Source organism: Staphylococcus sp. HMSC14D10 (assembly GCF_001808125.1).
GTDB classification, from domain to species: domain Bacteria; phylum Bacillota; class Bacilli; order Staphylococcales; family Staphylococcaceae; genus Staphylococcus; species Staphylococcus haemolyticus.
In genome coordinates this window covers 57,672-115,342 of the sequence record NZ_KV792237.1, presented here as the reverse complement: position 1 = coordinate 115,342, position 57,671 = coordinate 57,672, and the positions used below count along the sequence as shown (strand labels likewise).

The following is a 57,671-nucleotide window of genomic DNA, read 5'->3' as shown; positions in this document are numbered from 1 at the left end:
TACAATGATTGCCGTAATAGCAGGAAACAACATCGTTAAACTCGCAATTATTGAGAAAGCTTGAAGTCCGCCGATTAAATAAACAAGACCTTCAATACTATAGGTTAAAACGAACACTAAAATAATATATGTAAGTAATGAACGACGCATCGTTGATTTGGTACCTCCTTATTGTTGATTTAGTTTTTGGTACTTTCTTTTTCTGAACCAAAGTAGAATAGCTAAAATAATCGCACTTCCTATGTATAATCCAATCAATAATCCTAATGTGTCAAAAACGCCTTGTTGTGTTTCATGAAATTTAATGATAGATTGGCTTGAACTCATAAAGATAAATCTAGTCGTTTCTAGACAAACTAAATGAAACAGCATATTCGCCCATAAGGAACCTGCAAATTCTCTATATAGTTGTAACGTGATGCCAAATATAAAAAACTGAATCATTAAACCTACAACTGACAATAGTTCTGGATTACCTAAATGTATTAAGTTTGAAATAATATGTACTGAACCGCCAATAATCACAAATAATACCGGTTGGATAAATAATGATGGAATAAATTTAAACTTTTTTCGTAACTCATTTAATATCAATCCACGAATCAACACTTCTTCTGGAAAAGCCTCATATAATACTGCGAAAAGACAATTAAATAAAAACATTGCCCAAATATGTATATCCGTACTTACGCTCACATTTTGCATTAGACCTGTACTAATACCTATTACTAATACGATAAATGTAATTAAAAATGGTAGTGCCAATGCTATGATTAAATCTCGCTTATTACTATACCCTTTTAATTTAATTTCTTTTAAAATGTCTGGGTTCTTTGAGTGAATGTACTTTAATGTTATCAATGTCCCAACGGTAAATATAATTCCACTTATCAGTTGACCAATAGGTTTCGCTAGACCATGATTCATAGCGAGCCCACCTAATTCTCCTGCAACTTCCAATATGGCAATTGTGAGAATCATATAAGCCAAAATTTTATAAATACTAAATTGCCTTACCGCCATAAATCATTATCTCCTTCAAGTTAAATTTTTATGAGTGCAATTTAAGGCTAACATACTAAAGCACAAAGCTTAATAACCGCTTTGTGCTTAGTTTATTTATATGGATTTCATTACCTTTTCTACAAGACTATTCACTTTTTTATTTACAGATTGCCTATTACTTCGGTTGAGTTGATCAATATAAAATTTTTTTATATTAGAAATACCAACTAAATTTAGTGGATACTTTAATACTCTATAACCTAGATTCAAATTTAATAAATTAAACCATTCACTTCCACCAATTGTATATATAACTATTGCTTTTTTATCTTTCCATAAACCGTTTTTATAATATTGTTTATTTTTGAAACTAAAAGCCTTATTAGGCCAAAATGTCATATCAATAAATCCTTTAAGCAACATTGGCATGTTTAACCAATATAGAGGATAAATGAATATTAATGTATCACTTTGATTAATAATATTTATAAATTCATTTTGCTTATCTGTTAATTCATGTTTATATCCTTTTTCTAAAATAAGTATGTCTTCTTTAATAAGTTGTAGATTGAAAATATACTTCTCTTTATTTTCCAATTTTTGAGTTAATAAGTTAAAAATTCCATAACATGTCCCTGATTGATTTCCAGCATATATAATACTAATCATACTCTTTAACTCCTGCTAACATATTCAAAATTTCTGTTTTATTTTCCTCAAATTTCATGTCTTGTGAGAGCTCCTTAACTTGTTCCAATCTATTCAATATATTAATTTGTTCATTAATATTTCTTTTATAATCCTTAATAATTCGATCTAAGTACTTAGTAGATTGGATGTTACACTCCTTTGAAATAGGCTTGTTAAATAAATTTACAATATATTTTATTTCTTCTAGGCTTAAGTTTAATCGTTTTAAATCTTTGATAAGTTTCAATGTTGTATAGACAGTCTGATTAAATTCCCTATAATTATTTTGATTTCTAGAAATGTTAATCAAGCCTTTTTCTTCATAATAACGAATCATTGATTTAGATATATTAAGCTTTTTGGAAACTTCATCTATTTGCATTTTCGCATCCCCTTTCCTTGTTTTTTAAAAGTTATCATTAAACTATACTTGAAGGTCAATAAAAAAAGAGACTAAATTAGTCTCTCAAGTTAATTCTTTGCACATTTTTCTTTTCAACTAAAATTATTGCTATTACGAATAATACGATTGCTACGAGGGAAGAGGTATTGCCGTATGCGCCACCCGTTAGGAGTATGTTTTTAACTTTAATAATATACTGAATTACGCCGTAGTCATCATTATGCGTTGTGATGTGGACAAAGTCTGACAGATTCCAACACATATGCATAAAAACACTTGGCCAAATTGAGTTAAATTTATACGCCGTCAGACCGTACAATATACCAGCGACCGTGCCGCTTACGACTAATAATATTAAACTAACACCAGACATCCCGCCATTAAACAAATGGACTAAAGCGAATAATACAGATGTAACAATGATGGCAAAGATAATATTCGCTTTCTTTTCAATGTAGACCATTAATAAGCCTCGTACTGTTAATTCTTCAGCTATAGGTGCACAGATTCCACCTAAAACAATAATTTCAAATAACATTTCTAGATATTCTATTACAGTATCAGCTTTCGTTATTTCAAAATGACCTGGAATAAAGACGCAATAAATGATGATATTTATAATCGGAATCAGTAAGCCAACTGATAGATAACTGAGTTTACATTTAAGTAAGTTAATACGATAGTCACTTAATTTCTCTTTAAATCCTTTATTAATTAAAAGTTTAATGAATAAAAAGGTAAGTCCCACATAGGTGATACCATGTAAGATTGTTTCAAAAGATTTCAAATCTAACAAATGCCATAGTAAAGCAATATTTTGCGCAATGACTGTTAATACAAACGTCAAAATAATGACACCAATTATTTTTAAATACTTAATTATTAAGCTCATCATGTACCTCCCAAGTTGAGTTAGGAGACCTCACTATTAACTTGTAAAGATTTGTGTTATTGTACCGCACACGATAACTACCAAAATTAATACGAACCACCACTTTTGAGATAAGAAATCCCAAAAATTTAAATGTTCAGGATATGATTGTGATGCTTCTCTTTTATAAGGATGAGACGTTTCCCCTGTTAATAATTCGTCTGTGGAAATGTCAAAACGTTGCGCTAATTGCACAATCATTTGCGCATTCGGTTCAATCGTACCCTGTTCCCATTTGGAAACGGTTTGTCGCGTGATATGTAATTCAGTAGCCAATTGATCTTGAGTTAGGTCATTCTCTTTACGGTGTTTCCTAATCTGTTCAGCAAGTTTCATAGTTATGGTCACCTCTCTTCTAACTTAGCAAGTTCATATGTAACTTTCCGCATACAAAATGGTGCATTTGCTTGAATTTCGCTAACATTTTGTTTCCAAAACTTAGCATATCATGTTAACTATATTTTTATCAGTCAATTTTCTACTATACAAATTTATGCTATGTTATTAATAGATAAAAAAATCACTAGGGGTGCATTTAATATGCTGAGAGAAAGTAAAAAACTTTCAACCCTTGAACCTGTTGGTTAGTACCAGCGTAGGAAAGTGAAATGCATATATTGTTATTTCTTTCAAATTCACTTTTTTACGAAAAAATTGTCTATTGGAGGAATTTTTTTATGGAAAAATTAATTGTTGGTTTAGAATGGTTTTTAAATCCTGATCACTTACCTTTAATTTTAGGTATTGAAAAAGGCTGGTTTAAAGAAGAAGCGTTAGAAATTGAAATGATTGAACCAGAAAAACACTTCGATGCATTGGAAGAAATCGAAAATAATTCAATGGATATTGCAATTACTGAGCCTATTCATTTAGTTGAAGATAAAGCAACTAATCAAAATGTGGTAGGTTTCGCTAGATATCTACACACTAATGGCGGTGTTATGTATAACAAAGATAAAGGAATAAAGACACCTAAAGATTTAGTTGGTAAACGTCTTCAATATCCTGGAGCCCCTGGCCTAGGAGGTATTGCTATTGCTAAAACAATGATTGAAGCTGATAGTGTAACATACAAAGAAGGAGATATAACACCAGTTAATAATAGTTTTTATCATACTGACGCACTATTAAATGATAAAGCAGATGCTGCCACACTTATATTTGAAAACTTTGAGATTCTTGAAGCAAAAAGTAAAGGTTTAAATGTAGATTATTTTGCATTAAAAGATTATAACGTGCCAGACTTTTGCCAATTAATTTTTATTACAAGTCCTAATAAATTAAAAGCGGATAAAGAAAAAATCAATAAATTCCTTAAAGTCATTAAAAAAGCAATTCAATACATTAATACTCATCTCGAAGAGGTAGTCGATGTTTATGCTACATATACTCAAACGGATATAAGTAATCAATTAAATAAAGACACAATCATTGCAACTACCAAATGTTTTACTAATGATTTATCTATGAGCCCAGAATTTTATGATGACTTACAATTATGGCTTAAGGAAAATGGCAAAATTGAAACAACTATAGATGCTAACGAATACTTTAATAACCATTTATTATTTAACAGAACTTCTAAATAATAATGATAAGAGCACACTAGATTTCAGATTAGCGTGCTCTTAATTTATATATTATTTCTCAGATTTCGAAGCTTTGCGTTTTCTAATAAATGCTAAGCCTAAACCGCCAAGTAACACTGACCATAGCATTGTGTTTGTTTCAGTTTGACCTGATTTTGGCAGTTCTTTTTTTACGTTATCAGTCGAAGTATTTGAATGGTTTGCATTCTCAGATACTACACTTCCATGGTTAGTTGCCCCTACGTGATGACTTGAAGATTTTGTGCTTACCACACTCAAGTTAAGAGTGTTAGAATTTATTGTTTGCTTATCATGGCTTTCTTCTTGATGATTTGCATGGGCACCATGATTCATATTGTGTGAAGCATCTTTACTCTCTACATCTTCATGTGACTGTGCTTTTGTATCATTGTTATCTTCTTGATCTGAGATAACCTCGTCGCTATCATCTTCAAAAATGTCTCCGTCGATTTCATAAAGTGGTTCTAAGCCTTCATCATTTCCATTAGTGTCATCAGAAGAATGGTTGTCTTCATCATTATTTGAAGTATCGTCACCATTATCAGGTCGTTCTCCATTATCTACATCATGATCTGTATTTGAACCATCATTTTCAGAAGGTGGATTAGGAGTTGTATCGTCATTATTAGACTCCCCATTAGTATTTCCCGGGTTATCATTAGATTGGCCGTCGTCCTCGTTCTGACCACCTGTTAAATCTTCTAATTCCCAAGCAGATGTTGTGCCAGACAATTCGAATGACACGATTAACATTGGTTTGCCGTTAGGACTCCTTTCAGCACTTTCAAAAGTAATGCCCTCAGGTGAAATATCTTTATTATCTGGGTCGTATAAATATTTCACAAAATACGGTTCATTAGGATTTGTAATATCATAAATCATAATACCACCAACACGTTCTAAACCGACAAAGGCATATGAATGACTACCTACTTTACCAACGACCACATTTTCAGCTTCTGGACCTTTATCATCACTTCGGTCATCTACTTTAATGTCATCGGCTGATTCATAATTAGCATTAAAGCGTTCAGGTAACACGTCTAAAACGCGTTGCTCAATATCGCTGCCACTGTCATAAATCATTTCTAAATCAGAAGCTCTTAAAATAGAGAATGAACGACCACCATAAGATACAAGCGCATTGTATTTATCATTTGCATCTTTAAACGCATGCGATGTTGTAACTTTCAAACGACCCAATTGTTCGTCATCAAACAAGCCATTCTCCACCATATCATCTAGTTCTGCTTGCGTGTAACCTTGATAATAACGTGCATCCAATTGAATATCATCTTTCAATTTCTTCACACGTTTTTCTTCAGAATAACCCTCATAATCTTGAGAATCGCCTTCGTTCGCAATCAATAAATAGGTTTCGCCATTGTAGTCATACGTATCGATGCCATCTGGTTGTAACAGTCCTAATACTGGCACACGTCGCAACTCAGATTTACCATCTTCATCTGATGCATCCATTGCATTTTGTGCTAGTGAATGATCTTTGTAAGGTAACCCTTTCACTTGAACGATTTGTCCTTTTGCGATATCAACCTTTGCAATGGCACTGACTTCCTGTAATGTTACATAGGCATATTTACTTTGACTATCTACCGCAATATATTCTGGTTCAATATTCAAGTAAGCATCTTCCGAATTATGACCTAACGCACGAATACCTTCTTGATGTTCTTTCGTGAACATTGCTGTACGCACATTATTGTCAGTCACATTAGCTGGGCCACCTGTCACATCAATGACTGACACAGATCCTGGTGGGTTAACAGTGTAATCGTCGCTCGGTTCCCCTTCATTAGCTACTAATAAATATTTACCATCTTTAGAAAAAGTGACCATATCAGGAAGACTGCCTACCGTCACATTATTGATGTAATCACCATTTGAACCATAGAATACAACATATCCTGGCTTCGTCTTATCCACTGCTGGCGCAGACACGGCTACATAGTCTCCACTCGGATGTACCGTTACACTTGTTAAATCACCCGCTTCAATTTCATTATCTTGTAGATAAATACGCTTCACTAAATTAATTGCGCCATCTTTTCCAGGATGTTTCACATCAATAATATCCAATGCTTCTTTATCGCCATTTACCGAATACGCATAGCCATTCTTCGGATTGTACTTCACAATTTCTGTGCCACCATTCCCGAAATCCGCGCCACTTGTATAACGACCTTTATGCGTAATATTTAACTGATCTTGACCAGTTCGAGATGCATTCTTTGTACGTTGTGCTGACGTCCATTCAGGCGTTGTAGATAGAATCGCTATTGGTTGTTGGTCTTGCGTATTCGCATCACGTTGTAACGCATTGAAGAGCACTTGTTTTTGTTTTGGAGACATGTGCTTCATTTGTGTTTGAGGTACGTCTGAAACTGCGACATCATTCTCTTCTGCAGCAGTTACTTTATTCATTTCTTCTTTTGAAAAAGGTTGAGCGTTAGTACGTGTCGCATTAATATTTGAAACTTCTTCAGATGACGTTACGTTGGATTGAGATACCTCAGAATTTGCTTTTTGGTCAGTTTGTTGTGTCGTATTACTTTTTTCTGATTGTTTGTTTTCAGTAGTTAGTTGTGTTGAATTTTTAGTTTCTTGTGTAGGTGCTTTTTGCGTGTTGCTTTGTGAAGATGTTTCTTTAATTTCATGTTGAGGCTGTACTTCAGTTTGTGATTGTTCTTTTTTAGATTGAACTTCAGTAGTTGATGTCTCTTGTGTCATTACTTCTTGTTTAGAGGTGGGTTGTGTCTTTTCCTGTGTAGGTTGCTCAGTCGAAATTTTTTCTTGTTTCATTACATCATCAGATGCTTTATTTTGTTGTGTTTTTTGTTCTTCTTTAGATTGTTCTGATGCTTCATTACTTTGAGTATCATTATGTATAACTTCGTTTGACTGCGTTTCCTCAGTAGAAGAATCCTCGTTAGTCTTTGTCTCTTGTGTAGCTATCGTCTTGTTTTGTGGTTGTTCAACACGTTGCGTTGAGGCTTCATGACTCGGTTGATCTTCAGTTGATTGCGCTTGTGACGTTGAAACCTTTTCAGAAGTATTAGTCTCATTACTTTCGGTAGCAGACGCTTGGCCCCCACCTAAAAATAATAAACTCCCAACTAATATAGACGCCGCTCCGATAGAGTATTTACGAATTGAAAACGACTCACGCTTATTCCCTAACTGCTTCTTATCCATAAAAAATCCCCCTGTAAGATAAAAGTGTATACACCACCATCTTACAAGAGGAATATTTATGGATTATTTGGAGTGAGTAAAGAAATGGTAAAGTGCAAATAATCACACTCACAACAATTTAATACAATTATTCTACACTAGAATAACTCACTATAATACTTAACTCACCTTCAAATTTAATTTCATTATCTTCAGTTGTCAAAATAAAATGTTTACCTTTTTCTATTTCAAAATTTTCACCATCAATATTAATTTTACCATTACCTTCTATTACTGTTATTAAGCAATAGTCATGTGGTTTCTCATAATCTAAAACACCTTGTATATCCCATTTTTCCACAGTAAAGAATTCATTAGATACAAATTGAGTAAATTTCTGACCGTTTCTATGTTTCTCAATAGGTTCTGTGTTAGGGTCTTGATTCGAAATATCAATAACATCTTTACTTTGTTCTAAATGTAGGTCACGCGTATTTCCATCTTTATCTTTTCTATCATAATCATAAATTCTATACGTAGTATCCGAGGACTGTTGTGTCTCTAGAATCATGATACCTGACTCTTCAGAAAGACTTTCAATAACTTCAAATAAAATATTAAAAATAAAAGGATAAAGCTTTTTAATATTGCCTGCTAATGGGTTATTTAAATACACTTTTTTAACGATTCTTAAATATGTTCTGCTAAAAGGTAAACTCTTTATCATTCATTAGAAGTTTGTAAGCTAAATTAATAATAGCCTTACTATCTTTTTCTATAATAGGATTTAGCATAGCCTGAATATATTTAATATCGTATTCTTGATTGTTTAATACATATCCCTTAGATTTAGCACTCTTGATTATTGTATTTTCAAATTTGTCATTCAAAATTTTTATATCGTTTCTAACTGTTCTATTGGACACATTTAGATACTCAGCAATTTCATTAGCGCTTAAATATGTATAGGGATTGCTTAAAAATAATTTGATTAACTTCTTATGTCTTTCAATCATCCTCACACCTCCTTAACATTCTTCTTGTGCTTGATCATTTTAATATAATTTTATATTCCAGATTTGATAATAGTAATATACTTAAACTTCAGTGTTCATTATATAAATTATTCAATTGTGGAATGAGCTTCTAATCATACGTAATAAAATCCCCTTGTAAGATAAAAGTTTATCGACTTTTATCTTACAAGGGGATTAATTTCAATATTGATTATTAACTCTTTTTATAACTCATCGTATTTACTATTATTATTTTTACTTTTTTCAACAGGATATTTCTCAGCATTTTTCACTAGTTTTTTTCGAATAATGTCATTAATATCAAAATCTAAGTTGTCTGCTAACATATAACTATAAATCAATACATCTGCTAATTCCTCAGCTAGTCTTCCTTGTTTATTTTCTACTACTTCTTCTGGTGTTTTCCATTGAAATAATTCTAATAATTCAGCAGCTTCTAAACTGATAGATAAAGATAAATCCTTTTCATTATGAAATTGTCTCCAATTACGTTCATCTCTAAATTGATTTATTTCTTTTAATACTTCATGTATTTCATTCATCATTCTCACCTCGTGAAGCTTTTTTAAGTGCCTCTCTCAATTGGTCGTCTACAGCATAAATATATAGTCCATTTACCCCTCGAGTTAATAGAACGTTTAATTCATTTTTCAAAAGCATATCTGAATAATATTCTTTCGAACCGTCTTGCAATGTTCTTCTTTGAGTTACTTTCTTATTAGCACTGCAAGATTTGTCAAATACAATTTGTCCATCCCTATATTTAACTGAAGGACCAATAATAACTCCTGCATAATTCAAATCCAATCCTTGAATAGAGAAAGTTGAACCTATTTCATCTATTGTCTGTTCCTGCTCAACCCAAGGTAAATCTTTAACTTTTCTTTTAGGTTTTATTTGATAGTTCCAAGGCATTGACCAATTATCAACTTTTACTCTCCAATAATCTTCATCTTTAGGCGGTTTACTATTATATTTCCAATCAAATGTAGCAAGCATTCTTGATATACCACTATCTGTATTTTGAGCTTTATTTTTTATCGCAACCTCTAACTCATTAGGTGAATCAAATACTTTAATTTCATAGCCTTTACTGTCTTTTGGAAGTTTGTTTATAGTTTGATTATCAATTAAATTTCTTATCCAATTGAAAGTAGTTTCATCACTATTGATACGCATTTGATTTCTTAATATAACTCGATTATTTATATTTTCCGATTGATTATAGTATTTTTCTAACTGTTCTTCTTCCCATATTTGTCCAGTTGTTAATACTTGCTTTAAATCTAATACAATAACTACGACTTTAGCTCTTTGTAATAAATCATCTAAATGATTTTTTCCTTGATAACTCTGCTGTCCTTGCGTTAGTAGCAAATGTGCTTCATCAACTATTACTACATCTACTTTATTCTCTGGATTATGGCTATTGATAAAGCTAGTTGGTTTTCGTACTATTTTATTAAATTTACTAGAAATCCCTAGTTTTTTAGCTATTTGATCATAAATAGTTACATGTTCATTGTGATTTACTAAAAGATTTATATCTAAATTCTGATTTAAATCTAAGTTATACTTACCTAGTTCGTATAATAATGTACTCATTAGTACAGTTTTACCTGACCCTGCTTCACCTTCAACAATTATCAATTGACTCTCTTCATTTGATAAAATTGCTGCTTTAATTTTATTTAATATCTCCTCTTTTGCATTTATTTGTTCTTGAGTTAATTTGTGAAATGGAGAAGCTTTAAATATAGCAGAATCTTTTATTATACTTTCAATTGGGAATAAAGCCCCATTCTTTTTATGTAGTGATTGCCAAATATTTGAGAAAATTTCATCTAATTTTTCAGAAGTATAATATTCATTTTGTTGATTAGTCCTACTGTTATGCACCATTGAAATATTATCTACACTGAGAAAATATTGCATGAGTCTATTTTCAATATCTAGCGTTAATGACTTATTAAATAATTCATGACCAATGACATACATTGAAGAATTATCTGATTCTGAAAATTCTTCCCAAAATGCTTTGACTTTTGTATCCGCATTAAGATGCTGTCTTGTCCTACTTTTAATATCTCCAGTCTCACCAACATAAACTTCAAAATCATTTTTCTCTTTTTTATCATTTATTATGTAAACTGTTGGATATCTTAGTAAAAACTTTCCATCTTTAGATGTTTCCCATTTTTGCACTGATTCATTTAGTTTGTCTATTGAATATTTTATATTTTCAATTTTTAATAATTGTCCCATCTCATCACCTATATAGCATATCGTCTGATAATCCCATTTTATCAATTTTCGGACTAATTTTATCAAGTTTTCACCAAATTTTATATATACAAACCGAAATTCAAAAGAAAAAGAGATTTCTACACTAAGTAAAAATCTCAACTACTATTCAATTATGTTTAATGAACTTAACATTATATTTTAAATGATACTGAAAGCGTGAGCTTCATTTGGCTTTATGTATGAGGATCAACTCATAAGATTAAATAAATAGTTTGATACATAGGTTTCTAGAAATGCTGCAATAATGATTAATGGTAATGCGATCAATACATAGGATTTGATTACATTGATTAAGTTAACTTTTATCGCGTAGTTTTCTTTTTTACTTTTCCTAAAGAGATTGGTAAACCGACGTGTGATGGCTTTGTTTAGCATATACAACGCACTTGTTAAAATACAAAAGCCCATGATTTCAAATGTATAATGTGGGATAAATGCTATACTCCCTATCAACCCTTTATGTAAATCAAAGCTCAGAAGAAAGCCTAATAGAATTCCGGGCATAATAATGGTAACCACTAGATTAATCAAATAAAGATAAGGTATAGGTAGTAAGGCTAAGATAAACATTTGTAGTGGAACTCGGAAACCATTATTAACGATATACTTCCAAACTTTTTCAAGTCCTTTAGTGTTGCCAATTTTTTCACTCGCATTTCCCATATTTTTCAAGTCATTGAAAGATGGATGAACAAAATAACAGAATATCGTAGTAATGATTAAACAAATGGTAGCAACTACAAAGATTTTCACGGCACGTTTAATAATTTCCAAATCGAATGATTTTAGCATAAGCAACCTCTCTTTTATCTCTTATACTAACAAACATAACATGAGCCTGGGACATAAATAATAGGATGATGCTATTTTGCAAATTCGCAGTAGCTGACTAAACTGAAAAGGTGCTTAAATCAAGCTTTTTCCAGTTTTAGTCATCCTTGCGGGGGGTGGGACGACGAATTTAAAAAGAATTCTGTCCCACTCCCCCTATAACTATTTCTAGCAAAGGAGTCAAAATATATTTAGCAGTCTTATTTAAAGAATTTTTCTACTATCGTTTTAGACGTTATGCCCTTTTCAAAGGTACAGAAACGATTGTAAAAGGCTTTATATTTCTCTCTATATTCTTCTTGTATGTCATCAATATTTTTTATTGCTTCGATTAAGCCATCATTTGTTTTAATTTGTGGACCTGGTGCTTCTTTTTCAAAATTAAAATAAAAGCCACTTAATCTGTTCTTATAAAATTCTAAATCATAGGTGAAGAATAATAATGGTTTCTTTGTATTTGCAAAATCAAACATGACTGACGAATAGTCTGTGATGCATATATCTGTAATTAAGTATAGATCACTGATTTCATGATATTTGGTACCATCGACGACAAAATCATTTAGTGATTCACTTAAATTTAACGCGTTACTAATAATAATATGTGGGCGTAAAATGAGAATATATTCATCCCCAATACTTTCCTTCAATCTTTGTAAGTCAAGTTTTAGATTGATGATGTGTTTTTTGGCTTTATTAATTTCATCATCTCTAAATGTCGGTGTGTATAAAATGATTTTTTTATTACTTTCAATACCTAGTTGAGCTTTATATGATTTTTCACCAATTACCCACACTTTTTGATTTTCCTTTTTTAAGAAGTTGGGACATTTTGATCTTTTTAACTCATCCACATATGTTAAGTAACTATCGATGTCATACGTATTAATTCTAAAAGATAAATTACGACCTTTCATCGTGAAATAAGGTGTAAGTGACACTATATTACCGTTAAACTCAGTAATAATTTCACCTTTTAATAGCTTTTCCGCCATTATTCTAGGATTTCCGATTTTTATTCTTAAATTCTGCGATGATTCTAGTACTTTAATACTTAAGTAAATATCTATAATATCCTCATTTTTGTATTCATACTTCATGAATTCTATCAAATCTTTATAGATTTCTACCGAAAAATTATAAGTAGATGCATTTTTCGTCTTTCCAATTTCTTCATGATTGATATTTACGAATGTTTCTCTATCAGTCAGCCTCGTTTTTATTAATAGTTGCACAGTTTCTAATGTGAAATTCAGTATCGCAAACTGACCTTTTATACACGCTGCAGTGTTGTTTATTTTAATATTATCAATATGTCTTCTTGAAAAATATGTTTTTTTAAATCAACCTCATCCAATGATAAATGTAAATCCTCATTAGTGTCTTCCACATCTATTGAATTAAATTCGTTTTTTATGTAGAGCTTTTCAATCTTATTAATAGGATTCTCAAAATAGATATGTAGTATTGATCCATCATGTTTAATAGTTTGCAATTAAACCCCTTCTTTCAGCTAAAATCAAATTCCCATAATATTACAGTGATTTTTTATTATTTTTTTAATTATTTATAAATATATCTACTTTCGAACGGTAATATGCGTTACAATATAAATACAATAATTAATAGTAACTAAAATATATAAGTCTTTATTTATTATATTGTAATACATGTAATTACTTTTAATGTTTTTATAAATATAATTTTTTATATTTACTACAATTTAAAGGGGTTAGTAAAGTGAAAAAGTTAATTTTAATTTTCAACAGTGTCTTATGTTTAATGTTTTTAATTAAATATAGACAACTTAAGAAAGATCACCATTTTTACTTAACAAACATTGAATTTGAAGATGATAAATTGAATGAAATGAGCATGTATAAAGATAAAGATGGAAATATTTATCCAATAGAAGAGGCAATTGAATGAATCAAACAGTTTAATTAATCTCACTTATACATAACTAAGTTTTGAAATTATTAACTTTTATTCCAATAAAAAAGAGAGTTGAACAGAATTCATATTGAATTCGTTGTTCAACCCCCGCAAGGATGACTAGAACTGAGAAAAGTTTAATTTAAGTGACTTCTCAGTCCATTCAGCTACTGCGAATTTGTAAAATAGCACCATTATATTTTTTATTCCCAAGCCTTATTGTAAATTATTCAGGTCTAGGGTTACGTTTCATTTTCACGTATTGAGAAATACTGTATAATACGATACCGAACCAAATGAGCGCAAATGTAACCAATTGTTGCGCATCAAAATGTTCTTTAAAGGCGAAGATACCTAAGAAGAACATGATTGTTGGACCAACGTATTGAATGAATCCTGTTAGAGATAACGGAATACGTTTGGCACCCGCTGAGAATAAGATTAATGGAATGGCAGTTACTGCACCTGAGAACATTAACCAGAATGTGTCCATATTCAAACCTACTGATGATGTTCCAGTATTCCATAAATAAATCATATATATTAATCCGGCTGGCGCTGTAACGATACATTCAATTGCAATACTGCTAATGGCTTCAATTTTAACAATCTTCTTCAACAAGCCATAAATACCGAATGAGAATGCTAACATTAATGAGATGACTGGGAATTCTCCAACGCGAATCGTCATATACAGAACTCCGATTGTCGCAAAGATGATTGCTAGCGTTTCAAATTTATTGAATCTCTCTTTTAGGAAAATGAACGCCAATAATATACTTACTAATGGGTTAATATAATAACCTAAACTAGATTGTAGTACGTGTCCATTTGACACAGCCCAGATGAACGTTCCCCAGTTGATTGTGATCACATAACCAGCAATAATAATGACGATTAGTTCAATTGGATGTGAGAATAAATGTTTTAAATCACGTTTGAACGTTTGTGATTTCTTTAAAACTACGATCATTAGTATCATAAAGATCATAGATAATACAATGCGGTAAGCTAAGATTTCAAATGCACTAACGCCACCAATTAATTTCCAATAAATTGGCAAGATACCCCATAATACATAAGCACCTAACGCATATAGAATCCCTTTTTTAAATTCAGTATCGGAATTCATCCTAACCCTCCTTACGGTATAACCCTGGAAATATGTTTTAATTAATAAAACTATGGTACCAATAGTTAAGAAAGTTAGGTATATAAACTGCTCAAATTATTCAAATTCTTAGTAATTTAGGTTGAATTTATTTGATTTTAGACATCCGAACCTCTAACATCACACAACCCGAAGTCTACCTTTTCGCCAAACAAAAAAGAATCAGCCCCTAGAAAGTCGCTGATTCTGACATAAATATTGATATTCAATTATCCACCAAAGAATAAATCGACAATATCACTCGTTCTATTATTATTTGTTTTATAAAATTCAGTACAACCACAATTTTTACAAGTTATTGTTTTAAAGTTGTTATGCTGCACATCAAACATCTTAGATAGTCCAGATCCTGTTGCTGATAATGTTCCTTCTTCCACTTCCGTATGTCCACATTTCACACATCCGTTTCCTGTGTTTCCAGTCATAAACAACATTCCTTATATTGTTTCTTACTTGTTCTATAACCTGTTTCCTATCATTTAATCTTTAAATAAGTAATAACTTATTGCGCATTTAAAATATAATTAATGACATTTTTTCATTGCCAAATTCAAACATTTTCAATGGAATTTCTCACATAATTATCATAAGTAGAAGTTTCTTACATTGGGCTTAAATATAGTTGTGAGACTCTCACCATGACCTTGTCACAATTACTGTGACAAAGTCGCATTTTCTTTGTGTTGTATACGCTTTCCTATGCCATTACAATTGAATTATCAAATCAGAATAAAAAAAGAGGTGTAGTTATGGCTCAAACAGAGACACAAGAGAAAAAAGGTCTCGGCCGTAAAGTTCAAGCGTTTGGTTCATTCCTTAGTAGTATGATTATGCCAAACATCGGTGCGTTTATCGCATGGGGCTTTATTGCTGCGATTTTCATTGATAATGGTTGGTTCCCTAACAAAGAATTATCTCAATTAGCAGGGCCAATGATCACATATTTAATTCCATTACTTATCGCATTTAGTGGTGGTCGTTTAATTCACGACTTACGTGGCGGTATCGTTGCGGCAACAGCAACTATGGGTGTTATTGTTGCATTACCAGAAACACCAATGTTACTTGGTGCAATGATTATGGGACCACTTGTTGGTTGGTTAATGAAGAAAGTTGACCAATTCTTACAACCTAGAACACCACAAGGCTTTGAAATGTTATTCAATAACTTCTCAGCAGGTATTCTAGCATTCATTATGACAATCCTTGGCTTCAAATTATTGGCGCCAATTATGCAATTCATCATGCACATCTTATCTGTAGCAGTTGAATTCTTAGTACACTTACACTTATTACCAATCGTAAGTATCATTGTAGAACCAGCTAAAATTTTATTCCTTAACAACGCGATTAACCACGGTGTATTCACACCTCTTGGTACTGACCAAGCTGCAAGTGCAGGTCAATCAATTTTATTCGCAATCGAATCAAACCCTGGACCAGGTATCGGTATCTTATTAGCGTACATGATCTTCGGTAAAGGCACAGCGAAAGCAACTTCATATGGTGCAGGTATCATCCACTTCTTCGGTGGTATTCATGAAATTTACTTCCCATATGTATTAATGCGTCCATTATTATTCATCGCTGTTATTTTAGGTGGTATGACTGGCGTAGCAACTTACCAAGCAACTGGTTTCGGATTCAAGAGTCCAGCTTCACCAGGTTCATTCATCGTGTATTGTTTAAATGCACCTAAAGGTGAATTCTTACACATGGTATTAGGCGTATTCTTAGCAGCACTTGTTTCATTCGTAGTTGCAGCATTAATTATGAAATTTACTAAAGAACCTAAACAAGATTTAGAAGCAGCAACAGCTAAAATGGAATCTACTAAAGGTAAAAAATCTAGCGTGTCTTCTAAATTAACTGGTGCGACAACTGGTACTGGCGCAGCTGGCGTAGCTGCTAACAAAGCTGATGATGAAGATAAAAAAGAAGCTTCATCAGAGGATGAAGAAGAAGACTTACTTGATAACTACAACACTGAAGACGTAGACGCTCACGACTATAGCAACGTAGACCATGTTATTTTCGCATGTGATGCGGGTATGGGTTCTAGTGCAATGGGTGCAAGTATGTTACGTAATAAATTCAAAAAAGCAGGCATTTCAGACGTTAATGTTACAAATACTGCTATTAACCAATTACCAAATAATGCACAACTTGTTATTACACAAAAAACATTAACAGACCGTGCAATCAAACAAGTTCCAAACGCAATTCATATCTCAGTGGATAACTTCTTAAATTCTCCACGTTATGAAGAGTTATTAAACAACTTGAAGAAAGACCAAGACAAAGCATAATTAAATAGTTTAAGAGTCGAACATATTATTTCTATCACTTATGTTTAGACTCCTTTCAAGGGGGACACACCATGTTAATGAGTATACGTGAAAAGGAAATCATTGAACTGCTAATTAAGTATTACGGTCAATACGTCACGATTTATGAAATTGCTCAACAACTTGGCGTGTCCTCTCGTACTATTCATCGTGAATTAAAAGGGATTGAAACCTACCTCCAAGGCTTCAATATGACACTTGAACGGGCAAATAAAAAAGGGATTAAGTTATCTTGTGATTATGACCAGATCCGACTGTTAAAACAAGAAATGGCGCAACACGATACCATTGACTTGTCTGTTGAAGAACAAAAGGCAATTATTCTATATGCGCTCATTCAATCAAAACATGCTGTTAAGCAATACAGCTTGGCTCAAGAAATTGGCGTATCTGTTCAGTCATTAACCAAATTGCTTGATGACCTAGAGAATGATCTCGCTAGCTATCAACTTATCCTTTATCGCAAGCGTGGTGAAGGGGTATATCTTGATGGCCCCGAATCAAAGAAACGTGAGTTCTTAAGTCAATTGATGGTCAACAACTTGAATAGTACAAGTGTTTACTCTGTTATCGAGAACCACTTCGTCTATCAATCGATTAATCAATCACAACAAGCTTTAGTCGACCTTGATAGCATATTTAAGATTGAACGTATTTTAATGGATTACCTAGGCCAATTACCTTATACCTTAACAGAATCGAGTTATCTGACCTTAACCGTCCATATCGTGTTAAGTATTGCGCGTATTCAAAATGGTGAATATGTATCGATTAATGAAGATATTCATAATTCTGTAAAAGACACATTTGAACATCAAATTGCCACAGAAATTGCGAAACGTATAGAGACACTATACGACATCGACTTTAACCAAGCGGAAGTCACTTTTATAACAATTCATTTACGTGGTGCAAACCGTCGAACAACCTTCAAGATGTTTGAGAATAATGAATTTGACGACCGTAAAATACAAGCATTTGTAAATCGTGTAGAGCGCTTATCAGGCCAATCATTCGAAGACTATGCAACGCTTGTTCATGGATTATCATTGCACATTAATCCAGCGATTAATCGTTTGGAAGCAAACATTGAAACGTACAATCCACTCACCGAGATGATTAAGTACAAGTATCCTCGTCTCTTCGATATTGTACACAAGGCCATCGATCAGACATGGCCAGAGTTAGTCTTCCCGGATAGTGAGATTGCCTTCATCGTTTTGCATTTTGGTGGCTCTTTGAAAAGTCAGTCCACCCAACTACTACATGTTTTAGTTGTCTGCAGTAGTGGTATTGGAACAAGTCGATTGTTGGCAACACGATTACAACAATCTTTTAATGAAATAGAGAAGATTACACAAGCGTCCGTCAGTGATTTGAAAATGTTAAACCTAGAGGATTACGATGGCATTATTTCAACGGTTAAATTGGATATCACAACGCCATTTATTACCGTCAATCCATTGCTACCAGAATCCGATGTAGCGTATGTAGCATCATTCTTAAAGACAACCGAGCATATAGCGAAACAACATGAAGAGAACGAAATGAAGCATTCGATTCAAGACCCTGATCAAGTGGTCATGAACATCGAACACGGCTTATCATTGTTGAACTCTATGCAATTTGAATACAAAGATGTAACTATTTGGAATCATTATTTAGCTGACTATCTTGAGGAACATGGCGTCATTGCGCCGAATAGTCAGACGTCATTCGCTGAGCTGTTGCAAGATAAATTAAATCAGAATCCTGGTTGGATATTGCAACCCTATCCCGTTGCGATTCCACATATGAAGAATGATTTAATATTACGCCCCCTCATTTTAATCACGATATTAAATGAAAGTTTGGGCATGCAAAGTACTCAAAATGACCTTTTCAAAATTAAATATATGGTTAGCCTATTCATCCCAAATAATGATGAAATGGCACAACTTGTTGGGGAATTATCTGCTGAATTAGGACATCATCTCGAGCAAATTGATGACTTCATGCAAGACCCTGACGCTATGAAACACATATTGAGAGATAGCTTTTTAAAACGAATTCACAATCAATTAACTTAGGAGTGTAAAAAATGACTGAATTATTTAGTAATGACAATATCTTTTTAAACGTATCTGTAGGAAGCCAAGACGAAGCAATTGAAAAAGCTGGTCGTGCTTTAGTAGATAATGGTTCTGTAAACGAAGCGTATATCCAAGCAATGAAAGAACGTGAACAACTTGTTTCAACATTCATGGGTAATGGTTTAGCAATTCCTCACGGTACTGACGAAGCTAAAGGTGATGTATTAGCATCAGGTTTAACATTACTACAAATTCCTGAAGGCGTAGATTGGAACGGCGAAACAGTTAAAGTTGTTGTTGGCATCGCTGGTAAAGATGGCGAACATTTAGACTTGTTATCTAAAATCGCAATTACATTCAGTGAAGAAGAAAATGTTGATCGTATCGTCAACGCTAAATCTGCTGAAGAAATTAAACAAGTCTTTGAGGAGGCTGACGCATAATGAAAGCTGTACACTTCGGAGCTGGAAATATTGGCCGTGGATTCATCGGCTATATTCTTTCAGATAACAACATTGATGTAACATTTGCAGACGTTAATGAGGAAATTATTAATGCATTAGATAATGAAGGCGCGTATAACGTTATTCTTGCTAATGAAGAAAAAACAACAACACGCGTTACTGGCGTTCGTGCGATTAACAGTGGTCAACCTTCAGATGAATTGAAACAAGCAATTCTTGAAGCTGACATTATTACAACTGCAGTTGGTGTGAACATCCTTCCTATCATTGCGAAATCATTTGCACCAGTCTTAAAAGAGAAGGAAAATCACGTTAATATCGTAGCGTGTGAAAATGCGATTATGGCGACTGATACGCTTAAAGAAGCAATCTTAGACATCACTGGTCCATTAGGTGATAACATTCACTTCGCGAACTCTGCAGTTGACCGTATTGTCCCACTTCAAAAGAATGACAATATCTTAGACGTTATGGTTGAACCCTTCTTTGAATGGGTTGTTGAAAAAAACGCTTGGTACGGTGAAGAGTTAGAACATATTAAATATGTTGATGATTTAACACCTTACATCGAACGTAAATTATTAACAGTTAACACTGGTCATGCTTTATTAGCATATGCTGGTCGCTTCTATGATAGAGATACTGTATTAGATGCTGTTAAAGATGAAGCTATCGTTGCAGATTTACGTCAAGTATTAGGTGAAACAAGCGAGTACATCGTTGATAACTTCAGTTTCACTAAAGAAGAACAAGCGGCTTATGTTGAGAAGATTATTGGTCGTTTCAAGAATCCATACCTTTCTGACGAAGTAACACGTGTAGGTCGTGGAACAATTCGTAAAATCGGTCCTAAAGATCGTATTATCAAACCTTTATCTTATTTATATGAAAATAATTTACGTCGCAAAGGCTTATTAAAAGCAGCAGCGTTATTATTAAAATATGATGATATGAACGATAAAGAAACAGTTGAAATGCGTGAATACATTGATGCACATGGTGTAAAAGCATTCTTACAAGAATATGCGAAAATCAATGACCGTTTAGCAAATGAAATTGTAGCTGTTTATGAAGAATTGTAATTCATTACTTTAACAATTTAATTACCTTAACAGGTAAATTAAGTTACTTAAATGTTTGATAGTAATTTAATGTGTGCAGTTTACACAATACTGCGTATTGTTGCTACTCGCTTGCTCTAGGTATAGCCTGAGACAAGTTGTTTATAATTGAAAAGAGTTAAATCACTTTATAAACCTTTTTCAAAGTCTTGTAGGTTGTGATTTAACTCTTTTTTTATTTAGATTTTGTCTCAGTGCTAATGCTATTCCTAGTAGCGTCTCGCAGCCAATACTTTGTGCTTTTAGTAAATGAGATTTATACCTTTATTAATATATTTATTTTAATGGTTTAATCGCTACGCTAATTAATAAGTTACATAAATAACACATTAAAACCCCCAGCAACTTTGACGAGCCTGGGGGATTTTTCATGCTAATAATGCTAGTTACGTATATATAATTCGTTTTGTATAATTTATAATCAAATCGCTAATGTGTTAAAAAGTATAGATTACCAATGTATTTTACTAAGAAAAGATAATAATCGATCTTCCTTAATGATATATCGCTTTTGCAAAAGATACATCTGCACTTTCACCAATCACTTCCGATAGTGAAGGATGTGGTTGTATAATTCGAGAAATATCATTTAATGTACCGCCCGAAACCTTAATTCCCAAGATTTCACTAATTAAATCTGTCGCATGAGGTCCAACGATAAATCCACCTAAAATTTTACCATCCTGCTTATTCGCTACTATTTTAACCATTCCTTGTGTTTCACCTTTTAAGATTGCTTTAGGATTCTTCTGAAAAGGCGCAGTCGTCACTTCAACCTCATAACCCGCTTCTTGTGCTTGTGATTCTGATAAACCTACTGACGCAGATTCCAATCTTGTATAAATACATCTTGGTATATCCTCTTGATTTATCGGTTCTGGTTGTTTGCCTGCAATATATTCTGCCACATATTTACCATGTGCACTTGCAGTATGTGCTAACTGATAGCCCGGCACTAAATCACCAATCGCATAGACGTGCTCGTAACTAGTTTCATAATGTTCATTAACTTGTAAACATTTGCCATTTTGTTCTAAATTAAGCGCCTTAGCAACTTGAACATTAGGTTGTCTCCCTGTCGCAAAGAGTAATGTTTCATATGGTATTTCTTTAGGGCCATCTTTTCCATCAATTTCCAAAGTCTTGGCATTTACTTTCTTAGTTTCTGAATTGGTGATGATGTTAACACCTTGTTGTTTCAAATAGGTTGATAGATGGTCGCGTATTTCTTTAATTTCACTAGATAGGATGCTATCGCCCTTTTCCAAAATCGTAACATCTACGTCTAAATCAGCCATTGATGAGGCTATTTCCGAGGCAATAACGCCGCCGCCAATAATCACAAGTTGTTTCGGCAGCTGTTCCATATCGAAAAATGTATCAGCTGTTTCAAAGTGCACTTGGTCTAGCCCTTCGATTGGTGGTACGAATGGCTTTGTTCCTGTCGCTAAGATAATATCTTTCGCGGTATAAATAGTTTGATCGACTTGAACTTTTAATCCTTCTAATACTTCTGCTTCCCCTTCAATAAAATCAACGTTGTGTTGTCTTAATGCGTCTCGAACATCATCAGTCACTGTCTTAACCACTTGATCTTTACGTTGTACGAGACTAGTTACATCAATGTCTATGTGATTCGTTTTAATTCCCCAATTGTTTGCAGAATGAATATCTCTCACTTTAGCACCATATTCTAAAAATATCTTCGACGGTATACAACCTACATTGAGACATACACCACCAACGTGCTGTTTCTCAACAATCGCTACATCTTTGCCTAGTTGCGCTGCTCGAATTGCTGCAACATAACCTCCAGGTCCTGCTCCAATAACGATTAAATCATACGATTTAGACATCATTTGTACCCCTTTCACCTTTGAAGTTGTTTTCGTCCCTTAATACCCTTAGTTATGAACATAACCACTCGTCTAATATGTAAGCGCTTTTATATCCTTTCAATTTTATATTAGAGTTATATTTTTATAATTTCAAATAAACGTAAGTGACAGAATTTTTACTTTTTCAATAAAGGGCTTTGTGTTGCGCGAAAGGATTGGAAGTGTGGTTCGAGACATGAAAAGACCCCCAGCATTGTTTGTGTACTGAGGATCTTAATCAAATTAAATATATTTGTTATTAAAGAATTAAGAGATATGGATTTTCAATATATTTAGCTAATACTTTTAAGAAATCGGCAGCGCTCGCACCATCAAGAATTTGATGATCAAACGTTAAACTTAATGGAATACGTGATACTTGTTTAACACTATCTCCTTCAAGTACAACTTCTTTAGAAAGTGCACCTACACCTAGGATTCCTGTTTCACCCAGGTTAAGAATTGGTGTGAAATATTCGATGCCACTAGTACCCATGTTAGTAATTGTAAAAGTAGCACCTGCCAGTTTAACATCATTTGTATTACCATCACGTACCGCTTCTGCTGAAGATTTAATCTCTTTAGCTAAAGCACCAATACTTTTAGTGTCTGCATTATTTATAACTGGTACCATTAACCCTTCGTCGAGTGACGTTGCTACACCTAAATGAACATTATCATATTCTGTAAGTTGACCATTTTCATATCGAGCATTCATTGCACCATAATCTTTAAGTGCTAAGACGATGGCTTTAGTTAGCAATGCTGTGACAGTCAATTTAGTATCTTGATTTGCATTCTCAAGTTCAGCTGATAGTTTGTTTTTGAAATCTAACAAACGGTCAGCATCCACTTTACGATGTAACGTAAGTTGTGCTGTTTCGGCCAAGCTTTGACGCATATTCTGTGCTATACGCTTACGCATTGGATTTAGTCCTTCACCGACATTAGCACTGTTAAATTTAGTGTTCTTATCCTCTTTAGATTGCATATCCTCATTTTTTGCTTCAATATCATATCCTTGCTCTGCTACACGTTGAATATCTAATTTTGTTATACGATTATTACCGCCTGTACCTTGAATTCTAGTGATATCAAAGTTTTTATCCTCTGCCATCTTGCGTGCAAGTGGTGATATAAAGATACGTTTACCATTTTGGGGTTCAACATTATTAGACTTATTTGTATCTTCATCATGATTACTATCATCTTCATTATCAGAAGTTATATCGTTGGTTTGTTGCTCTTCATCGTCTGATTGTGAGTTATTGGATTCTTCATTATCATATTCAGTCGTACTACTTGATTCAGTACTTTCCCCTTCATCACCTATAATACCAAGTACAGATTTAACTTCAGTTTCTTCTCCGGCTTGAACTTTAATTTCGAGTAATATACCACTAGCTGGTGCTTCAACGTCTTGAGTCAATTTCTCAGAACTAATCGTACATACACTTTCACCTTGTTCAACCACATCTCCCTCTGCTTTAAACCACTCTTCGACTGTTCCTTCTTTCATTGTCATACCGAGTTTTGGCATAATAATATTTTCGCTCATCGTTCAACACCTCCTTGCCTATGAATTAACTTTTTTCAAGTCTTCAATTAGTTCAGATGCGACATCTAATACTTTATCTACATTTGGTATATAGGCTTGTTCAAGGTTTGCTGCGAATGGAACTGGTGTATCCGGTGCAGTGACTTTCTTGATTGGTCCATCTAAATAATCAAAACCAATATCACCAATAACAGATGCAACATCTCCCGCTACATTACATTGTGGATTTGATTCATCAATCACAATTAAACGACCTGTCTTCTTCACTGATTCTAGAACTGTTTCTTTATCCCATGGTGACACAGAACGTAAATCAATAACTTCAACTGAAATGTTATCTTCTTCTAATTTGTCTGCTGTTTGTTCAGCTACTGCCACCATTTTACCGATTGCAACAATTGTTAAATCATCACCTTCACGCGTCACTTTCGCTTTTCCAATTTCTATTGTGTAAGGTTCTTCAGGCACATCACCTTTTTGTCCTAATAATGTTTTATCTTCTGAAAAGACTACTAAGTTATCATCTTGTACTGCTGCCATTAATAAACCTTTAGCATCATAAGGATTAGAAGGAACGACTACTTTTACACCAGGTATTGTTGCAAACATGTTATACAATGATTGAGAATGTTGTGCCGCTGCGCCTGCACCAGCGCCATGAACTGTACGTACAACTAATGGAATTTTAGCTTTACCACCAAACATGTAACGCATTTTTGCACCTTGGTTCAAAATAGGATCTAAACCGAATCCAATAAAGTCATTGAACATTAATTCTGCAATAGGACGCATACCGGTAGCAGCTGCACCTACAGCAGAGCTGAGTGTAATATGCTCTGCGATTGGTGTGTCAATAACACGATCTCGACTATATTTTTTCGCAAGTCCTTTAGTTACACCAAAAACGCCACCAAATGTATCATCATCTTTAATATGTTCTACACCTGCACCACCTGAAACGTCCGTACCAATGAGAATAACATTATCATCTTGTTCCATTGATTGATCGATTGCTTCGTTAATTGCACCCATAAATGTTAACTTGCGTTCTTCACTCATAGTTATGACCTCCTTTTAGGCAAATACATCTTCGTGTAATGAATCTACATCTGGTAATTCACTTTCATCTGCATATTTCACTGCATCTTCTACTGCTTGTTTAGCTGTTTGTTCAATTTCATTTAATTCTTCTTCTGTTAACCAACCTTCTTCAAGTGCTTGACGTTTAAAGTCTTCTGTTGCGTTTTTGTCCGCATTACGATCATTTGGTGATTTAACTTTTTGTTCGTCCCCTTCAAAATGACCATATTTACGATACGTGTCACACTCAATTAGCGTAGGGCCTTCACCATTTTTTGCTCGTTCTACAGCTTCTTGCGCTGCTTTATAAACTTCAACGACATCCATGCCATCCACTCTGACACCTGGCATGTTATAAGCTGAAGCACGCTCTGCAATTGTTTCTGAAGCACTGGCATAATCATGTGTTGTACCTTCACCGAATTGGTTGTTTTCACAAACAAAGATAACTGGAAGGTTTAAGATTGAGGCAAAGTTAAGGCCCTCATGGAAATTACCTTCATTGGCTGCACCATCACCAAAGAAACATACAGCAACATTCTTTTTACCTTGATTTCGAATAGAAATACCTGCACCAGTAGCAAGTCCGAAGCCACCACTTACGATACCATTGGCACCGAGCATTCCTTTATCTATTTCTGCAACATGCATGGAACCACCTTTTCCATGACCAAGTCCATCACGTTTACCCATTATCTCCGCCATCATGCCATTAAGGTCACATCCTTTGGCAATTGCATGTCCGTGTCCTCGGTGTGTACTTGTAATATAGTCGTCGTCTTCAAGTTGTGACATTACACCAGTTGCTACAGCTTCTTCGCCTACGTATAAGTGAACAAAACCAGGAATCTTACCGTCACTAAAGATTTTATGCACCTTTTCTTCAAAATATCGAATTTCATTCATCGTTTTATAAATCCAACGTGCTTGTTCTTTTTCCATCGTTAGTTCCTCCTATCATTCATTGATTTGTTCTGTTATCACATATGAATGGCTTTTCCAAAGTATGCATCCGCGCTCTCGCCAATTGCTTCGGATAGAGAAGGATGTGGTTGAATGATGTTAGATAACTCATTCATTGTACCTTCTGAAACTTTGACACCTAATACTTCACTGATTAAATCTGTAGCATGTGGACCAACAATAAAAGCACCTAAGACCTCTCCATATGCTTTATCAGTTACAATTTTGATAAAGCCTTGTACTTCTCCTTTTACGAGCGCCTTTGCATTTCCTTGAAAAGAAGATTGTGTAACAGATACGTCATAACCCGCTTCTTTAGCTTGAGACTCAGATAAACCAACTGATGCTGCTTCAAGACGAGTATAAATACAACGTGTAATATTGTTTGGAGATACTGGCGGTGGTTTTAATCCAGCCAAAGTTTCAACAACATGTAATCCATGTGAACTCGCTGAATGTGCAAGTTGATAACCCTTAACAAGGTCTCCAATAGCATATACATGATTAATTGTTGTTTGATAGTGTTCATCGACTTGTACAAATTTACCATCCATATCGATATCTAGATCTTCAGCTACCTTGATGTTCGGTTGTCGACCAGTTGCCACTAATAAAGTATCAAATGACACATCTTCATGATTATCCAAAATCACTTTAGAGGTTGTTACTTTAGATATCTTTGCGCCTGTTAAAATTCTTATACTTTGATTCTTCAAATGGTCCTTTAACAGTTCACGTACTTCTTCAATCTCGGTGAGAAGAATATCTTCATTAACTTCAATCATCGTAACCTCGACTCCTAAATCAGCCATTGAAGATGCTAACTCAGTAGCTATAACACCGCCACCAATAATTGCGAGTTGTTTAGGCAACGTTTCTATATCAAAAAATGTGTCTGTCGTTTCATACTTTATGTCATTTAATCCTTCAATAGGTGGAATAAAAGGTTTACTACCAGTTGCTAGAATAATATCTTTCGCTTGATATGATTGATTACCAACTTTAACTTCTAAATCTTTCGTTACAGTAGCTTCACCTTTAATGAAATTAACTTTGTTTTTCTTTAATAATTGCTTCACACCACCTGTGAGCGTGCTAACAATGTGTTGTTTCCGTTGTACTAATTTAGAGAAGTTTACTTTCATCCCTTGTGTCTCAATTCCCCAATCATTGGCCTTACGTATATCATGTGCTTTCGTTCCATGTTCGAGTAGTGTTTTAGAAGGTATGCAACCTACGTTTAAACAAGTCCCCCCTGCGTTTGTTTTCTCTACAATTGCAACCTTTTGACCTAATTGTGCAGCGCGAATAGCGGCAACATATCCACCAGGTCCTGCACCAATCACAATCAAATCATATGAGTCCGTCATCACTATCACCCACTTCCGTAAGATCGTATCGTTGTGCATCCCAAAATATTCTGTAAAAACATAGAAATGAGATATAGCATATTCTTAATGTAAACGTTTTCTCATTCCTTTAATTACATTCTATACTCATGATTCTGAATTTTCAAATAATTGTAAAATTAAATTTTTATATACTTATTTCTATCATTTCATATAAGTTTTATAAGATTTGGAAGATTATCTTGCTACTCACTCAAATAAAAAACCCTCTACCCACGTTAGATAGAGGGTTGTATTACGGTTGCAATTTCATTATTGCACCAAAGTTTTGTTGTGCGTTTGTGAATGTAATAAATGCAATGAGTTCAACAATTTCTTCTGTTGTTAAACTGTCTTTAAGTACTTTTATAATATTGTCCGGAATTTGGTCACCCATCTTAATAAAAACTTCTGTGAATCCTATGCAAATGGACGATTTTTCATCTTTAAGACTGCCGGTAGGTTGACCTTTAGCTTTACAGTACTGACAACCGTTCTTTTGCGCTAACATTCTTCTTAACTCTTCTTTTAATTCTTTGCTAAGTGCGCTGTCACTTTCTAACACATCACTTAGTTGTGTCCATAATTGCATTATTTCTTCTTGATGACCTAATAATTTTTGAAAGGGTGTATTACCATTGTTCGAAGACTCTATAATCGACATGTGTTATCTCCTTTTTAAACTAATGCGTCTTTAATCTTTTGCAGTCCTTTGATCATGATTTCACGTGGAACAGCGATGTTTATTCTGATATGTCCTTCTGCGTTATGAACGAATTGTTCTTGTCCTTCAATGATAACGCCGGCGTGTTTGATGAAATATTTAGCGATTGGTTCATCTATGTGTTTTGCTTTAATGTAATAGCTTAGATCAACCCATGCGAGGTAGGTTGCTTCTGGAATTTTAAATTCTGCATGTGGCAGTTCTTGTTCTAAAAATTGTGCTAGGTATTTAAAGTTATCGTCTAGATAATCATTCATAGCAGCTAACCAGTCTTCGCCCTTTTCATAAGCTGCCTGTGTCGCAACGATACTTAATGGATTCTCAGAACTAAAGTGATGTAACTTCCATGTCTTTAATAATCTTCTATTCGGAATAATGATGTTTGAGAACATTAAGCCTGCTATATTAAATGCCTTACTTTGCGACATTGCGGTAACAATCTTATCGTAATCTGGCACTGCTTTAGCAAAAGGTACATGTGTTTGACCGTCACGTTTAATGTCGCAGTGAATTTCATCTGATATGATCCATACGTCATTATCGACCATAATTTGTCCCAATTGCTTTAATTCCGCTTCTGACCATACACGACCTGTTGGATTATGTGGATTAGCAAAAATACATAATTTAATATTTTCTGTTTCCACTTTTTGACGAACATCTTCAAAGTCGATTTCATAGTATCCATTATGATTTATCATCGGAGAATATACCGTCTTAATATTATTTTTATCACAAACCATTTTAAAAGGACCGTAGCTCGGCGTTAAAATCAACGCTTTATCGTCGTTGTCACAAATATAGCTTACAAGTTCAATTAAACCTGCAACAATCCCATGAGAAAATACAAGGTGATCTTGTGGAAATGTATAACCAAATCGTCGTTCTGTCCATGACACAAAAGCCTCATAATAATCTGTGCCAAATATGTTGGTATAACCTAGAATCTTTTTATCGAGTCTGTCTCTTATCGCATCTAACACAACTTCAGGTGTCGCGAAATCCATATCAGCTATCCACATACGAATCAGTTCATCATGTTCTTCTAAATCTGAAGTATCTGCGTCTCCAAATAAATAGCCTTTATAACCTTCTACATTCATCGCATTTGTAGAACGACGGTCTATGATCTCATCAAAATTGTACGTCACATGAATGCCTCCTAGAATCATTGTTTAATAAGTCTTATTGTAATACTTCCCATTTATGAATTCACTTTTTAAGATTTCCACTTCTAAATATAAAAAGTGGGAGAAAGACAAAGAATTCATATAAAATTCTGCCTCTCTCCCTATTCTAAAAATTTACGCAAGTCCATCAATAACGTAAGTCACACCTAAAATTGCAAATGTGATGGCTATCATCGTTGATACTAGAATCATCCCCATCATAGGGTTAAAAAGTAAAATAATTCCTAATAGTAAGCCTAAAACGTTAACAATGATAGATAGTCCCTTCAAACGGCTTTGTTTTGAAATGGTCATTAGTCCAATAACTGAACTTACAATAAACCATGCGGCAAACATAAATATGAAGAAGGTTGAACTTGCCCCAACGTTAAATATCACAAGTAGTCCAAATATAATATCAATAATTCCTATGACAACAATTAATCCTGAACCGCTACCGGAAAGCGCTCTCGCAGCACGACGGAATAATAGTTGAATCACACCATTAATAAGAATTAATAAGCCAATAAGCCAAGTAAGTGTGTAGAAATTTTTAACAGGATAACTGAAAATAATAACTGCAACAATTAATAGTAACGTTCCCATAATTAAGCTTGACCATTTTAATTTTCCATTGTCTTGTACCATTCAAAATCCTCCTCTCATTAAAAAATAGCCATTATATCAAGTATATTGAAGTTGCGTTGGACTAACAACGAATACATCTTACATCGTTTTACATGAAACATATTATATTTAATTCACGACTCTTCAGTTTCTTACTTTTCCAAAAAGGGTAGACTAAACGTAGTATAAAATTAGGAGGCGTATCAATGAATACAAAAAGAGCATTAGTTGTAGTAACAAGTGTAACGAAATATCCTGATATGAATCGTCCAACTGGATTATGGTTTGGTGAGGTTGTTCATTTCGCGGATGTCTTATATAAAAATGGTTATAAAGTACATTATATTAGTCCAGAAGGTGGCTATACTGCCATTGACCCTCAAAGTTTACAAGAAGATATGATGACAGATTTAGACTGGGAATATTATCAGAATAAAGACTTTATGACACGTCTTGGTCATACAGTTACACCTGACGCAGTTAAAGCTGAAAATTATGACGTCATTTATTTCGCTGGTGGTCATGGTACAATTTGGGACTTCAAAGATAATGAAGATTTACAAAAGCTAACTCAAGAAATTTATGAAAATAACGATGTTGTTGCTTCAGTTTGCCATGGTGCAATTGGCTTATTAAATGTAAAAGATGCTGAAGGTAAACATATTATCGATGGCAAAACGGTTACTGGCTTCTCAAATAGTGAAGAACAAGCAGTGGGCTTAGCCGACGTTGTTCCTTACCTTACTGAAGATGAACTTAAAAATCGTGGTGCAAACTATGAACAAGGTGATAACTGGACTGAGTTTGCAGTCGCTGATGGTCGCATTATTACTGGTCAAAATCCACAATCTGGTAAAGCCGTAGCAGAAAAATTCTTAGAATCACAAAAGTAAATTCTTAGACTACCCGCATAGTAAAATTTACAAAGATGCCTACATGATTTGGAACAATAACGCTTTGATTCCAATATGTAGGCATCTTTATTTATCTATATTAAATTACAACATATTCACTTTTAAAAAATCAATGACACCGCTAGAGGCACTAGTGAAAGCAAAGATTAATTTATTTAAATCTTGTGCTGTTATGCGTTGATTAATAATAAATACAAGTAAATGTACTAAATCAGCTGCATCGACGCCATATATATCTGCGCCAACAAGTCGTTTCTCTTCATCTAAAACGACATACATTTCTGCATCCGTTTCATTTTTATATTCAAATACCATTTGTTTACCAAACGGAATATGTTTAACTGTGTAACGTTCACTTTGCTCAGCTTCTTGAACACTAACACCAATTTGAGAAAGACGTGGTAACGAGTACAATACTGAAGGAATCGCTGGGTATTGTATTTCATCTTGCGTCATTCCTAAAATGTGAGCCGCTATATAATTTGATTCAAATGTCGCTGTTGGCGTTAATTTAGGTATATCTTTATCTAAGACATCGCCACTTGCATAAATATTGCTCACATTTGTTCTTAAATGACCATCTACTGAAATACCTTTCTTACTATATTCGATACCTACTTGATCTAACCCAATACCTTCTACATTTGGATTTCTACCTGTCGCATCTAAGACATAATCTGTATCAATCGTTAATCCAGATGCTGTTGAAACCTTGTATGCTTCACCTATTTTTTCTACTTTTTGCGTCTCTTCATCAAAGTAGAAATGTACGCCTTCGTCTTCTAATTTTTTAATGAGTTGTGTTACGTGTGTTTGGTTAAAACCTTTAAGTGGTTTATCAGAGTGGTGAATCATAGTCACTTCTACGCCTGATTTGATCATTATTGATGCAAATTCCACACTTATTATACCTACACCTATAAATGTCATACGTTTTGGAAGTTCATCCATAGATAAGAAGTCACGACTATCATGAGTTAGTTCTTTACCTTCAATATCTAATTTATTACTGTGCTGACCTGTCGCAATGACAATGTTCTCAGTTTGTAATGCCTCATCATTCACTGTCACTGTGTGTGCATCTTTAATTACACCAGCACCCATATAAACATCGATACCTTGTTGCTCGAACATACCTTTTAACATGCCGTTCATAGGATTAATCACTTGTTTTTTATAATCCATTAAGTTTTCCCAGTTCACATGCAAGTCTTGTGATTGAATAATACCGTTATATTGTGCTGATTCTTCTAACACTTCGTAAGGTCCTTCAAGTAAGATTTTAGCGTTACAACCATAATTTGTACATGTACCTGCAATCGTATCTTTTTCGATAATGGCAACATCTTTGCCTGCATGTTTAAGTGTTAGTGCTGCATGCCATGCTGCGTGTCCGCTTCCTATAAATACAACATCGTATTGTTTCATTTAACTCATCCTTTTTTATTTATTCGTGAGTGCTTTTAAGGACTGTTCTAAATTGCTTAAGACTGCTTTCGTTTCGTTATATTGAGTTTCATCAAATTTTGGAGGTAAACATTGTGCGACTGCCTCAAAGACTGCTTCTTGTTGCTCATGCCCCTTTTGCGTTAAAGAGACGACTAATTGACGTTTATCTGCCTCTGAACGTTGTCGTTTAACCCACCCTGACTGCTCTAATCTCTTTAAAAGTGGGGTCAATGTATTACTTGATAAATCTAACTGTTTACCTACTTCATGTAAGGGTTGATTATCGTGTTCCCATAAAGCGAGTAAAACCAAATACTGAGAATACGTTAATCCAAATGGTTTCAATTGTTGTTCATAAAATTTCGCGAATAAACGACTCACATTATAAGCAGAAAAACAAAGTTGATTTGCGAGTTTCATATCTTCGTTATTCATGGCATCACCTCTTTTCAATCGTGTACGATTAATTAAAGCTTAAACAATCGCGCACGATTAATCAAACAATCTGTTTAAACAGACATAAAATAACCTCCATACCTTTAAATAGTAGGAGGCTATGGGGTAATACATATTTATCTTAACTTTAAGCTATAATAAATCATATTTTAAATTTATTATTTATCTAAGAAACCGTTTGGGTACACCATTACTTTCAAGGCATCACCTTTACTTGTACGTGTTAATTCCATGGCTTCTTTCGTATCATTTAATTCGAATTGATGTGTGAATAATGAATCAATATCAGCATCTGTTGTACTTAAAATTTGAATGCCTTGTGGGTACGTATTCGCGTATCTGAAGACACCCACAATATTAATTTCATGGTTCGCAATAAATGGCACATTGATTTCGTTCATATCTTCTTGAGGTAAACCAACAATAGCTAAAGTACCGCCATCTTTTAATGAATTTAATGCGCTTCTTAAGGCGATCGGGTTACCTGCTGTTTCGATTGCATAGTTAACACCTTGACCGTCTGTTAATTCTTTAATGCGTTCAACGACGTCTTCATTTTTAATATTTATTGCTGTTGTTGCCCCTAAACGTTTAGCCGCTTCTAAACGATTATCTTCTAAGTCTGAAACGATAATGTTTGTTGCGCCATAAGCTTTAGCAGCTACAACTGCCATTAAACCAACTGGACCCATACCCATAATCACAACAGTTGATCCTGGTTTAATATCCGCACGCTTACATGCTTGTAAACCTACTGAGAATGGTTCAACAAGGGTTGCTTGTTCATAAGTCACTGAGTCTGGTAAATGATAAAGGAAGTCTGCCGGATGGCTTACGTATTCACAGAACGCACCATCGTATGGTGGTGTCGCCATAAATTCCATATGTGGACATAAATTATATTGTCCAGATTTACAATATTCACATTCACGGCAAGGTTCACCTGGTTCGATAGCAACACGATCTCCTACTTTAAAGTCTGTTACTTCATCCCCAACTTGTGCTACCATACCAGCACATTCATGTCCTAATACGATTGGTTTTTCGACTACGAATTCACCAACACGACCATGTGCATAATAGTGAACGTCAGAACCACAAACACCTACTGCCATCATCTTGATTAAGACATCTTTAGGTCCTACTTTTGGCATATCTCTTTCGACAATTTCAATATCATAAGGTTCATGCATTAATGCAACGTTCATTTTCTCCGGAATAGTTTCACTCATAAATAACATCCTCCTAAGTTTATGTATCTTTTATTATTCTTTCACTGAAAAAGATATATGTAAACGATTTCATAAAAATTTATATAGTACTTTTAAACAAAAATAATGAATTCACAAGAATTTTTCGATAAAAAATACGCTTCCCTAAAAAGAGAAGCGCACATCATCTACTACATATTACCTATTGATAAATATTTCGTTTCTAAGTATGGTTCGATGCCTTCTGTACCACCTTCACGACCATAACCACTTTCTTTCATACCGCCAAATGGTGCGTGAGCTGCTGATGGACCGCCATCATTCCAACCAATGACACCATAATCAAGTGAGTTATATAGATGGAAGCCAGTACGATAATCATTTGTGAAGAAGTAAGCAGCTAAACCAAATTGTGTATCATTCGCCATTTGAATGGCATCTTCTAGATCTGAGTATGGTGCAATCGGTACGATAGGTCCAAATGTTTCTTCTTGCATTGCAAGCATATCTGGATTCGCATTTGAAACGACGACAGGTTTTAAGAAATTGCCGCCCATTTCTTGTGCTTCGTCTAATGAGCGTGATAATTTAGCGCCCTTAGATTCTGCATCTTTCAATTGATTAACCACTTTCTTCACGCCATCTTCGTTAATCAATGGTCCAATAGTCACGTCTTCATCCATACCATTTCCGACTTTTAATTCATGGACTTTTTGCGTTAATTGTTGAACAAATTCTGCTTCAACCGCTTCGTGAACGTAAACTCGGTTCGCACAAATACAAGTTTGTCCTGCATTACGGAATTTTGAGGCAATTGTTTGATCTACGGCATATTCAATATCCGCATCTTCGTGAACGATTAATGGCGCTAGCCCACCTAGTTCCATTGTGACATTTTCAACTGATTCAGCAGCTTGTGCGATAAGTTTCTTGCCGACATTTGTTGAACCAGTAAATGTAACTTTCTGCATTACAGGATGTTTTGTGAATAATTCACCTGCATCTTTACCAGGCATAATGACATATTGAACGGCATCTTCTGGGATTCCCGCTTCATGCGCCAATTCAATGAGACGAATAGTAGTTAATGGTGTTTGCGTCGCAGGTTTACATACAATCGTACAACCTGCAGCTAATGCTGGCGCAATCTTACGCGTAATCATTGCGGCTGGGAAGTTCCATGGTGTTATTGCTCCTACTACGCCTACTGGGAATTTTTTCACAATAATATTTTTATTAGGTGTATTTGCTGGAATTGTACGACCGTAAATACGTTTAGCTTCTTCGGCATACCAAGAAACATATGAATTCGCATAATCCACTTCACCTTGTGCTTCTTTTATAGGTTTACCACCCTCTTTAGTAATCAGTTCTGCCAATTCATCTTTATGTTCATTAATTAAAGAGAACCATTTATACAACTTATCTGCACGTTCATGTGCATCTACTTCTCTCCAAGATTTGAACGCTTTATGCGCTTTCTCAATTTGTTGTTTGGTTGTTGATTCACTTGTATATTCTAATGTTTCAATTACTTCGTTCGTCGCTGGATTTAAGACTTCTAATGATGCCATATTCATCCACCCCTTTTAGAATTATTGATATAAGTATATACCCCTAGAAATAGATTATCTATCAAACCGTTTTCTATCATTACTAGTTTCACTTTCCTGTACCTACTTTACTTGATAAAATATGTAGACTACATATAACAATTAATGTAAGGAGTTTTTTATGAATAAAAAGATATTTGTCATTGGATCTAGTTTAAGTGGTTTAGTTGCAGCGACAGAACTATTAAAGAAAGGCTATCATGTAACGATGTTAGATCAAGAACCTCGTCAAGCGATTGGTGTTCAAGCTAACTGGTCATTCATTCGGTGGGCTATTTCTAGTTAACTCAAAGATTTAACAACGCCTGGGCGATAAGGATTCATACGAACTTGCACTGAATGATTGGTTAGGATCGGCACAATTTGACCGTCCAGATGATGAGGACTATTGGGCGAAACAATAGGCTGAAGCGTACGTGCGATTTGCCACTTTTGAAAAGAAAAACTATCTAAAAGAGATGGGCGTTCGCTTAACACCTATCTTAGTTTGGGCTGAACGTGGTGGCGCATCAGCTTCTGGTCATGGCAACTCTGTACCACGTGTCCATATTACTTGGAGTACAGGTCCAGGATTAGTGGAACCCTTTAGTCGTTTCGTACTTGAAAAAGAACAAGAAGGTCAATTTAAATTTTTGCCACGTCGCCAAGTGACTGACATTGGCATTGAACATAATCAAATCACTCACATTTCTGGCAACATTTTAGAGCCAAGTGACGTTGAACGCGGAGAGAAATCATCTCGTACCGTAATAGATACGTTCCAAAATGATGTCGATGAGTTGTTAATTACATCAGGCGGCATTGGTGCCAACATGCCACTTATTCGAAAATATTGGCCTAAACGTTTAGGTAATCCTCCACAGACAATGATACAAGGCGTACCTGTTTCAACTGACGGTCGTTTAATTCAAGTTACAGAAGATGCCGGTGCCAACATCGTGAATAAAGATCGCATGTGCCACTATACTGAAGGCATTCAAAACCATAGTCCCATTTGGTCTAATCATGGTATTCGTATCATTCCTGGGTCATCATCAATGTGGTTCGATGCGACCGGTAAACGTATGGCTGCACCAGATTACCCTGGATTTGATACTTTGCATACGCTAGAAACAATCATGAAGACAGGTTACGATTATTCATGGTTTATATTAACGGAAGATATTATAAAGAAAGAATTTGTACTTTCTGGCTCTGAGCAGAATCCAGATTTAACTGATAAAGATATCAAATTATTACTTCAAGAGCGTTTAGGTAGTAAAGCAACGTCTCCAGTAGAAGTCTTTATGGATAAGGGACCTTACTTCATACTTGCCGATGATTTAGGTACGCTAGTTCGAAAGATGAATGACTTAGCAGATAATGACTTACTTGACTATGAAACAATCAAACATGAAATTAAAGCTCGCGACTTACAAATTGATAATCCATTCACTAAAAATCCACAAGTCGCATTTATCAATAATGCATATCAATTCTTAGGTGATAAACTCGTTCGTACTGCTAAACCTCATAAAATATTAAGTGGAAAAAACGGACGTTTAATTGCCATAAAATTAAATATCATTAGTCGTAAAACGCTCAGCGGTATTCAAACGAATCTCGATGACCAAGCACTTAATCCAAGCATGCAACCGATTCAAGGACTATACGCTGCTGGGGAAGCATCTAGTTTTGGTGGTGGCGGTGTTCACGGATATCGTTCATTAGAAGGTACTTTCCTAGGGGTTTGTATCTTTAGTGGTATTCGTGCAACTGAAGGCATCCACCATCATATACAGTAAATTTCATAAATATACACTTCTAAAATAAAGTATTTTCAAAATGTATATCCCACCACTTTTTATGCATTTTGTTGTAAAATTATATTAAATATTATTTTTTTAATTAATAGTTATCAATTTTACAATTTTTTGCAAAAGAAGGTGATGGTATGCCTCGCGATAGCTTGAAATCTTTGAAAAATAAAACTGTAACCGTAATAGGTCGAATTGAACATATTACTATAACACCTAAAGTAAAAATTCCAAACAAGCCTATTTTCTCAAAAATTTTATTATTAGATGTTAATATTGGCGGTCAGTATTTCGATCACGTTTGGGTTTATGCATCAAAGAGATACTTTCATAACCAAGAACCCTTTTTACAACAAGTTGTAAAGTTTAAGTCTAAAGTAACGCCTTATGTTAAACATGGCCAACGTGGCTACGTCGAAGATTATGGTATTGATTATGTCAAAAGCCTAAACATACTGCCTAATACATCAATGGAAGAATATGACGAAAGATATTATGATGATGATCTTACTGTAGACTTTTTCTTAACGAATTAAAAGCACATTGCAAAGCTTGATTAACTATCAAGTGCAATGTGCTTTTGTTATTTTATTTTACTTTTAAACCACGATAACGGTTCAATGTTCCGATAAATTCTTGCTTACGAGGAAGCGCTAAATTACCAGGATGTCCATCAAAGTTAGATATCGCTTCGATGCCTTCTTCGTCAATTAAGTCGTACATTTGATTCGTTGCATCAATAAGACTCTTATGATTATCTATAAGGTGATGTCTAAAGTAATTCATCATAACGGTCAACGCATTGGTTTGACTGTCATCCACTAATTGTTCTAAACCAGATATATCTATTGCATCTTTGCCGTACATCACTGTGTGTAGCCCTTTGGCTTTCATTCGATCATCTTTCCCTTTTTTAGAGAATGAAGCATCTAAAGGGACACGAGATGGAATCGCACCAAATTGCGTATTTGCCTGTAGGTCACGTTGGTATCCATCTGATTGAGCAATCTCTTTCGCCTCAGTAGTTACATCTTTCAAATGATACTCATCCATCATCAAGACTTGATCGGCCACGTCAAAATAATCACCAGACCCACCAACAATTAGAATAGTTGAAACTTGATGCGCTTCAAAAAGTGGTCTCACTTTATTAGAAAATGGTGTTATTGGTTCTTTATCAGGCGCAATTAACTTCTGCATACGTCCATCACGAATCATAAAGTTCGTCGCCGATGTATCTTCATCAATAAGTAGCGTTGACGTTTGTGTTTCTAATGCTTCCATGACATTAGCTGCTTGTGACGTGCTCCCACTCGCATTGTCAGTCGAAAAGTGCGTTGTATCTTTCTTGCCAGGTAAGTTATCTATAAATGGACTGATGTTAACATTTTGAATTCCACGTCCATCTTCAGCTCGTATCTTCATAGCGTCATGACGCGTAATAACAAACTCACGGCCATCATTTGGAATATGGTCATAGACACTACGTTCAAGCGCTTCTAATAGGGTCGATTTACCGTGATAACCACCGCCAACAATCAACGTTATGCCTTCAGGAATAGACATCCCTGTGACTGCCCGACCACTTGGTAAGTTGAATGTTGTTTCGAAAGCTTGCGGGCTCGTAAATTGAATAGCACCTTTCATTGGCTCATCGGATACACCGCTTTTTCGTGGTAAAATGGCGTTATTTTCGACAAAAGCGACTAAGTGTTGTTGTTCAAGTTGATTCCTAATATACGTTTGGTCTAATTTTAATGTTACTTGATGTTGAAGTGCTTGTTGATCAATATTTTGATACATGATAGCTTGATTTACTATCTTTGGTAAGCCATTTATAAGTGTATGGGCCGCAACTTTTCCAAGAATCTTACGTCCTGTTGCTGGCATACCAACTTCAATGCGCACTTCAATTTCTTTATCATTAATTACGACTGATGTACGTTCTAACATTTCTTGACCACAATGATCGATGAAAATTTTACCGTTTTTAACTGAACCTTTAACAGTACGATTAAATGCCGAAGTTTGATGGCCAAATGCTCTAGTTAAGAAATCTGATACTGCAATACGTTTGTCTTTCTCATCTAATAATTCACTTGGAATTTTGGCGACATCACGTTGAATGATAAGACGCATTTTTGAAGGTGGCGCATAAGGATCCACCTGTACATGATCGATTGCTAAGTGAAATTGATCAAAGGCATATATACCTTTCATTCGTTTATACGCTCCATATTTTTGTCCATCTAACGATTTTAATGTCTTTTCGAGATCTATTGAGCGCTTCATCATTATTCCTCCGTTCAGTAAGTGTCTATTCACAGTTTACCCAACCTAACCGGCACGCATAACTTCATTCAAGAAATTCTTGATTTGAATATAAAAAATGCATCTCAAGCATTGGATTTTCAACCTTCAGCTGAGATGCATATCATCGAATTATTAAAACCTCTCAAAAAATTCTTTTCACTAATAATGAAAAAGTACAAAGACTCATCTTGCACTTTTCCAAATATAATTATAATGCAGTATAACCACCATCAATTGTAAATACGCTACCTTGTGCGAATGATGAAGCGTCAGATGCAAGGTATACAACAATGCCACCTAATTCTTCTGGTTCACCTGGACGACCCATTGGTGTCGCCCCCATCCAATAATCGATCATTTCGCCTCCAGTATTAAACATTGGTTCAGTTAGTGCCGTTTTCATGTATCCTGGCGCAATTGTGTTTACTTTGATGCCATATTTTGACCATTCCATTGCTAAACTTTTCGTTAACATGATAACGCCTGCTTTAGATGCATTGTAAGATGCTTGTTCTTGTGGTTTATTGGCAATTAATCCTGACATTGATGATGTATTAATGATTGAACCATAGCCTTGTTTTATCATTTGACGTCCTACTGCTTGTGCTACTAAGAAGACACCATTTAAGTTTAAGTTAATTACTTTTAACCAGTTTTCGTAAGATACGTCTTCTGCTTTTTCATTAATTGTCATACCAGCATTATTTACTAAGATATCAACTTTACCGTACTCATTCACGACGTCGTCTACCATTTTGCTAACATCTTCTGGATTTGTAACATCTACTTTTAATGCTGTCGTTTTAACGCCTTCATTATCTGCAATTGCTTTTGCTGTTTCTTGAGCTAAATCTAATTTAATGTCTGCAATAACAATATCTGCACCTGCTTGTGCTAATGCTTCTGCCATAGCTTTACCTAGTCCCATGGCACCGCCTGTTACGATTGCTACTTTACCGTTTACTTTAAATTGATCAATAATGTTTGTCATTTTTATCATCCTTTTTAATTTGATTGTGTATTAACTGTTGTTTTTACTTGTCTTCCAGCCTGTTGTACTTTCATAAAGAATGTAAGAACAAAGCCTAATACATATATCACTGCATATGCCCAAATCGTTACTTCAGCTGAAGCGAATATAAGCATGACACTTGCAAGTCCATAACCTAGGAAATTACTTAAACCAGCTGCTAAGTTATGTACGGACACAGCCGCCCCTTTATGTTCAGGTACCAACGTTGGGAAGATGGCTGACATTGGAACGAATGCAGCAACAGCGAAGCCGAACATCAGTGCAATTAAAGTTGTCACGAATATATTAGGTCCACTCCATGCAGGGAAATAATAGAACGCTAACGTAGAAACGGCCATACCAATACAGCCAAACCAGCGTACTTGGCGTACCCAACCAATTTTATCTCCCATAATACCCCAGAATAAATTAGTGAAGATTGTAATAATGTACATTAATCCCCAAACACGTAACCATTCTGACGTAGTGAAGCCGAAATCTGCCGTATAAACGTGTGGTAAGAATACAACCAATCCGAATAATGACAGTTGGTTAATGATTCTTACGACAAAGGCAACTGCAACGTTCTTATTCTTAAGAATTGTGATACCTCGGCCAAATTCTCTTAACATTTCTTTCTTAGTCATGCGTTGTGCTTCGACATCTTCGCCTTTTTTATCTTTAACTAAGAACATCGCGATTAATCCACCAATTAAGATGAAGATTAATGATGACCATAAAGTACCCATTTCACCAATGATTGGAATTGAAAAGCTTGGTAAATATGAACCTAGTACTCCAATACCGATTGAATACATTGCCCAGAACCAACCCATTGCTGAAGCTAGTTTGTAACTTGGTGAAGAATATGTAATCCATACGACAAAGCTATAAATAAACATTGGATATGCTAAACCACGAATACCATACATAATCATCATCATGGCATAGTTTTGTTGTTCTAGACCAAAGACTAAAAATCCAACATGGAAGATCATCCAAATAATAAACGCGAATGTCATCACACGTCGTGGACTGAAAATCTCAGCCATCACACCTGATAACCATGAAGCGATAGCTACGACTAAACCGTAAACGGTTAAGACATTGCCGGCTTCAGAATTATCAAAGCCAAGACTCATAATATATTTAGATAAAAATGCTTGCTCCATACCGTCTCCGGTCATAAAGATCGCTACGGCAATGTATCCCCATATTAATACCATAGGCAATCCTAGAAATTGACGTTCTCGTTTGTCTATCTCGTTCGCCATTTTAATCCCACTTTCTACCTTTGTTTTATTCATTATTTTTGTTCTGAATTAAATTGTTCATGTGCAAGACGTTCAAGTGGAATGCCTTGTTTAAAGCGTTCTGTATATTGCTCAAAGCTTGCAACTTCATCTTTAGTTGATTCGATTGTCATTGATTCTGTTCCTTTAAACGCAAAGTCATTCAAATATGTTGCTAAATTTGATGTCTCTGTTTCAATCATGTATCTCGCCAATACTGAGATACCCCAAGCGCCACCTTCACTTGCAGTTTGCATAACACGAATAGGACTGTCTAAGGCAGCTGCTAAGAATGATTGCGCAACTTTTTCAGTTTTAAAGATGCCACCATGACCAAACATTGAATCAATATGAATATTTTCTCTTTCTTTTAATAAATCAATACCAATCTTCAACGTACTGAAAGCACTGTAAATATGTGTTTTCATTAAGTTAGCTAAGTTAAAGTTACTGTCTACTGATCGTACAAGCATTGGATAACCATGTTGTACATCTGTGATAAATTCACCAGAAATATAACCATATGACAATAACTTACCTAAATCTTCGTCACCTTTTAAGGCACGTTCAAATAATTTGGTGAACAATTCACCTTTATCGTATTTAACTCCCATTGTTTCAAATACTTCTCCAAACAAATCGACCCAAGCGTTTATATCTGATGTACAGTTATTCGCATGAATCATTGCTACTTCATAACCATCTGGTGTTGTAACAATATCTACCTCTGGATAAACATCTTTGATTGGCTTTTCAAGGACAATCATCGAGAAGATACTTGTACCTGCTGAAATATTACCAGTTCTTGGTGCAACACTATTTGTAGCTACCATACCTGTAGCTGCATCCGCTTCAGGTGCACATAATGGACATCCGGCTTGTAGTTCACCGTTTGGATCAACTAATTTCGCACCCGTTTCAGTAAGACGTCCGGCATACTCCCCTGCTACAACTACTTTAGGTAAGATATCTCTAACATCTTGTGTGTAACCCTTTTCAGAAAACTTCTTATTAAAGCGTTCAATAATATCGTCACGATAGTCTTGTGTCTCACTATCAATTGGGAACATACCAGACGCATCTCCAATACCTAATACTTTCTCATCGGTTAGATACCAGTGTATGTATCCCGCAAGTGTCGTCATATAGCTTACTTTCTCAACATGCGCTTCTTGATCTAATGCAGATTGATAAAGTTGTGCAATACTCCAACGTTCAGGAATATTCACTTGAAAGCCCTCTCGTAAGATTTCAGCTGCTTTATTAGCATTGTTATTACGCCACGTTCTAAATGGAACGAGTAAATCGTCATTGTCATCAAACGGTAAATAGCCATGCATCATACCACTAATACCTAAAGAAGCAAGTTGTTTCACGGTTGCATCGTATTTCTCTTTTAACTCTTGAGTCATTGCGCCATATGCTTTTTGAATGCCTACCCATGCATCGTTCATCGAATACGTCCAATAACCATTACGGTAACTGTTCTCCCATTCGAATGAACCTGTTGCGAGGGTTTGACATTGGTCATCAATCGCAATTGCTTTAATACGCGTTGAACCGAACTCAATACCCACTGTTAAATGACCATCTTCAATAAATTGTTTGATTTGTGTATTATCCATCGTTTCACCTTACTTTTTATTATGAAAACGTTATCACAGACTTATCCTAGCATATGTATTTTTGATGAAACAAGAGAAAAGTAAGCGTTTTCCAAATTTGTAAGTAAAAAGACACCTTTATCTTCTATTTACAACAATGAAGATAAAGGTGTTTGCTTAAATGTATTATTCAATTATGTTTATTTTAAAATGTGATAGTCTCTCATACAGTCAACAGATGCTAGAATGGCTTCTTCTTGAGTGTAACTTGGCGTCCAACCTAAAACATTTCGTGCTTGCTGATTACTAACATTTCTATTCATTTCAAGTAATAACTTACCTTCTTGTGCTTCACTATTAAATCTAGCGCCTAGCTTAATTGCGAAATCTGGAATGGTCTTAGTTGAAACTTTACTTGCTAATTCAGGGCGTTCTTTTTTAATTAATTGTGCGATTTCAGGCATAGAGATTTGTCCATCTGCAGTGGCGATAAAACGTTTACCATTTGCTTCTGGCGTCTTCATTGCCAAAACATGTAATTGTGCAACGTCTCTGACATCTACGATATTCATTGGAATATTAGGGATACGTTTCATTTTGCCACTAGCAATATTTTCTACAAATTGAAAACTTAATGACATATGTTGATTTAATGATGGTCCAAGTATAGCAACAGGATTGATTGTCACAAACTCAATGTGATTTTCAGTAGCATTCACAAAGTCCCACGCTGCTCGCTCAGCAATTAATTTAGACTTCTCATAAACAGAAAGTCCTTTTTCATTTGGATTAGTCCAATGTTCTTCTGCTGTCACACTAGATTTATCTTTATTACTAAATCCTACTGCGCCAAAGTTTGCAGTCATTATTACACGCTTCACATTCGTTTTCTCGGCAGCTCTCAAGATACGCTGAATACCTTCAACGGCTTGTTTATTGATCGATTGTTCATCAGTTACGCTGACACTACCCATCACTACAGGCGATGCTACACTCATCACATAGGTGCAATCTTCCATAGCATCTTCCCAGTTATCATCTTTAGATAAATCCGCTTCAACAAATGCTAAATTTTGCGTATCAATATTTTGTGCCTTTAATGTTTCTAAAATAGTATCTTTCTTAGATAACGAACGAATTGTTGCACGTACACCATAATCTTGCTTTAATAATTCCGCGACAATACGTAAACCTTAAAAACCTGTCCCTCCAGTTACTAAAACTTGTTCCTTCATGAAACTTCCTCCCCTATCTTTCTCTTGGTAGGTACAGATTATAGCAGTTTTATCATATTAGTTTGATGAATTACACTTGCTTTCGACAAAGTTCATTCTTAAGTTGTAGACGCTCAACTTTATAACTGTATTTACTACTCTTTTGATACGCCTTGGTCGGATAATGCAATCTTAATGTGCTCTAAATGATGACGCTCATGCCATGATAATTTCGCAAGTAATTCTGAAACCGGTACATTGCTACCATCTGATAACTTGATAGAACGATTTAATTCACCTTCAGTAACATGATTTCCCATCTCTACAATGCGTTGGTTGAGTCCCTCTAAAATAGTAATTGAAACTTGCATAGGTAATTTAGAGTCTGGCAACTCTGCCCAACATTCTTGATTAAACATGAACGCCGTTACGTCATCTTCAGTCAGTGCCATTTTCAATCTTTCATACAAATTAATCTGAGAATCTGCAATATGATGTACTAATTGTCTAACCGTCCAACTTCCTTCTCGATAACGACGTTCTAACTGCTCATCACTCAATTGACGAACCGTTTCCTTCAACTGATCACTATATGCTTCAATTTCACTCATCCATTGTTTCACATCAATTAATGTTGAATTTGTTGGCGCTTCAAATTCTCCTATCGGAAATCTTACATCCATTATAAATCCCCCTTAGCTATCTTTATCTATACCTTCTATATACCCTTATTAAGGATAAATAAAAAAGAAGCGAGCACAGAAATTAATCATTACATTAATTTCTATCCCACTTCCTCTGGAAATTTAAGATATATATAATTTTCTCAAAATATTAAGCTAATAATAAAGGGCTTGAGAAAATAACTAAAAATACAATATTTAAAATTAACATTGTAATATTTATGGCTTTATTGCCTTTCAAGATGCCTAAGACATTTGCAATAATAGCTAATAACATCACAAACAATCCTGGAAGAAACCAGAACATGCTCGTAAACATGATAGAAACTACTAATAAAAATGATAATAAGCATAAAATACCTGAAACTAAATTAATACTATTTAAGTTCATAAGTTGCTCCTTTCAAATGGTGTTACACAGTATTATATACTAAAACTATTTTGAATTGAGCAAAATCTTTATAACAAAATCGACACATCTTTGTTATGTGTTGTTTTATAGATTTTTATAATCTTTTAAATAATTGATAAATCCAAGCATTTAAAGGGCGGGTTCCTATTTATTTAGAAACCCTCCTTTACATTGTTATGACAGCGTTTGTTAGACGTAATTCCTACTAACTTCAGACAAGCGTTAGTCTTACCTATCAAGCCTTTAAACAAATTTCCAAGTGCTTCTTGAGAAATTTTTAATAACCAATTATAAGCGCAATCGACATCGCCACAGCACAAATAATTACCCATAATAGTATCAACTTCCACACAAATTTAATCCATTGAGTATAAGTAATTCGTCCAACAGCTAATGCTCCCATTAAGATTGCTGAAGTTGGGAATAAAATGTTACTGATTGAATCACCATATTGGAAAGCGAGTACCGTTAACTGACGATTAATATGCAGTAAATCTGATATTGGTACCATTAATGGCATTGTTGTTAATGCTTGACCCGATCCAGATGGTATAAAGAAATTAAGTAAGAACTGTAATATAAACATAGCAATAATAACAAATGAAGCTGGTATATCTGATAGCAATGTTGTCATGCCATGAACAATCGTATCGATGATTTTACCATTTTCCAAAATAACAACGATTCCTTTAGCGAATCCAACAATCATTGCGCCAAATAAAATGTTCTGCATTCCTTCAATTAATGCGTCAAATGTACCATTTAATCCAAGTCCGCTTACTAAACCTGCAACAATACCAGCAAGTAAGAAATTGGCGCTCATCTCATTAAACGTCCAATCGAATACAAATATGCCAAATACGTTAAATAGAATTGTAGCAACTATAATAAGTAAGCTAGCTGCTTGTCTCTTACTAAAGTGTTGATAAGTGATTTCTTGAATAATATGACCTTCTTCTTTTTCTAGCTCATACACAATACTTTTTGACTTATCTTTCTTCACTTTACGTGCATATAACATAACTGTAGAAATGGCTGCAGTTAAGATAAATAAATAGATAATTGTACGTAAACCCCAGCCTGAGAACATTGGTAGTTCAGCAACGGTTTGTGCCACACCAACTGTAAAGGGATTTAACATACCTCCACTGAAACCACTGGCAGCACCTAAAATAACCATTGCAGCACCTGTTAAGGCGTCGTAACCTAATGTTCGAGCGATTATAATGCCAATTGGAACAAAGATAATTGTTTCTTCTGCTAATCCAATTGTAAATCCTAATATAGAGAATATCGTCATCGTCAATGGAATCATTAGGAAATTGGCCTTCCCTAACATTCTCATTGCTTTGTTTACACCATTTTCGAAAGCACCCGTCTTATGAATAATGCCAAAGGCACCACCTACTAGGAATATATAGAATACGATTTCTCCGCCACTGATTAGTCCTTCAGGAATTGACCTGAATATTTCGAGGAAATTGACATTTGCCGATTCCACAGTATGGTATGTTCCTGAAACGACAAGTGTTTGATCACCTTTCTTTTCACGCGCATATTCACCAGCTGGAATAATGTAAGTTAATAACCAAGCTAGAAAAATAACAAACATTAATAAAGCATATGTATGAGGCGTCTTAAACTTAAATTTCTTATGCTTCTTTTCTTCCATAACTCATCAACACCTTAAATAGAATAGAATGTATATCATCAGATGATTATATACATCATACCCTATTTATCATATGATATACATTTACAATTTAAATTACATTTGTTATTTTTATCATTTCAGCGATGTGCTAAACCTATAAATACTTACAATTAATGCTTTCACATTCTCAACTCAATAGAATTAGAATATTTATACGTTCAAGATACTATGAATCTCTATTTTCACAAACATATATACTCGTTTAAATGTAATTAGCATATTGTACTTACAAATCAACTCTAAAACGTAAAAAAATGAGATAGACGGATCATAGACGAAACATCCGTTACCTCACTTAAGTTATTCTCACTAAACTAATCAATTATCTTTAAAAAGTATACTTCCAATTAATAGTGACGAAATATGTATATTCAACTATGTATATATCTAAGCCTTATATTACAAGGAGGTTAGACTGCACGGTGTATAAAAGTTAGCAATTAACTGTTTGAATGGTCGATTTATACATTAACATTTTGGGATGGTGAGCAATCTAACTTCTCTTGAATATACTTTACAATAGTATCAAAAAATTCAAACCCTATGTTTGTCTATTCTCAAAAGATACGTATGAATGCCTAACTGTTATTCTCATTGCGAATTATGATTTTCACCTTTTAAAAAATGAGTAATGTAAGAAATAGTCCTAGCAACGTGAAAAAGAGTACTGGAATCGTAATGACTATTCCTGTTTTAAAGTAAACGCCCCATGATATTTTGACATCTTTTTGAGCTAAAACGTGAAGCCATAATAAAGTGGCTAATGAACCTATAGGTGTAATCTTCGGACCTAAGTCAGACCCTATTACATTCGCATAAATCATACCTTCTCTAAGGATACCTGTCACTTGTGATTGATGTATTGCTATCGCATCAATTAAAACGGTCGGTAAGTTATTCATGATAGATGATAAAATTGCAGAGATAAAACCTACGCCCATAATGCTAGTAAATAAACCATGCGCAGATATAGATGCAAATATATGACCTAAGATGGTTGTAATGCCAACATTTTTAAGTCCAAATACGACTAAATACATACCTAATGAAAAAATCACGATATTCCATGGCGCACCTTTGATTACTTTTCCAGTAGAAACAACATCTGATTGGCGTGCCAAGAGTAGTAAGATAATAGCGACAATTCCGGCAATCAGAGACACTGGTACGTGTATAAACTCACTGACAAGATAACCTATTAATAATATTACTAAAACAAGCCAAGATATGCGAAATAGTTTCTGATCTTTAATCGCGGCACCAGGACTTTAAACCTTTCGAATATCAATGGTCTTTGGAATCGTTGTTCGAAAATAAATCCATAATACAATGATACTTGCTAGAAGTGAGAATATATTTGGTATTAGCATATGACTCAAATATTCTACAAATCCAATGTAGAAGTAATCCGCAGAAACAATATTCACTAAGTTACTCACCGTAAAAGGTAACGACGTTGCATCAGCGATAAAGCCACTTGCGATAATGAAAGGAAAGATCACTTTCTTACTAAATCCAAGATGACGTACCATCGCTAAAACGATTGGCGTTAAGATAAGTACAGCACCATCATTCGCAAAAAATGCTGCCACTATCGCACCGAGGAGCATAATGTAAACAAACATTCTGAAACCGTCCCCTTTAGATGCTCGAACCATATGTAATGCAGCCCATTCAAAGAAACCAATTTCATCCAGAATAAGTGAAATCAAGATGACAGCGACAAATGTTAAAGTTGCGTTCCAAACAATATCTGTTACTTCCACGATGTCAGACCAACCAACAACTCCTGTAATAAGTGCTAAAACTGCGCCTACAACAGCAGTAATTCCTATATCTAGTCCTTTAGGTTGCCAAATAACAAAAATCAAAGTAATAACAAAAACGAGAATGGCTAAAAAAGTCATCATAAACGTTCACCTACAAAATGTCGTTGATGGCGATGTGAATAATGAGTTATAGATGATATATATTTATCTTTCATATCAGTCAAATCCTCCTATGTCATCAATAAGCATATCATGAGCAATGACATGAAATCTATGTGGCAAAGTTATAAGGCGAATGATTAAATAAAAATAGAACCTCATACATATAAAATGTTTGAGATCCTATTTTCGCGAGACTCAATGTCCCTTTTTCTTTTGCTTATTTTTTTGAACTTTAAGCTGTCGTTTGCATGCTTTTGTCTGTTCTTTCTTTAATTTCTTACTCTTTTTACTTTGCACTTTTTTCATTTCTTGCTCTTTTTTGATTGCTTTTTGAGCATAAGTAGAAGTTTTAGGTTGTTTCTGTTCTTTAGCAACTTGCCTTTGTAAACGTTTAGGATTTACTTTTTTTGGTTTCTTTTTTTCAATGGAAACTTTCGTTTGATTTATCAATTCATCTAAATGACCATAAATAAAATTAAAAATTTCAGCACTATTTGGCTCAGTTCCAAAGGTAAATTTCACCAACTTAACCCTATCTTCTTCCCTATATTCAACCAATCCTATGAAAAACTGACCATCATGAAATATTGATAATTCCAATGATTGTCCCTCCTCTATATATAACTTGAAATGAGGGACGACCTGAGGAGGAAGGTTACTGACAAATGATTACATTTGCATTGGGACTACCAACCCAATTGTGTTTTTACATTTCTCTATAAGCATAACTGATGTACACTAAGAAACCAATATGAAGCAATTAAAAATTTAATCATTTCGATGTGTATAAACCTCTAATGTATGAATTGAAATTTTTTATCTTATCTACTTTTGTTAATTGCATAAAATTATGAAATAATTGTGTAGATGATTTAATTTTTATAAGGAGTTTAGTTATGAATATTTATCAGACCTATGCATTATTGGTAATCGGTATTATCATATTAGGCTTGATTGTAAATGTTGTTGTGACAATAATAGACAAGAGGAAATTGATCAACCACATACATACACTTTGGCGTAATAAGAAGCCTATTGAGAACTTCATACGCCCAAATTCCCACTTCGATTATCAATTCAAACTCAAACGTGAACAACATAACAACCTCATCGATGATAAAACGTGGTCAGATTTAAATATGGAAGAAATCTTCCATCGTAGTAACTTTAACTTCACGGCTATTGGGGAAATGCGTTGGTTTGCCACATTACGCAATATGTTTAAGGTTAATAACAAACAACTATTAGACCAATTTAATAATGATGAAACATTTAGGGTCAATGTATCTTATCATCTCGCTTCTATTGGTAAAGTGGTGTACCCTATCTTCCCTGATCAACTTAAAGCAATAAAGCGAAATAATTTATTTATGATTTGTCCATTTCTACCATTTATTGGACTCATTATTTGTTTCATTTCTCCATCAACTGGAGTACTTATAACTTTATTTTCGATTCTACTAAATATTGTATTATCCGGTACCCTGAAACGTACTTATGATCAAGATTTAAAGTCATTATTCTATACAGCGAAAGTCCTTAAGGAAGGTTATCATCTCGACCAAATTAAAGGCACACCAGAAATTAATACGAACTTTAGTCACTTTAAAGGGGCACGTTTATTTAGTGGTCTACTAGGTAAAGTGGGCGATCAAGATATCGGCGGCGCATTTATCATGTTACTCAAGATGGCATTCATGGTAGATTATTTCCTTTTTCATATCATCCAGCATACGTATTATCGATATCAAGACGAGGTAATGGCCTGCTATGACTATGTAAGCACCTTAGATAATCACTATTCATTAGCCATGTATCGACGCACATTAGACACTTATTGTGAGCCGACTGCCTTTTCAAATGAGCAAACATTAACATTCACTAATTTGATTCATCCTTTACTGGAAAATGCAGTCCCAAACGACCTCGACATTAACCACAATATTCTACTAACGGGGTCGAATGCATCAGGAAAATCAACATTTATGAAAGCTGTAGCAATTAACCTTATTCTTGCACAAACGATAGAAACTGCGACGGCGGATGCGTTTAGCTATCGTCCCGGCTTAGTTTATACGTCAATGGCTAATGCCGATGATGTTCTGTCGGGCGATAGTTACTTCATGGCTGAGTTGAAATCTATTCGTCGTCTTTTCGATATAGAGACGCATATGCCAGTGTACTGTTTCATCGATGAAATCTTTAAAGGCACGAATACAACTGAACGTATTGCAGCATCAGAATCTGTATTATCATATTTGAATCATCAACCAGAGTACAGAATTGTAGCAGCGACACATGATATCGAACTTTCAGAATTATTAAAGGACAATTATCAAAACTATCACTTTAATGAAACGATTGAAAACGATGAAATCCACTTTGATTACAAGATTAAAAAAGGTAAAGCGAATACGAGAAATGCAATTGAATTGTTGCGAATTACTAACTTCCCTAACAAAATCTACAAAAGAGCTAAGGATCAGGTTAAAGATTTGTATTAACATTGTTTAATGTAAATCATTATCTATATAAGTGGGATGATGAGATCAAATTGTGATTTTGTCACCACGCTTCTTTATAGTTTAATTGATGATTTAAGGTAGATTTAAGACGAAATTATGCTAGATTTTATCATTATTGTTTACTGTGAGTATTGAGGTGACATTATGAAACGAATTACAATTGCTGATAGTTTAAGAGGGTTCAGCTTATTAGGTATATTTCTTGCTAATCTACTTATATTTCAATTTAGTTTATCTGGCAAAGACTACATCGAACATTTCCATTTAAACCCTGTAAACCAAGGAATATTCAACCTTATCATCATACTTGTTGAAGAAAGTTTTTTACCTATTTTTGCAATACTGTTTGGCTTTTCGATGGATAAACTTTATCAGTCTATGAAATTAAAAGGATTGCCACGGCCTAGATTAAAATTATTACGTCGTGCCATTTTCTTACTTATATTAGGCTTTATCCATGCAAGTTACATATGGGAAGGCGATATATTATTGGCTTATAGTTTAGCTATGTTATGTGTAATACCTTTTATTTCACTAAGTACCAAAGCTTTCAAATGGTTTAATATTGTAATTATTTCTCTCATGCTCGTGATGGGTATTTGGTCTATGTTTGATGATTCAAAAGCGTCTACATCATCTGACAAATATGATTCAGCTTCATATATTCATAAAGTGCAAAAGATTTATACAGAAGGTAGTTATAACGATATCCATCACGTAGATGATATAGCGACATCTCCTAAATTTGCGGAGTTAGAAGATCAATTAGGTGATAATAAAGGTGCTATCTTCTTGATAGCTATACTTTTTGAAATACCATTATTCACTTTAGGAATCTTTCTTTCTAGATGTGGTTGGTTCGAGAAAGATGCAAGGCACTTTTGGTCGTCGAAACTATTTATATACCTTATTCCAGTATCTATTATTGCCAAATCAACTCTACTTTGGTTAGGCAACGACAAAATTTCAGGAACGCTTGTAGCTATATTTGGACCTGTTTTATCTTTAGGTTACATGAGTTTATTTAAATATTTATATCAACACTATGAGAAACATCCAATTTTTAAAGGTTTGGAAAATGCCGGCAAAATATCTCTTACCGTTTACATTACACAAAGTATCATTGGTACACTCATCTTCTATAGTTACGGTCTAGGATTATTTGGCAAAGATATACTCATTTACACAAGCATTTTATTCGTATTTATCTATATTGTTTTAGTGCTATTAGCAACATTGCATCAAAGACACTTCCGATATGGTCCATTAGAATATCTCCTACGCATGTTCACATATTGGAAATGGCATGTAGGTAAACGTAAATAGATATACTAAAAAGGTTCAACGTGGTTAATCATTAACTGCACGTTGAACCTTAATTTATGTTGATAAGCATATTGAATTAGAACATTGAATTATTCATAATGTCCTTTGAATTTAGGACTTTCTCCATATTTATTTTTATTAAATTTACTATTTAAGCATGTGATTACTAACTGATAAATTGAAATAGCAAATTGTACTAGAGCAAATAGGAGAATAAATAGCAATGCCCAACCATTTTCACCATTAGGGTCACTAATATTCCAAATCAATTGGACAATAAAAGATATCACACCTAATACAACTGATAAAATAGGAATAAACATCGTACGATTCGTATCATGGAAACGTCTGACTGTCATTGCTAAATTAGGAATGAATGTAATAATTGCGTATAAAACTATATAAATAATTGCGATAACTAACATAACTACGCTTACAATGGATAAAGCTTCAGATTGAAACCCTGCTGAGAGCATAATCATGATTAATGACATAATATAAAGAATCAGAGCGGGTCCATAAAATATTAAATGCCATAATTGCATAAACCAGTATTCACTTCGTCTTGAGCGACCTTTGAAATTAAAATAATTTTTCCAAAACAACTTAAATGCTTCGCCAAAACTTACTTTTGGATTCATAAGCATAAACTCCTTTGTATGATTTTAATTGCCGTCTTCCCCTTATCTTTATCGTATCATACTGCCATAATTATAAAACCCTATATAAAAAGTTCTCAAGCTAATTCAATTAACCTAAGAACTTTAGTGTGAGCTTATTAATTTTCTTGCTTTATAACTTTACCGTTAGCATCTAACTTAATAATTTTATTATTTTTAGTTTTATATGTACCTAAAATTTCTCCATCTTTATTTCGATAATTCACAATCCAATCCCCACTATGACCAACCATTTTAACATCGTCCCATAAATAGTTTGTCTTACCTACTGCAATACCTTCGAAATCTGAAATCATTTGATACACTTGGTTACGGAAATGTGTATTAACTGTTCCTGATTTCTCTAAGTATTCTGCAGATAATGGATTGTTATTTTCTTTATCTTTTTTAGATAAATTATCTACAATATTTATCTTATCAGTTAATTCTGGTAAAGCTTTGTTGTCTTTATTCGCTTTATAGACATCAATTAATTTTACTTCTTTACCTTTTCCTAATAAATCTTTGTAATCTAATGAACCAGATTGCATACGTCCGATAAAGATTTTATCATTACTAACTCCGATTAATGCTTCAAAGTTCCCTTTATTAGGTGATACATTATAGAAATTCATACCTTTTGGAGCATTTTTGATGCTATCATCGTACTTCACAAGTTTGAAATCAACTAGTTTAAAGTTTTTATTTCCAGTCGCAAGTTTGTATTCATAAATTCCAGTTAGAATTTCATTCTTAGTCAATGTATATCGGTCAACATCCTCCACACAGAAGGCAAGTGCTAATTTTTGTTTTTCAGAAAGCTTTGCTACTTCCTTTTCCAGCTTTTGGTCTTTTTTAGACTTCTTAGATTTTGTTTGTTCCGCGTTAGATTTCGTTTTAGCGCTATCTTCTTTGGAACCATCATTAGAACCACAAGCTGCAAGTAAAAGTAAAAACACCCCACACATAAATAATAGTTTCTTCATCTATGTCTCCTCATATCATTTGCATTTTTAAAATCAATTAATTATACTATATTTTATTTATAAAAGTGTACTTTGTAAATACTTATTTGAAAGTATTTCTTGCAAAAAAAGTGCTCCATTATAATTTTTGGAGCACTCTTTTTTAATATAATTTATTAATGTCGTTCCAACTATTTTCAACAGCTTGTTGAATCGTTCGAGTAAATTTATTCTGATTATTTTCTATTAAAGACAATACATAAGCTCCAATTACGGGTGGGAATTTAGGTATTATAATTTCATTACTTGGATATGTCTTCTTCAACTTAATAATAACGTTATCTTTAAACTCAAGATTAGAAAATAGACCCCCACATAATACGATAGGTGGTTTATATTGTTTTTTATCAATTGAAAGAAACGCACCCTTAACTAACTCAATCAATGAATCTATACTGTTATTAATAATTTCTATAGCAACATCATCACCATTTCGAGCAACTTCAAAAACTACTTTTGCTAATGAAGCGATATTTGATCGCATCTCTAAATTTTGATACACGTATGGAATTATATCTGTTTCATGTCTTAGACTTAAATGTTTCTTAATTGCTTCAGTTAATTGAGTAGACTTACCTCTTCCATCATAACTTTTCATTATTGCAACAAGTGCTTGCCTACCTATATCATATCCACTACCTTCATCACCTAGTACATATCCCCATCCACCAACTCTATTTAATTCATTTGTTTTCTTATTATAGCAATATGATATAGATCCAGTACCAGCTATAAGTACAATACCGGATTCTCCATATGTACCCGATGCCAAAGCACATATGGCGTCATTTTCAACAATAACTTTTATCCTATGCAATTTGTACTCTTCCAATGATTTAATGATTAAGTTTTTTTCTAATTCTCTCCCGGCACCACTTAAAGATAAATATATAGTGTTAATATCATTTAACTCTATCTTCGCTTGTGTTCTTAATATCGATATCATATTCATTAATGTCGTTTTGGCAGAATCTAGCCCTTTAACCTGTATATTTGTAGATTCAGCTATAGTATATCCAACTATTTCTCCATAGTTGTTACCAATCACACCTGCCGTTTTTGTTCCTCCGCCATCAATACCAATATAATATTTCTTATTAATATTCATTGTTAAATCAATCCTATTCTTTCACATTCAACACGAAAGATTGCCAAGGTTCTATTAAATCTAATAAAAAATGTTCATCTTCAGTAATTTTACCAATAACATTTTTCACACCACTATTTCCCATATTTTGAAGTGCTATCTGCATTTCTCCCTTATAATGACCATAAGTTTCATTACAAATTAAAATATCTCCCTTTTCAATTTTAGAAGTATTATGTGGTGGAAATTCTCTATCTTTAAAATGTACTCTACTCATTGTTGAGCGAATAACATAGTCTGAGACATCGCCACGATTAAAGTGCTCTTCTTCCAAAATAATCTTTTTTTCTAAATTTGAAATATCAGGGTTCAACTCAATATTAAGTGTAGGCATTGATAAATTAATCTTGGATAATGCATATAACTCTTCATTGGTAGCATAAGCGTTACTAATAATAATATCATCAATTAGTCCAGTCATTAATAAGTGCTTTGCTTGGACTTCAATGGGTAAATCTCTGTGGTCTTCTAATGTAGGTAATCCTTCCATTACTTTCCATGGTCCTATATTGCCATGTTGAGATGTTACGAATGCTGCAGTCGTCAATTGATGTTGCTTATATGATTCTGATGTTTCTTGAAAATGATTAAATGATAAACCTGTATATTGCTGTGGATAAAAGTTGTGACATCCAATCAAATTGTCTTTGTTAGGCTTATAATTTAGAACATCATTAATAAATGTTGCACTCGTACTTATATTTAATTCAATATACATATTTTGCTTATTATGAGTCATTTTTGCTACTTCTTGTGCTGAAAAGCCTGAATCAATTCTAATTCCAGAAACTCCCAATTGATCGAAAAATGTTAAATCTAAATTATCTATTTGAAGGTCTTTAAACACTTCTCGATTAATATCAGCTATGACC

The 57,671-nt window shown here is 34.2% G+C and carries 51 protein-coding genes, 2 pseudogenes and 1 riboswitch (2 of these 54 cut by a window edge); of the genes and pseudogenes, 11 read left to right on the top strand and 42 right to left on the bottom strand.

The features are described 5' to 3' along the window. The 6 genes from HMPREF3134_RS02410 to HMPREF3134_RS02385 form a co-directional block, all read right to left on the bottom strand. Positions 1–150, bottom strand: the beginning of a protein-coding gene (locus HMPREF3134_RS02410) for a CPBP family intramembrane glutamic endopeptidase (protein WP_037550794.1). It extends 708 nt beyond the left edge of the window; 150 of the gene's 858 nt are visible here — the first part of the coding sequence; the start codon lies at positions 148–150; the stop codon falls past the left edge of the window. An 18-nt stretch (positions 151–168) separates the two neighbouring features. Continuing rightward, a complete protein-coding gene (locus HMPREF3134_RS11920; RefSeq protein WP_141738615.1) occupies positions 169–1,023 on the bottom strand; it encodes a CPBP family intramembrane glutamic endopeptidase in 855 nt (284 codons plus the stop codon). A gap of 96 nt (positions 1,024–1,119) precedes the next feature. Further along, the gene (locus HMPREF3134_RS02400) at positions 1,120–1,674 is read right to left on the bottom strand and encodes an NAD(P)H-dependent oxidoreductase (protein WP_053024403.1); all 555 of its coding nucleotides are present in this window, start codon (positions 1,672–1,674) and stop codon (positions 1,120–1,122) included. Then, positions 1,667–2,077: a MerR family transcriptional regulator gene (locus HMPREF3134_RS02395; protein ID WP_053024402.1), complete on the bottom strand. Its 411-nt coding sequence runs from the start codon at positions 2,075–2,077 to the stop codon at positions 1,667–1,669. The genes HMPREF3134_RS02400 and HMPREF3134_RS02395 overlap by 8 nt, the downstream gene beginning before the upstream one ends. A gap of 76 nt (positions 2,078–2,153) precedes the next feature. Next, entirely contained in the window at positions 2,154–2,990 is an 837-nt protein-coding gene (locus HMPREF3134_RS02390) for a CPBP family intramembrane glutamic endopeptidase (protein ID WP_070440463.1), read from the bottom strand. Positions 2,991–3,026: 36 nt separating this feature from the next. Next, positions 3,027–3,365 (bottom strand): helix-turn-helix domain-containing protein, encoded by a 339-nt coding sequence (locus HMPREF3134_RS02385; protein WP_053024400.1) that lies wholly within the window; start codon positions 3,363–3,365, stop codon positions 3,027–3,029. Positions 3,366–3,544: 179 nt separating this feature from the next. Then, a riboswitch (TPP riboswitch) is annotated at positions 3,545–3,648 on the top strand. 58 nt (positions 3,649–3,706) lie between these two features. On the opposite strand from HMPREF3134_RS02385, the gene HMPREF3134_RS02380 reads away from it, so the two are divergent. After that, on the top strand, positions 3,707–4,618 hold the full coding sequence (locus HMPREF3134_RS02380; protein WP_053024399.1) for an ABC transporter substrate-binding protein: 912 nt from the start codon (positions 3,707–3,709) through the stop codon (positions 4,616–4,618). A gap of 51 nt (positions 4,619–4,669) precedes the next feature. On the opposite strand, the gene HMPREF3134_RS02375 is transcribed toward HMPREF3134_RS02380, so the two are convergent. The 8 genes from HMPREF3134_RS02375 to HMPREF3134_RS12360 all read right to left on the bottom strand — a co-directional run bounded on the left by HMPREF3134_RS02375 (position 4,670) and on the right by HMPREF3134_RS12360 (position 13,501). Beyond that, positions 4,670–7,852: a choice-of-anchor I family protein gene (locus tag HMPREF3134_RS02375; protein WP_070440461.1), complete on the bottom strand. Its 3,183-nt coding sequence runs from the start codon at positions 7,850–7,852 to the stop codon at positions 4,670–4,672. A 127-nt stretch (positions 7,853–7,979) separates the two neighbouring features. Next, positions 7,980–8,558, bottom strand: coding sequence for a class I mannose-6-phosphate isomerase (locus HMPREF3134_RS02370; RefSeq protein ID WP_110708967.1), 579 nt, complete (start codon positions 8,556–8,558; stop codon positions 7,980–7,982). Next, positions 8,536–8,847, bottom strand: coding sequence for a helix-turn-helix domain-containing protein (locus tag HMPREF3134_RS02365; protein WP_053024397.1), 312 nt, complete (start codon positions 8,845–8,847; stop codon positions 8,536–8,538). Before HMPREF3134_RS02365 ends, HMPREF3134_RS02370 begins: the two co-directional genes overlap by 23 nt. Positions 8,848–9,071: 224 nt before the next feature. Further along, a complete protein-coding gene (locus HMPREF3134_RS02360; protein WP_037550799.1) occupies positions 9,072–9,410 on the bottom strand; it encodes a nucleotide pyrophosphohydrolase in 339 nt (112 codons plus the stop codon). After that, positions 9,403–11,133, bottom strand: a complete 1,731-nt coding sequence (locus tag HMPREF3134_RS02355) for a DUF2075 domain-containing protein (RefSeq protein WP_070440459.1) — start codon at positions 11,131–11,133, stop codon at positions 9,403–9,405. Before HMPREF3134_RS02355 ends, HMPREF3134_RS02360 begins: the two co-directional genes overlap by 8 nt. A gap of 228 nt (positions 11,134–11,361) precedes the next feature. Then, a complete protein-coding gene (locus tag HMPREF3134_RS02350) occupies positions 11,362–11,967 on the bottom strand; it encodes a stage II sporulation protein M (protein WP_070440457.1) in 606 nt (201 codons plus the stop codon). Positions 11,968–12,206: 239 nt separating this feature from the next. Next, positions 12,207–13,283 (bottom strand): CDP-glycerol glycerophosphotransferase family protein, encoded by a 1,077-nt coding sequence (locus HMPREF3134_RS02345; RefSeq protein ID WP_256262260.1) that lies wholly within the window; start codon positions 13,281–13,283, stop codon positions 12,207–12,209. A gap of 17 nt (positions 13,284–13,300) precedes the next feature. Beyond that, entirely contained in the window at positions 13,301–13,501 is a 201-nt protein-coding gene (locus tag HMPREF3134_RS12360) for a hypothetical protein (protein ID WP_070440454.1), read from the bottom strand. A gap of 245 nt (positions 13,502–13,746) precedes the next feature. Between HMPREF3134_RS12360 and HMPREF3134_RS02335 the strand changes: the two genes are divergently transcribed. Then, positions 13,747–13,935, top strand: a complete 189-nt coding sequence (locus HMPREF3134_RS02335; RefSeq protein WP_070440452.1) for a hypothetical protein — start codon at positions 13,747–13,749, stop codon at positions 13,933–13,935. Between the two features lie 232 nt (positions 13,936–14,167). On the opposite strand, the gene rarD is transcribed toward HMPREF3134_RS02335, so the two are convergent. Together rarD and HMPREF3134_RS02325 are read right to left on the bottom strand one after the other, a co-directional pair. After that, complete coding sequence (gene rarD, locus HMPREF3134_RS02330) at positions 14,168–15,073, bottom strand: EamA family transporter RarD (RefSeq protein ID WP_070440450.1); 906 nt, start codon at positions 15,071–15,073, stop codon at positions 14,168–14,170. Between the two features lie 248 nt (positions 15,074–15,321). After that, a complete protein-coding gene (locus HMPREF3134_RS02325) occupies positions 15,322–15,537 on the bottom strand; it encodes a zinc ribbon domain-containing protein (RefSeq protein WP_053024391.1) in 216 nt (71 codons plus the stop codon). 324 nt (positions 15,538–15,861) lie between these two features. On the opposite strand from HMPREF3134_RS02325, the gene HMPREF3134_RS02320 reads away from it, so the two are divergent. From HMPREF3134_RS02320 to HMPREF3134_RS02305, 4 genes are all read left to right on the top strand, one after another. Then, a complete protein-coding gene (locus HMPREF3134_RS02320) occupies positions 15,862–17,421 on the top strand; it encodes a PTS mannitol transporter subunit IIBC (RefSeq protein WP_070440448.1) in 1,560 nt (519 codons plus the stop codon). A 71-nt stretch (positions 17,422–17,492) separates the two neighbouring features. Further along, positions 17,493–19,529, top strand: a complete 2,037-nt coding sequence (locus HMPREF3134_RS02315) for a BglG family transcription antiterminator (RefSeq protein ID WP_070440446.1) — start codon at positions 17,493–17,495, stop codon at positions 19,527–19,529. Between the two features lie 11 nt (positions 19,530–19,540). Next, positions 19,541–19,975, top strand: a complete 435-nt coding sequence (locus tag HMPREF3134_RS02310) for a PTS mannitol transporter subunit IIA (RefSeq protein WP_011274562.1) — start codon at positions 19,541–19,543, stop codon at positions 19,973–19,975. Next, entirely contained in the window at positions 19,975–21,078 is a 1,104-nt protein-coding gene (locus HMPREF3134_RS02305) for a mannitol-1-phosphate 5-dehydrogenase (protein WP_070440444.1), read from the top strand. The genes HMPREF3134_RS02310 and HMPREF3134_RS02305 overlap by 1 nt, the downstream gene beginning before the upstream one ends. Before the next feature lie 533 nt (positions 21,079–21,611). On the opposite strand, the gene lpdA (HMPREF3134_RS02300) is transcribed toward HMPREF3134_RS02305, so the two are convergent. The 8 genes from lpdA (HMPREF3134_RS02300) to HMPREF3134_RS02265 all read right to left on the bottom strand — a co-directional run bounded on the left by lpdA (HMPREF3134_RS02300) (position 21,612) and on the right by HMPREF3134_RS02265 (position 30,524). Continuing rightward, positions 21,612–22,973, bottom strand: coding sequence for a dihydrolipoyl dehydrogenase (gene lpdA, locus HMPREF3134_RS02300; RefSeq protein WP_070440442.1), 1,362 nt, complete (start codon positions 22,971–22,973; stop codon positions 21,612–21,614). Positions 22,974–23,253: 280 nt separating this feature from the next. Continuing rightward, on the bottom strand, positions 23,254–24,552 hold the full coding sequence (locus tag HMPREF3134_RS02295; RefSeq protein ID WP_070440440.1) for a dihydrolipoamide acetyltransferase family protein: 1,299 nt from the start codon (positions 24,550–24,552) through the stop codon (positions 23,254–23,256). An 18-nt stretch (positions 24,553–24,570) separates the two neighbouring features. Continuing rightward, positions 24,571–25,611: an alpha-ketoacid dehydrogenase subunit beta gene (locus HMPREF3134_RS02290; protein WP_070440438.1), complete on the bottom strand. Its 1,041-nt coding sequence runs from the start codon at positions 25,609–25,611 to the stop codon at positions 24,571–24,573. A 15-nt stretch (positions 25,612–25,626) separates the two neighbouring features. Further along, a complete protein-coding gene (locus HMPREF3134_RS02285) occupies positions 25,627–26,574 on the bottom strand; it encodes a thiamine pyrophosphate-dependent dehydrogenase E1 component subunit alpha (RefSeq protein WP_070440436.1) in 948 nt (315 codons plus the stop codon). Positions 26,575–26,612: 38 nt separating this feature from the next. Further along, positions 26,613–27,965, bottom strand: a complete 1,353-nt coding sequence (gene lpdA, locus HMPREF3134_RS02280; protein ID WP_070440433.1) for a dihydrolipoyl dehydrogenase — start codon at positions 27,963–27,965, stop codon at positions 26,613–26,615. 274 nt (positions 27,966–28,239) lie between these two features. Beyond that, complete coding sequence (locus HMPREF3134_RS02275) at positions 28,240–28,647, bottom strand: carboxymuconolactone decarboxylase family protein (RefSeq protein WP_070440431.1); 408 nt, start codon at positions 28,645–28,647, stop codon at positions 28,240–28,242. Between the two features lie 14 nt (positions 28,648–28,661). Further along, on the bottom strand, positions 28,662–29,858 hold the full coding sequence (locus HMPREF3134_RS02270) for a 3M3SH-releasing C-S lyase (RefSeq protein ID WP_070440429.1): 1,197 nt from the start codon (positions 29,856–29,858) through the stop codon (positions 28,662–28,664). A 153-nt stretch (positions 29,859–30,011) separates the two neighbouring features. Continuing rightward, a complete protein-coding gene (locus HMPREF3134_RS02265; RefSeq protein ID WP_070440427.1) occupies positions 30,012–30,524 on the bottom strand; it encodes a DUF308 domain-containing protein in 513 nt (170 codons plus the stop codon). A 185-nt stretch (positions 30,525–30,709) separates the two neighbouring features. Between HMPREF3134_RS02265 and HMPREF3134_RS02260 the strand changes: the two genes are divergently transcribed. Next, positions 30,710–31,396, top strand: coding sequence for a type 1 glutamine amidotransferase domain-containing protein (locus tag HMPREF3134_RS02260; protein ID WP_011274547.1), 687 nt, complete (start codon positions 30,710–30,712; stop codon positions 31,394–31,396). A 105-nt stretch (positions 31,397–31,501) separates the two neighbouring features. Here the strand turns inward: HMPREF3134_RS02260 and HMPREF3134_RS02255 are convergent, their stop codons facing one another. The 4 genes from HMPREF3134_RS02255 to HMPREF3134_RS02240 all read right to left on the bottom strand — a co-directional run bounded on the left by HMPREF3134_RS02255 (position 31,502) and on the right by HMPREF3134_RS02240 (position 36,107). Continuing rightward, positions 31,502–32,845: a dihydrolipoyl dehydrogenase family protein gene (locus HMPREF3134_RS02255; protein WP_070440425.1), complete on the bottom strand. Its 1,344-nt coding sequence runs from the start codon at positions 32,843–32,845 to the stop codon at positions 31,502–31,504. Positions 32,846–32,860: 15 nt separating this feature from the next. Then, on the bottom strand, positions 32,861–33,301 hold the full coding sequence (locus tag HMPREF3134_RS02250) for a MarR family winged helix-turn-helix transcriptional regulator (RefSeq protein WP_011274545.1): 441 nt from the start codon (positions 33,299–33,301) through the stop codon (positions 32,861–32,863). Between the two features lie 179 nt (positions 33,302–33,480). After that, positions 33,481–34,554: an NAD(P)-dependent alcohol dehydrogenase gene (locus HMPREF3134_RS02245; RefSeq protein WP_011274544.1), complete on the bottom strand. Its 1,074-nt coding sequence runs from the start codon at positions 34,552–34,554 to the stop codon at positions 33,481–33,483. A gap of 170 nt (positions 34,555–34,724) precedes the next feature. Next, positions 34,725–36,107, bottom strand: coding sequence for an NAD-dependent succinate-semialdehyde dehydrogenase (locus HMPREF3134_RS02240; protein WP_070440422.1), 1,383 nt, complete (start codon positions 36,105–36,107; stop codon positions 34,725–34,727). Positions 36,108–36,267: 160 nt separating this feature from the next. Here HMPREF3134_RS02240 and HMPREF3134_RS02230 point away from each other — a divergent pair. Both HMPREF3134_RS02230 and HMPREF3134_RS02225 read left to right on the top strand, forming a co-directional pair. Then, a pseudogene (locus HMPREF3134_RS02230) lies at positions 36,268–37,930 on the top strand (FAD-binding dehydrogenase). A 149-nt stretch (positions 37,931–38,079) separates the two neighbouring features. After that, positions 38,080–38,478 carry a hypothetical protein gene (locus tag HMPREF3134_RS02225; RefSeq protein ID WP_053036177.1) on the top strand — a complete coding sequence of 133 codons (399 nt, stop codon included), beginning with the start codon at positions 38,080–38,082 and terminating at the stop codon, positions 38,476–38,478. A 52-nt stretch (positions 38,479–38,530) separates the two neighbouring features. Here HMPREF3134_RS02225 and HMPREF3134_RS02220 read toward each other — a convergent pair whose 3' ends face one another. The 10 genes and pseudogenes from HMPREF3134_RS02220 to HMPREF3134_RS02175 form a co-directional block, all read right to left on the bottom strand. Continuing rightward, positions 38,531–40,234, bottom strand: coding sequence for an ABC-ATPase domain-containing protein (locus HMPREF3134_RS02220; RefSeq protein ID WP_070440421.1), 1,704 nt, complete (start codon positions 40,232–40,234; stop codon positions 38,531–38,533). A 229-nt stretch (positions 40,235–40,463) separates the two neighbouring features. Next, entirely contained in the window at positions 40,464–41,246 is a 783-nt protein-coding gene (locus tag HMPREF3134_RS02215; protein ID WP_037537472.1) for a glucose 1-dehydrogenase, read from the bottom strand. A gap of 14 nt (positions 41,247–41,260) precedes the next feature. After that, the gene (locus HMPREF3134_RS02210) at positions 41,261–42,541 is read right to left on the bottom strand and encodes an MFS transporter (protein WP_070440420.1); all 1,281 of its coding nucleotides are present in this window, start codon (positions 42,539–42,541) and stop codon (positions 41,261–41,263) included. Between the two features lie 32 nt (positions 42,542–42,573). After that, positions 42,574–44,184 carry a xylulokinase gene (locus HMPREF3134_RS02205; RefSeq protein ID WP_070440418.1) on the bottom strand — a complete coding sequence of 537 codons (1,611 nt, stop codon included), beginning with the start codon at positions 44,182–44,184 and terminating at the stop codon, positions 42,574–42,576. 179 nt (positions 44,185–44,363) lie between these two features. After that, positions 44,364–45,347 carry an NAD-dependent epimerase/dehydratase family protein gene (locus HMPREF3134_RS02200; RefSeq protein WP_141738614.1) on the bottom strand — a complete coding sequence of 328 codons (984 nt, stop codon included), beginning with the start codon at positions 45,345–45,347 and terminating at the stop codon, positions 44,364–44,366. Positions 45,348–45,532: 185 nt separating this feature from the next. Continuing rightward, complete coding sequence (locus tag HMPREF3134_RS02195) at positions 45,533–46,060, bottom strand: YfiT family bacillithiol transferase (protein WP_070440416.1); 528 nt, start codon at positions 46,058–46,060, stop codon at positions 45,533–45,535. A 151-nt stretch (positions 46,061–46,211) separates the two neighbouring features. Then, positions 46,212–46,451, bottom strand: coding sequence for a hypothetical protein (locus HMPREF3134_RS02190; protein WP_011274531.1), 240 nt, complete (start codon positions 46,449–46,451; stop codon positions 46,212–46,214). Positions 46,452–46,749: 298 nt separating this feature from the next. Continuing rightward, the gene (locus HMPREF3134_RS02185) at positions 46,750–48,144 is read right to left on the bottom strand and encodes a YfcC family protein (RefSeq protein WP_016930542.1); all 1,395 of its coding nucleotides are present in this window, start codon (positions 48,142–48,144) and stop codon (positions 46,750–46,752) included. Between the two features lie 659 nt (positions 48,145–48,803). Continuing rightward, a pseudogene (gene arsB, locus HMPREF3134_RS02180) lies at positions 48,804–50,093 on the bottom strand (arsenite efflux transporter membrane subunit ArsB). A gap of 219 nt (positions 50,094–50,312) precedes the next feature. After that, positions 50,313–50,717: a YjdF family protein gene (locus tag HMPREF3134_RS02175; protein WP_053024374.1), complete on the bottom strand. Its 405-nt coding sequence runs from the start codon at positions 50,715–50,717 to the stop codon at positions 50,313–50,315. A gap of 296 nt (positions 50,718–51,013) precedes the next feature. Between HMPREF3134_RS02175 and HMPREF3134_RS02170 the strand changes: the two genes are divergently transcribed. After that, complete coding sequence (locus HMPREF3134_RS02170) at positions 51,014–52,621, top strand: MutS-related protein (protein ID WP_070440414.1); 1,608 nt, start codon at positions 51,014–51,016, stop codon at positions 52,619–52,621. A 165-nt stretch (positions 52,622–52,786) separates the two neighbouring features. Then, positions 52,787–53,968, top strand: coding sequence for a DUF418 domain-containing protein (locus HMPREF3134_RS02165; protein WP_053024372.1), 1,182 nt, complete (start codon positions 52,787–52,789; stop codon positions 53,966–53,968). 89 nt (positions 53,969–54,057) lie between these two features. Here HMPREF3134_RS02165 and HMPREF3134_RS02160 read toward each other — a convergent pair whose 3' ends face one another. The 4 genes from HMPREF3134_RS02160 to HMPREF3134_RS02145 form a co-directional block, all read right to left on the bottom strand. Beyond that, complete coding sequence (locus HMPREF3134_RS02160; RefSeq protein WP_053024371.1) at positions 54,058–54,609, bottom strand: DUF805 domain-containing protein; 552 nt, start codon at positions 54,607–54,609, stop codon at positions 54,058–54,060. Between the two features lie 137 nt (positions 54,610–54,746). Next, on the bottom strand, positions 54,747–55,613 hold the full coding sequence (locus tag HMPREF3134_RS02155; RefSeq protein ID WP_049394779.1) for a hypothetical protein: 867 nt from the start codon (positions 55,611–55,613) through the stop codon (positions 54,747–54,749). A 142-nt stretch (positions 55,614–55,755) separates the two neighbouring features. Continuing rightward, positions 55,756–56,760, bottom strand: coding sequence for an N-acetylglucosamine kinase (locus HMPREF3134_RS02150; RefSeq protein ID WP_053024369.1), 1,005 nt, complete (start codon positions 56,758–56,760; stop codon positions 55,756–55,758). Positions 56,761–56,773: 13 nt separating this feature from the next. Then, a protein-coding gene (locus tag HMPREF3134_RS02145) for a DUF871 domain-containing protein (protein WP_070440412.1) crosses the window boundary here: on the bottom strand, positions 56,774–57,671 show its 3' portion. Its footprint extends 191 nt past the window's final position; the window shows 898 of its 1,089 coding nt (coding positions 192–1,089); its start codon lies off the right edge, out of view — the gene reads right to left on this strand; it ends in the stop codon at positions 56,774–56,776.

What these genes read in the sequence shown, in the direction of transcription:
- HMPREF3134_RS11920 (WP_141738615.1), bottom strand. Translation starts at nt 1,023, where the DNA reads ATGGCGGTAAGGCAATTTAGTATTTATAAAATTTTGGCTTATATGATT.
- HMPREF3134_RS02400 (WP_053024403.1), bottom strand. Translation starts at nt 1,674, where the DNA reads ATGATTAGTATTATATATGCTGGAAATCAATCAGGGACATGTTATGGA.
- HMPREF3134_RS02395 (WP_053024402.1), bottom strand. Translation starts at nt 2,077, where the DNA reads ATGCAAATAGATGAAGTTTCCAAAAAGCTTAATATATCTAAATCAATG.
- HMPREF3134_RS02390 (WP_070440463.1), bottom strand. Translation starts at nt 2,990, where the DNA reads ATGAGCTTAATAATTAAGTATTTAAAAATAATTGGTGTCATTATTTTG.
- HMPREF3134_RS02385 (WP_053024400.1), bottom strand. Translation starts at nt 3,365, where the DNA reads ATGAAACTTGCTGAACAGATTAGGAAACACCGTAAAGAGAATGACCTA.
- HMPREF3134_RS02380 (WP_053024399.1), top strand. Translation starts at nt 3,707, where the DNA reads ATGGAAAAATTAATTGTTGGTTTAGAATGGTTTTTAAATCCTGATCAC.
- HMPREF3134_RS02375 (WP_070440461.1), bottom strand. Translation starts at nt 7,852, where the DNA reads ATGGATAAGAAGCAGTTAGGGAATAAGCGTGAGTCGTTTTCAATTCGT.
- HMPREF3134_RS02370 (WP_110708967.1), bottom strand. Translation starts at nt 8,558, where the DNA reads ATGATAAAGAGTTTACCTTTTAGCAGAACATATTTAAGAATCGTTAAA.
- HMPREF3134_RS02365 (WP_053024397.1), bottom strand. Translation starts at nt 8,847, where the DNA reads ATGATTGAAAGACATAAGAAGTTAATCAAATTATTTTTAAGCAATCCC.
- HMPREF3134_RS02360 (WP_037550799.1), bottom strand. Translation starts at nt 9,410, where the DNA reads ATGAATGAAATACATGAAGTATTAAAAGAAATAAATCAATTTAGAGAT.
- HMPREF3134_RS02355 (WP_070440459.1), bottom strand. Translation starts at nt 11,133, where the DNA reads ATGGGACAATTATTAAAAATTGAAAATATAAAATATTCAATAGACAAA.
- HMPREF3134_RS02350 (WP_070440457.1), bottom strand. Translation starts at nt 11,967, where the DNA reads ATGCTAAAATCATTCGATTTGGAAATTATTAAACGTGCCGTGAAAATC.
- rarD (WP_070440450.1), bottom strand. Translation starts at nt 15,073, where the DNA reads ATGAATTCCGATACTGAATTTAAAAAAGGGATTCTATATGCGTTAGGT.
- HMPREF3134_RS02325 (WP_053024391.1), bottom strand. Translation starts at nt 15,537, where the DNA reads ATGACTGGAAACACAGGAAACGGATGTGTGAAATGTGGACATACGGAA.
- HMPREF3134_RS02320 (WP_070440448.1), top strand. Translation starts at nt 15,862, where the DNA reads ATGGCTCAAACAGAGACACAAGAGAAAAAAGGTCTCGGCCGTAAAGTT.
- HMPREF3134_RS02315 (WP_070440446.1), top strand. Translation starts at nt 17,493, where the DNA reads ATGTTAATGAGTATACGTGAAAAGGAAATCATTGAACTGCTAATTAAG.
- HMPREF3134_RS02310 (WP_011274562.1), top strand. Translation starts at nt 19,541, where the DNA reads ATGACTGAATTATTTAGTAATGACAATATCTTTTTAAACGTATCTGTA.
- HMPREF3134_RS02305 (WP_070440444.1), top strand. Translation starts at nt 19,975, where the DNA reads ATGAAAGCTGTACACTTCGGAGCTGGAAATATTGGCCGTGGATTCATC.
- lpdA (WP_070440442.1), bottom strand. Translation starts at nt 22,973, where the DNA reads ATGTCTAAATCGTATGATTTAATCGTTATTGGAGCAGGACCTGGAGGT.
- HMPREF3134_RS02295 (WP_070440440.1), bottom strand. Translation starts at nt 24,552, where the DNA reads ATGAGCGAAAATATTATTATGCCAAAACTCGGTATGACAATGAAAGAA.
- HMPREF3134_RS02290 (WP_070440438.1), bottom strand. Translation starts at nt 25,611, where the DNA reads ATGAGTGAAGAACGCAAGTTAACATTTATGGGTGCAATTAACGAAGCA.
- HMPREF3134_RS02285 (WP_070440436.1), bottom strand. Translation starts at nt 26,574, where the DNA reads ATGGAAAAAGAACAAGCACGTTGGATTTATAAAACGATGAATGAAATT.
- lpdA (WP_070440433.1), bottom strand. Translation starts at nt 27,965, where the DNA reads ATGACGGACTCATATGATTTGATTGTGATTGGTGCAGGACCTGGTGGA.
- HMPREF3134_RS02275 (WP_070440431.1), bottom strand. Translation starts at nt 28,647, where the DNA reads ATGTCGATTATAGAGTCTTCGAACAATGGTAATACACCCTTTCAAAAA.
- HMPREF3134_RS02265 (WP_070440427.1), bottom strand. Translation starts at nt 30,524, where the DNA reads ATGGTACAAGACAATGGAAAATTAAAATGGTCAAGCTTAATTATGGGA.
- HMPREF3134_RS02260 (WP_011274547.1), top strand. Translation starts at nt 30,710, where the DNA reads ATGAATACAAAAAGAGCATTAGTTGTAGTAACAAGTGTAACGAAATAT.
- HMPREF3134_RS02255 (WP_070440425.1), bottom strand. Translation starts at nt 32,845, where the DNA reads ATGAAACAATACGATGTTGTATTTATAGGAAGCGGACACGCAGCATGG.
- HMPREF3134_RS02250 (WP_011274545.1), bottom strand. Translation starts at nt 33,301, where the DNA reads ATGAATAACGAAGATATGAAACTCGCAAATCAACTTTGTTTTTCTGCT.
- HMPREF3134_RS02245 (WP_011274544.1), bottom strand. Translation starts at nt 34,554, where the DNA reads ATGAGTGAAACTATTCCGGAGAAAATGAACGTTGCATTAATGCATGAA.
- HMPREF3134_RS02240 (WP_070440422.1), bottom strand. Translation starts at nt 36,107, where the DNA reads ATGGCATCATTAGAAGTCTTAAATCCAGCGACGAACGAAGTAATTGAA.
- HMPREF3134_RS02225 (WP_053036177.1), top strand. Translation starts at nt 38,080, where the DNA reads ATGCCTCGCGATAGCTTGAAATCTTTGAAAAATAAAACTGTAACCGTA.
- HMPREF3134_RS02220 (WP_070440421.1), bottom strand. Translation starts at nt 40,234, where the DNA reads ATGAAGCGCTCAATAGATCTCGAAAAGACATTAAAATCGTTAGATGGA.
- HMPREF3134_RS02215 (WP_037537472.1), bottom strand. Translation starts at nt 41,246, where the DNA reads ATGACAAACATTATTGATCAATTTAAAGTAAACGGTAAAGTAGCAATC.
- HMPREF3134_RS02210 (WP_070440420.1), bottom strand. Translation starts at nt 42,541, where the DNA reads ATGGCGAACGAGATAGACAAACGAGAACGTCAATTTCTAGGATTGCCT.
- HMPREF3134_RS02205 (WP_070440418.1), bottom strand. Translation starts at nt 44,184, where the DNA reads ATGGATAATACACAAATCAAACAATTTATTGAAGATGGTCATTTAACA.
- HMPREF3134_RS02195 (WP_070440416.1), bottom strand. Translation starts at nt 46,060, where the DNA reads ATGGATGTAAGATTTCCGATAGGAGAATTTGAAGCGCCAACAAATTCA.
- HMPREF3134_RS02190 (WP_011274531.1), bottom strand. Translation starts at nt 46,451, where the DNA reads ATGAACTTAAATAGTATTAATTTAGTTTCAGGTATTTTATGCTTATTA.
- HMPREF3134_RS02185 (WP_016930542.1), bottom strand. Translation starts at nt 48,144, where the DNA reads ATGGAAGAAAAGAAGCATAAGAAATTTAAGTTTAAGACGCCTCATACA.
- HMPREF3134_RS02170 (WP_070440414.1), top strand. Translation starts at nt 51,014, where the DNA reads ATGAATATTTATCAGACCTATGCATTATTGGTAATCGGTATTATCATA.
- HMPREF3134_RS02165 (WP_053024372.1), top strand. Translation starts at nt 52,787, where the DNA reads ATGAAACGAATTACAATTGCTGATAGTTTAAGAGGGTTCAGCTTATTA.
- HMPREF3134_RS02160 (WP_053024371.1), bottom strand. Translation starts at nt 54,609, where the DNA reads ATGAATCCAAAAGTAAGTTTTGGCGAAGCATTTAAGTTGTTTTGGAAA.
- HMPREF3134_RS02155 (WP_049394779.1), bottom strand. Translation starts at nt 55,613, where the DNA reads ATGAAGAAACTATTATTTATGTGTGGGGTGTTTTTACTTTTACTTGCA.
- HMPREF3134_RS02150 (WP_053024369.1), bottom strand. Translation starts at nt 56,760, where the DNA reads ATGAATATTAATAAGAAATATTATATTGGTATTGATGGCGGAGGAACA.